Below are 57671 nucleotides of genomic sequence, written 5' to 3'. Positions count from 1 at the left end.
CCTCGACCGACCCGGAGTCGGCCTCGCCACGGACAGCATCGTCAGCTCCAACCGTGCCGGAGCCCACGACGGCGTCGCCCACCTCATCGCCCACGGACACCGGCGCATCGGCTTCGTCGGCGATCTGCCCGTCAAGCTGCACACCCGCCGCGAACGTCTGGCCGGCTACCGCTCGGCACTCCAGGAAGCCGACATCTCCTACGACCGCTCCCTCGTCGCCAACGCCCACGACCAGCAGGGCGCCGAGGCCGCGACCTCCCAGCTCCTCGGCCTGGCCGATCCCCCCACGGCCCTGTTCGCCGGCAACAACATCATGGCGCTGGGCATCGTGGCCGAACTGGCCCGCAGCAAGCGCAAGAACGTCGCCTTCGTCGCCTTCGACGAGGTGGCGCTCGCCGAGGCGCTCGAGCCCGCCCTGACGGTCGTCGCCCAGGACGCCGAGGAACTCGGCAAGGCAGCCGCGACCACCGCCCTGACCCGACTCGACGGCGACCGCACGCGCGCCCGCACCATCACCGTTCCCACCCGGCTGATCGTCCGGGGCTCGGGCGAACTCCCCGTCCCCGCGCTGCAGGAAGCGTGACACCGTGCGTTCATGAATGCGAACAACGATCACGTACACGTCTATTGACGTGCACGGAGCAAGACTCCTAGCGTCACGACATGAAGAAAGCGCTTGCTGTCACTCGTGCGCCGCCACGTCTAGGAGATGAACCATGCGCCTGAATCCCGTCACCCTGTCCACGGGTCTCTCTGGACTCCTGGCCGGCCTCCTCGTCCTGTCCTCAGGCGCCGGTGCGCACGCCGCTCCCGCGCAGCGTGCCGTCGAGAGCGGCAGTCAGCTGCAGGCGACCGACCTTTACGTGGCGACCAACGGCAGTGACAGCAACCCGGGGACGCTCGCAGCCCCGTTGAAGACGATCCAGCGCGCGGTGGACCTGGCGCAGGCAGGGGCCACGATCCAGATCCGGGGCGGAACGTACGCACCGAGCACGAACATCCAGCTACTGAAGAGCGGCACGGCAAGCCAGCCCATCACCCTGCGCAACTACAACAGCGAGCGCGTGGTCATCGACGGCGAGAACATGCCGTACACCCCGGGCGCGGTGGGCTCGAGCATCCCTCGTCCCGAGCGCGGCGCAGTCCATATCGAGGGGGAATACTGGCGGCTGACCGGCCTGGAGATCATCCACGGTCCCTACGGCGTGTTCGGCGTGGACACCGGCTCCAACGTCTTCGAGCGCCTGGTCACCCGCGACAACTACGAGTCCGGGTTCCATCTCCAGGGGTCCTCCGGCAACAACCAGATCCTGAACCTGGACAGTTACGGCAACCGCGACCCACGCAAGAACGGCGAGAGCGCCGACGGCCTGGCCATCAAGGAAGGCTCCGGCGGCGGCAACGTGGTGCGCGGCGCCCGGCTGTGGAACAACGCCGACGACGGCCTGGACTTCTGGATGTTCGACAACTCGCCGATCCTCGTCGAGAACACTCTCGCCTGGGGCAATGGCTTCAACCGGTGGAACCTGCCCGACTACCAGGGCGACGGCAACGGGTTCAAGATGGGCGGCAACGGCGTGGCCGCCGGCCATACCGTGCGCAACAGCATGGCCTGGGACAACTCCGCCGGCGGCTTCGTCGACAACGACAACCCGGGCGCGATGAAGATCGACCACTGCACCGCGTGGCGCAACCCGAAGACCGGGTTCGGCTTCGACCGTTCCTCCAGCACGCTCACGAAGAACCTCGCGGCGGACAACGGCACCAACGCCTCGCTGGGCTCGACCTCCACCGGCAGCGGCAACTCCTGGAACCTCGGCGGCAGTTGGTCGCTCGCCAGCACCGACTCGAGCACGATCACCGGCGCCAGGACAGCCGTCGGCGCCATCCCGTCCTCCACCTTCCTGCGCCCCGGCAACGGCGCGGACGTCGGCGCACGGTTCTGAGGGGCACGCCCGACGACGTCCCCAAGCCCTGACGGCGCCGGGTCGCAGGCGTCTTCTGCTCCGGCAATTGCCGGTGGCGGGCCGGCGTCGGCGCCCGCGCCCGTGCCGCGGTGGCCCACGTGGCCGGCGTCTGGAGCACACGCCTGTCTTTTCCGCACCCATGCGCGTTCGCACAGGTCAGCGGAGCCTGCCCCGGGCTTTCAGCGGCGCCGGCGGTAGTTCGGGAGCGGGCAGCGGCGCCCCGTCGTACCCCTTCACCTCGCCGAAGCGGGTGCCGGTCGTCCAGTCCGAGCGGGCCTGTGCGATGTCCTCCTGGGAACGTCCGACGAAGTTCCACCACATCACGATCTTCTCCTCGAAGGGTTCGCCTCCCAGCAACAGAAGTCCGCTGTCGCTGAGGGCTCGCAGGGGAAGCTCGGTCCGCCCGCAGCCGAGGTAGAGCATGGATCCCGGTGGGCGTCGGGAAGGGCGACCCACAACTGCGCGCCGTGCAGGAAGCGGGGGTGCGGCAACGTGCTCTGCTCGGCGTGGGCGATGGCCCTGCCCGCTGTCATCAGGCCGAGTTCGCGCGGGCGGATGGTCGACTCGCGGCCGATGCTGTCACGGTGCAGCACTTCGCCCGCGTGCAGCCGACTGACGGTCTGCAGACCGGTGTGCGGGTGCGGCGGGACCTGCATGCCGGGCCCGTCGGCGATGTCGTCGGGACCGTAGTGGTCCACGAAGCACCAGGCGCCCACCATCCGCCACCCGAGATTGGGCAGCAGGCGGCGGCCCACGGTGTCGCCGCCGAGGTTGGCCTCCCGGGGACTCAGGAGTTCCCTGACCGGTTGCGCGGAGACGTCGGACCGCCCGCCGCGCAGGCGGGCCGGAGGGTGGAGGTCGAGGTTGCTCATGGGTGGTGACCCCTTTCAGTACCCAACTCTTGCGCTGGGCGTACAGACGCAGGCTCGTCATCGACTGTTCGGCGAAGGCCTCGGGGAATGAGCACGCCACTCACAATAGTTGATGCATCAACTTTGATCGCCCGGCGGGCATGCGGCGGCAACGAACGGAGGTTCCTGGGCATTCTCATACAAGACCGGCAGCGGAGACACCCTTCAACCGGATCGCCAACTCGGCGCCACAGAGAGGGGTGACGCATCAACAAATCGTTTACACTGACAGGCATGACCGAGACACCGCACTGGCTCTCCGAGCCGGAGCAACACGCCTGGCGCAGCTTCGTTCGGATGCAGGACAAGCTCGTCGGCCGGCTGGGCCGCGAGGTGCAGGCCGAGTCCGGCCTGTCCACCGCCGACTACGGAGTACTCGTCCACCTCACCGAGGTCCCCGAGGGCCGGCTGCGCGTCCTGGAGCTGGCCAGGGCTGTGGAGTGGGAGAAGAGCCGGATGTCCCACCACATCAACCGGATGGCCAAGCGCGGCCTCGTAGTCCGGGAGGACTGCCCCACCGACGCGCGCGTGGCGTTCGTCGTCGTCACTCCGGCCGGCCGTGAGGCCCTCGCGACGGCGGCCCCCCGTCATGTCGAAGCGGTCCGCCGCCTGTTCGTCGACCCGCTCAGCCCGGCAGAGCTCGCGATGCTCGCCCAGATCTGCGACCGCATCCTCGACGGACTGGAGAAGGACTGCGCGTGAGCGAGTGGCGCGATGCTCAGCGCCACGCAAGGCGCCCGCCACAGTGGAAGCCGTCGCCGACCGACGAAGGACCAAGTCCGCTTCGCAGTCGTGGCCACCGCAGCCCGAGCGGGCCCGACTTCCCCCTGGTTCGGCCTGAACGAAGAACAGCGCCTGGTTCACCGGCACCGAGCACCAGGATTTCAGCGACGACAAGCGACGACAAGCGACGACAAGCGACGACAAGCGACGATTTCACATCGCCGAGGTGAGGGCGGCAGCGGCAGCGATCGCGAGCACGACGAGAACGAAGGGGGCCATCGCGTTGCCTCGGGTCTCGGGGTTGGCGTAGTCACCGGCCTTGGAATGGAAGCCGATCGCCCCGACCATCGTGGTGGCGAAGCCGAGAGCGGCGGCGATGCCCAGGGGCTGCCAGAAGAGCCCCACGACCAGGCCGACGGCGGCGGCCACCTCAGCGAGTCCGACGAAGCGCACGAACCCGGCACTCAGCCCCATGTGCGACTGCAGCCCGGCGGAAACGTCCCCCTTGAGCAGAGCCTTGGGCGCGCCGGCCGCGACAGCCACCAGAGCCAGAAGCACGCTGAGGACGGCGGCGGCTATGTACATGGGGAACGGACTTCCTTCCAGCTCGACGCATGCCTCGACCGGGACATGCCCCATTAGTTTATCATTCAACCATGAGCATAAGGGGCAAAGGTTGATGCGTCAATCTGTCCCGGAGGCCCCGCCCCCGCCGGAACGGTGGCAGCGCGTCGCACGCTTCCCATACAGTTGATGCGTCAACCATGAGGGAGAGGGTGAGCACGATGCAGTTCGGGATCTTCACGGTCGGTGATGTCACCACCGACCCGGCCTCGGGCCGGACACCGACCGAGCACGAGCGGATCAAGGCGATGGTCGCCATCGCACAGAAGGCGGAGGAGGTCGGCCTTGACGTCTTCGCCACCGGCGAGCACCACAACCCGCCCTTCGTCCCCTCCTCCCCCACCACCATGCTGGGCTGGATCGCCGCCCGCACCGACCGCATCATCCTCTCCACCGCCACCACACTGATCACCACCAACGACCCGGTGAAGATCGCCGAGGACTACGCGATGCTCCAGCACCTGGCCGACGGCCGGGTCGACCTGATGATGGGCCGCGGCAACACCGGCCCGGTCTACCCCTGGTTCGGCAAGGACATCCGCCAGGGCATCAACCTCGCCATCGAGAACTACGCCCTGCTGCACCAGCTGTGGCGCGAGGACGTCGTCGACTGGCAGGGCCGCTTCCGCACCCCGCTGCAGGGCTTCACTTCCACCCCGCGCCCACTGGAGGGCGTACCACCGTTCGTCTGGCACGGCTCCATCCGCTCCCCCGAGATAGCCGAGCAGGCCGCGTACTACGGCGACGGCTTCTTCGCCAACAACATCTTCTGGCCCAAGGAACACTTCCAGAAGCTGATCAACCTCTACCGCGAGCGCTACGCGCACTACGGCCACGGCACCCCGGAGCAGGCCGTCGTCGGCCTCGGCGGCCACGTCTTCATGCGGCGCAACTCGCAGGACGCCGTACGGGAGTTCCGTCCGTTCTTCGACCACTCGCCCCAGATGGGCGGCGGTCCGTCGCTGGAGGAGTACATGGAGCAGACCCCACTGACGGTCGGCAGCCCGCAGGAGGTCATCGAGAAGACGCTGACCTTCCGGGAGTCGTTCGGCGACTACCAGCGGCAGCTGTTCAACGTGGACGGCGTGGGAGTGCCGCTGAAGAGCGTGCTGGAACAGCTCGACATGCTCGGCGAAGAGGTGGTCCCCGTCCTGCGCAAGGAGTTCGCCAAGAACCGCCCCGCGAACGTACCCGCCGGCCCCACCCATGCCGCCCTCCTCGCCGCGCGCGACACCCGGACCCAAAGCCGCGGACTCGGCGACCTGAAGCATGCAGAAGACCTCAGACGCTGACCGCCGCAAGCTCCGGCGAGCCCCGCGCGGCGCCCAGCGACTCCTGCACGCCGGAGCCTGGGCGGACCTGCACGAACGTCTCGCCGAGGAAGCGCACTTCGTCACACAGGTGGACGGCTGCTAGCAGACGCAGGCCGTGCTCGAGATTCCGACCGACACGACCGCGTAGACGATGTCTGCCACCTGCGGGAAGGCCTTGCGAGCCGCCACCATGCTCCACGTGCGCTGCGCGAACATGGTGCGAGCGTAGGCCAGGAGCGATCGCTCCACCCGGCTCTCGATCACAGCTACACCCCTGGTGGTACACCGACAACCACCCTGGTTGCAGGCGCAGTTCAACCTCTCGTTGGACGAGAGGGAACGGCCTTACGGCTAGCTTTCCATCGAATGCGCGGGGCACGCGGGAAGTCGTCCAGCCGCGCAGAAGGGGCTGACCATCGGGGTGCCGGTCAGCCATCGCTCGGCAGATTCGGGGGAATGCTCCATGCGACGACTGCAGGGAATGATCAGAGCGCTCGGGGCGGTCGCACTCGCGCTCGGGGCGCTGGGGACCGGTGCCGGGGGTGTGCACGCGGACGACTCCGGCTCCGGCACGGTGCGACCGCCGGTCGCCGTCAACCAGGCGGCCTGGGCCACCGGCACCGACCGGCAGAACGCCGTGATCGCGTACTGGACCAGCGAGGACATGGCCCTGTGGAACGCCAACAACACGGACTACGGCGTCGACGGCCCCCACTACAGCAATCTGGACGAGGGCCGTATCTGGAGCCGCCCCGGTGCGGTGCACCAGACCGTCGGACGACTGTATTACCGTCAGACGCTGGCCTGGCCGACCACCACCCGACCCAGCCGGCCGGGGGACGCGATCGGCACGGTGGACTCGACTCAGTGGTTCCATTTCGACTCCACCGGAGCCTATGTGCCGGCCGACACCACCGCGCAGCACATCTTCAAGGACAGCACGACGGTGACCGCCGTCGCGGACGGGACCACCACCACGGTCCGCACGGTCGCCTACCCCACCGAGTGCTCGGCGAACGTGGTGGACAGCGCCAACGGCAGTACCGTCCTGTCCGCGGGCCACTGCGTGGCCAATCCGCTGGCCGTGGTCGCGCTCGGCTCGCTCACCGGCGCCATGCAGAAGGGCTCGGTGAGCGCCACCGACGACGCGTGGATGTTCATTCCCGGCTATGACGGCACCAAGGTCGGCCTGGACCAAGCACCCTACGGGCTCTGGCCCGCGACCGCCGTCTACACCACGGCGCAGTGGAACGACTTCGCCACGCTGAACCCCAACACAGTCAACCTGTCCAACTTCAACTACGACGTCTCGGCGCTCACCGTCGCCGACCCGACCAGACCCGGCGTGCGCCTGGCCGACGTCGTGGGCTCCCAGCACGTGGCCTTCAACCAGCCCTACAACCAGACCATGTTCGCCTTCGGCTACCCCAACGAGGGCAGCTGGGACACCGTCAGCACACCTGTTCCGGAACCGGGTCAGGAACCGGACACCACCCGTAAGATTTCGCGCTACCGCTACGACGGGCGCTCACTCGTAGAGTGCAACGGCAGCACCTGGAAGGACTTCATCCTGAAGACCGACTACGAGATGACCTGCAATATGACGGGCGGCGCCAGTGGCGGCCCCTGGTTCCAGAACTTCGACCCGGTCACCGGCATCGGCACTCAGGTCGGGGTGAACTCCACCAAGTACCCGAACTTCGTCAGCGGCGAGGGGGTCTGGATGATCGCCCCGCACTTTGAGGACAACGACCAACTGCTCTACAACACGGTCCAGAACCTCACACCCTGACCCTCGCAGCCGTCCTCCTGCACCTACGACCAACCCCAGCTGCATGATCCGCCCCTGACGTCGGCGTCCGGCTCACCACAGCCGGGCGCCAGCAGACGAAGGGAGCGTTGCCCCGCGACGGTCGGCCGACCACGACCACTGACCCCGGACGTATGGCCGTCACGGTGACGCAGGAAGGGGAGTTCAGCGATCTCCTCGCTGCCTCGTCAACCTGGTTAGTCGAACATTCAGACCCTATGACTCCACACGGGGGATCACCATGCGCACTGCGCACAGGAGCTGGAAGGCCCACGCCCTGGGAGCCGCGGCCCTCACCGCCCTCCTCTCCGCCACGGCCTGCGAGCCGGACGGCACGAACAACGGCACGGGCACCACCCCGTCCGCCACCCCGAGCGCGACCGTCTCCGCTCAGCCCGACGGCGAGAGCACCGGCACGGACGGCAGCTCGCAGGACTCAGACAACGGCTCGGGAAACTCCGGCGGGTCGGGGAACTCCGGCGGCGGCGGGACCGTCACCGCCGCCTGCAGCGACGCGAACATCTCGATCGCTACGACGGTCTACGCACACGACTCGGCCCGGCACCTCCTCCTCACGGCCACCAACACCGGCGGCAAGGAATGCGCCCTGTACCACTACCCGATCGTCCGCTTCGGCAACGGGCGGGAGGACCAGGTCGGCCCCCTGGAGTCCGAGACGAAGGGAGCCACGATCGGGCCGGGCGAGAAGGCGTACGCGGGCATGCTCCTCTTCCGGACCGGCGCGCCGACCGAGGCCGTGGAGACGATGACCGTCAGCCTCCAGGGTCGCGTCTCCAACGCCGATGCGGACAGCGGGCCGATCGAGGTCCCGCTGCCCGACGAGGCCGACTTCCTGAACATCGACGACAACCCCCTGGTCTCGTACTGGAACGTCAGCCGTGAGAACTCCGAGAACTACATGTTCAAGGCTGCCGGCGGCAACTGACCCTCGATTCGATCTGTCGGCGGGGGCGCGATGATCACCTCGGCGCTCACCGCGAGCATGCTCAGTTGCCGGCTGACCATGTACCCGGTCATCGAGTACGGGCATCCCAAGGACCGCGAGACGGACCTCAAGCAGGTCCAGGGCGGGCTCGCGGTGTCCGCCGACGGCGGCGTCCCCGTCCATGCCCGCGACTTCGGCGACCGTCCAGGCCGTCCTGCGGCGTCCGTACGAGGGTGGTGGCCCGGGCGCGGTCGCCGAAGATCTCGGCGTACAGGTCGGTACATCGGATCGGTGCACTGCTGATCGGCCAGGCAGTGGAGGAAGCCCGGCGTCGTGGCCTGCATCCGGTGCTCGACGTCGTCACCTCCGATACTGCTGCGGCAGCCCTGTACGAGCGGCTGGGATGGCGGCTGATGGCGGCTGATGGCTGCGGACGAGCAGCAGTGGAGCCGCACCAGACGGTGGCCATCCGCTGTTACGCAGCGCCATCGTGACGTGGCCGGTCCACGGTCATGAACCGCTGGACCATGACCGACATGACGCTGCGTCGGCTCACCCGCGACGGACCCGCCACCCGCTCCGGCCCGACATCCCTGCGCCAAGCCCACCGAATCGGTCTCAGACACGCCCTCAGTCGCCGCCGATCGTGGAGAGAAAGTCATGGAAGGCCTGGTGTGTGCGTGGGCCATCGCCGGTTGCGTCCAGGTCCATGAGGAGGCCACGGATGACGGCGAGCACGACGGTGGCCAGCTCGGGTCGCCCGAGGCTGCGCATGCCGGCCTCGAGGGGCGCGAGCCAGTCGGTGGTCGCGGTCCGCCGAAAGCCGGGCCAGAGGGGCTCTCCCGCGGTGTCGTGCAGCCTGCTGAACATACGGAGGTAGGGCTCGCCTTGCGGCCCGGAGATCGCGGACCAGGCGCGGGCAAGGGTCATCGGGTAGGGCTCGTCAGGTCGCAGGCATATCAGGTCGGTGAAGGCCTGGAGCTGGCGCTGCCGGGCCTGTCCGAGGATCTCGCGGAGCAGTCCGTCACGGGTTCCGAAGTGGTAGATCAGCATCCGGCTCGAGGTGCCCGCGGCGGTAGCCAGCGGCTCGAGCCGGTCGGGGAGCCCGTGCTCGAGCGAGTAGTCGGTGCACGCGACGAGAAGCCGCTGTCTGATCTGCGGTTGCCGCCGCCTGCCCATCGGGTCATCTTTTCACGTAATTACCAGTACGTCTAACATCGTTTCACAGGCAAGTGGAAGAAGACGAGGAGGTCTTGATGAGGGTCGTTTTCGTGCACGGGGCATGCGTCAAGGACGGATCGTGGTGGTGGCACCGGACCGGTGAGCTGCTGGCCCAGCGGGGTGTCGCCAGCGAGGCGCCCGCCCTGCCGAGTTGCGGCGAGACCGGTGAGCCGACGGGCGCGGGAGGACCCGGGCTGGCCGAAGATGTCGCCGCGGTCCGGCACGTACTGACTGCGAGCGACGAGCCGACCGTCGTGGTCGCCCACAGCTACGGCGGGATCGTCACCGCGGAGGCGGCTGCGGGCATCGACGCCGTGCACCACCTGCTGCTCGTGTCGAGCTACCTGCCCGAGGTCGGGCAGAGCCTCTCCTCGTTCGGCGGCGAGGAGCCCGCCCCGTTTCTCGACGTCGATCCCGAGGTCGGCACCTTCGCCGTCCGGCCCGACGCTCTGGCCGAGACGTTCCTCCAAGACTGCGATCCGGAGATCCAGCGACAGGCTGCGGACAGGACGGCCCCGCAGAGCCTGGCGGTCCTCGAGAAGCCGGTGCAGGCAGCGGCATGGCGGCACGTTCCCTCGACGTACCTCGTCTGCGCCCAGGACAGAGGCACCCCCGCCCCGTTGCAACGCGAGTACGCCGGCAGGGCGGGCAGCGTCGTGGAACTCGACGCCGGCCATCACCCGTTCCTCTCCCAGCCGGCCGCTGTACGCGAATTGATCCTCGGGCTGTGACGGCGACGGCCGCGTGTCGGCGGACGCGCTCACCTGCGTTTCAGGACACTGCGGGGCCGGGTGGGGTACGGCCCTTTTCACGGGTGAACCAGTGGGGTACGCATAGGCATATGGGGCGGGGAACATGGAGTTGGATTGCTCCGGACGGGTTGCGGAAAATCGCGAAGGCTGTCCCGGCCAACGCCGTGATCACGACATCACCGGCCATGGCCGCGCACGCTTGCCCGGCAGCTGAGCGTCCTCGAGTTGGACGCGGGAACAGCAGAAACGGCGTGGTGCGTCGGGCGGAAGGGAGGCCCGAAGCCGCCTCGCCGGGTGGGGAAGACAGGCAGTTCGCCCTCCGCGGAGAGCGGATCGCCCGTATCGCACGTACCCTTCGTGGTGTCTACGGCGTCACATAGCGGGCGCCAAACCACTGGAGGCAACACCACGTGCTGATTGCTCAGCGTCCGTCCCTGACCGAAGAGGTCGTCGACGAGTTCCGCTCCCGGTTCGTGATCGAGCCGCTGGAGCCCGGCTTCGGCTACACCCTCGGCAACTCTCTGCGTCGTACGCTCCTGTCCTCGATCCCGGGTGCGGCGGTCACGTCCATCCGCGTCGACGGCGTGCTGCACGAGTTCACCACCGTGCCGGGCGTCAAGGAGGACGTCACCGACCTGATCCTCAACATCAAGCAGCTGGTCGTCTCCTCGGAGCAGGACGAGCCGGTCGTGATGTACCTGCGCAAGCAGGGTCCGGGTCTGGTCACCGCCGCCGACATCGCGCCCCCGGCCGGTGTCGAGGTGCACAACCCCGACCTCGTCCTCGCCACGCTCAACGGCAAGGGCAAGCTGGAGATGGAGCTCACGGTCGAGCGTGGCCGCGGCTACGTCTCCGCCGTGCAGAACAAGCAGGTGGGCCAGGAGATCGGTCGTATTCCGGTCGACTCCATCTACTCGCCCGTGCTGAAGGTCACGTACAAGGTCGAGGCGACCCGTGTCGAGCAGCGCACCGACTTCGACAAGCTGATCGTCGACGTCGAGACCAAGCAGGCCATGCGTCCGCGTGACGCCATGGCGTCGGCCGGCAAGACCCTGGTCGAGCTGTTCGGTCTGGCCCGCGAGCTCAACATCGACGCCGAGGGCATCGACATGGGCCCGTCCCCGACGGACGCCGCCCTCGCCGCCGACCTGGTACTGCCGATCGAGGACCTCGACCTCACCGTCCGTTCGTACAACTGCCTCAAGCGCGAGGGCGTCCACTCCGTGGGTGAGCTCGTGGCTCGTTCCGAGGCCGACCTGCTGGACATCCGCAACTTCGGTGCGAAGTCCATCGACGAGGTCAAGGCGAAGCTGGCCGGTCTGGGCCTGGGCCTCAAGGACAGCCCGCCCGGATTCGACCCGACGGCCGTCGGCGCCCTCGGCGCGGACGACGACGCGGACGCGGGTTTCGTGGAGACCGAGCAATACTGAACGCCGCGCTGGACCGGTCACAGCGACACTTCGCGTACCGGGACACAGTAACCTCGGCGCGGTTCCCTGCCCGCTGGGCAACCTCGGCAGGGTCCGCGCCAGGTGGGTCGTCAGTCATGCTTTCCGCCGCGACGCTTTCCCTTGCTCGGTCATCCGGGCGCCTGATTGCGGACCGGGTCTGGTCGGCGCCACCGTGGAGTTCGGCGGCCTGCCCCACTTGCAGGTCGCCGTATCCGAACGTTGACGCGCTTCGGATCGGCTGCGGACCCCTCGTGTCCCGGGCGACGACGACGTCGACCATGGTCACCATTTGCGTAGCTTCTTGCGGTACGAGTCGGCCCGCTTCGGCATGCCGAGGGTGTCGCACAGCGCTGCCGCCGCCTCCATGTGGCGGCGCCCGTCCGCTGTGCGGCCGCCTCGCCAGGCGATCTCCGCGAGTTCGCTGAGGACGTCGGCTTCGCCGAGTCGGTCGTCGATGGTGCGGAAGAGGGCGAGGGCCTGTGTCGCGTGCCGGTCCGCGCGCTTCAGATCGCCACGAATCCGGGCGCTGGTCGCGAGTGCGCTCAATACCTCGGCTTCGCCGAGTCGGTCGTTGACGGTGCGGAAGAGGGCGAGGGCCTGTGTCGAGTGCCGGTCCGCGCCGTCCAGATCACCACGCGTTTGGGCGGTGTCAGCGAGCAGGCGGAGGACGTTCGCTTCGCCGGACCGGTGGCCGATGGCGCGGTAGAGGGCGAGTGCCTGGGTGGCGCACCGGTCGGTGCCGCCCAGATCGCCGCGATCCCGGGCGGTGCCCGAGAGTACGCGGAGGGCGTCGGCTTCGCCGGACCGGTGGCCGATGGTGCGGTACACGGTGAGGGCTTGTGTCGCGTACTGGTGTGCGCGGTCCAGATCACCACGCGTCCGGGCATTGCCCGCGAGCAGACGGAGGATGTGGGCCTGGCCTTGCAGGTGGCCGATGGCACGGTAGAGGGCCAGGGCCTGGGCGGCGCACCGGTCGGCGCCGTCCAGATCACTGCGCATCCGGGTGGCGTCCGCGAGCAGGTAGAGGGTGTGGGCTTGGCCCTGCCGGTTGCCGAGGGCGCGGTGGAGGGCGAGGGCCTGTGTCGCGTGCCGGTTGGCACCCTCCAGATCACCGCGCGTTTGGGCGGTGTCAGCGAGTACACGGAGGGCGTCGGCTTCGCCGGACCGGTTTCCGATGAGACGGTGGAGGGTGGCGGCCTGGGTCGCACACCGGTCGGCGCTGTCCAGATCACCATGCATCCGGGCGGTGTCAGCGAGCAGGTAGAGGGTGTCTGCTTCGCCGAGCTGGTTGCCGATGGTGCGGTAGAGGACGAGGGCCGCGTCCGGGTCGGTGTTCGCCATGGCGTGAGCTTGCAGGAGTGGGTCGTCGAGGTCGGCGGCCAGGTCCGCCGCCGCGGAGAGTTCGCGGGCCGCGAGCTGTTCCTGGTGGGCGGATTCGGCGCGTTGGGCGAGGGACAGGCTTGCCGGGACGGCTGATGCGGATTCCCGCGGTGGTGACCAGACGGTCTTGAGCCTGGCGAGGGTGCCCCTGGTGAGGAGCACGTGCACGAGGCAGCGCCGGTCGGAACATCGGCGGGCTTCGGTGGTTGCGTCGCGAAGGTGCCGGCCGGCCTGGTCCAAGCTCCATGCGGACAGGGCGATGCGCGCGAGAAGCCGATGGGCGAGGGCGGTGTGGTGCCGGTCGGCCACGGGATCGTCCAGAATCCGGTGCGCGTGGTCTGCCGCCTGGTCGTATTCATCCAGGACGAGAGCTGTTTCAGCGTGTAGGAGGTGGAGGCGCGCCGCGTGCTGTTCGGGGGCTATCAGTTCGCCCAGGACGAAGGCGGGCAGGGCGTACTCCACTGCCGGGCCGGACTGGTCGGCCCCCACAGAGTCCGACGAGTCGGCGACCGGTTGCCCGGTGCAGGGGGTGGACGTCGGCTGGTCCAGCAGGGTGCGGGTGCGGCGTGCGTTCCCGGTTCTCAGGGAGGCCACGACCAGGGCTGTGTGCAGGCAGAGGTCGTCGGGCCCGGCAACGCCGACGCCGGTGTGGACGGGGTGGTGGGTCAGAGCGGTGGTCCAGTGCTCGACTGCGTCCTGGTAGCGGGGGCGTTTCCAGGCGGCCTGGCCGGCCAGACAGGCCGAGAGGTACAGGGCGCGGCTGCGGGCGCCGAGGGTGCGGTAGAGGGCCAGGGCCTGCTCGGCGTGGTCCTGGGCGGAGGGATACCGCGCGAGATCGTAGGCGACGAATCCTGAGGCGAGGTGGGCGTCGGCGGCGATCGCGGGCAGGGATTTCCCGCAGTCCTCGGAGTTCAGGACGGCGTCGGTCAGGAGCTGGATCTGCAGGATGTTCGGTGGCGTCGTCTGCAATGCCGCGGTGAGGCGTGTCGTCCATGCGGCGGCATGGATGTCGTCGCCGGTGGCGAACCGGTGACGGGCGGCGTCCAGCGACCAGCCGCCATCACCGGCGAGTGCCTCGTGGTATTCGGCTGCGGCGCGGTGCAGGGCCGGCAGGGTACGCCGGGCGGGCGGTTGCTGTGCGTCGTGGGCACGAGCGTCCTCGATCAGCCATCTGCGCATGACCGCATGCAGCCGCCAGCGGCCGCCCGGCCCGGGCTCCCCGTCGTAGCCTGCGATGTGAGGGCTGATGCAGGAGGTCCGCGACAGGCGGGTGAACGCGTCGGAGTCTGCCGGGCCGTTCGTCCCGGCGACGGTCAGCAGGGCGGCGGGAGTGAAGGCGTCCAGGACGGCGGCCGCGCGCAGCAGGTGCAGAGTTCCCTCGCTGAGTCGGTCCAGGACGTGTTGGCGAAGCCACTGCGTGCGGCTCGGCCCGGTCGGCTCGGTGAGCTGGGCGAGGACCTGTTCGGCAGGTGGGATCCCGGCCGTCCCGTCGGTGAGCAGGCCGCTCAGGACGTCCGCGATCCAGCTGATGGTGACGGGCAGGCCGCCTTCGGCGTCGGTCACCGCAGCCGCGACCTCGGCGTCGACCTGCAGTCCCCGGCGGGCGAGGTAACGGCGGGTGTCACCGGGCTTCCAGGGCTGCAACTCCACATGGCCGACCCTGTGGTCGGCGGAGCCCTCGGTCGTGGCCATCGCGGGAGTGGTCGTGCCGGCCAGGACCACGCGAAGGTACGGCATGGCATCCAGCAGTTGGTCGAGTACGCCGTTGAACCAGCCGCCGACCCCGTACGGCTGCCCGGGCCGGGGTCGTTCGGCCCGGACATCGTCGAAGTAGGCCAGCCGCTCGCAGGTGTCCACCATCAGCACCAGCCGCCCCCGCCTCACCCCGCGGGCCACAGCCAGCAGCTGGTCGGTCCACTCCCCGCGTCGCTGTCCCTGGCTGAGGGCCCCGGCCGTGACGTGCACCGGAGCGTTGCTGATGCGGCCGCCGAAACCTGCCCACTGCCGGACACTGACCCGCAGGGGCCGTACGCGTCCGATCGACGCGGCCCTCTGCCGCAGCCAGCGCCTGCGCCACCATGGCCCCAGAGCGGCCAGATGACCGCCGACGCTGCGCAGCAGTTGCAGCGCCGCCTCCTCGGCGCCCTCCGTGCGCACCGCCATCCCCGACACCACCGCCTCGGCGTCGACCACCGCGCAGGTCCAGCCGCGCGGTGGACGCGCCTGCACATAGGCCAGCACCGTGGACTTGCCCATGCCCGACAGCCCCGTCAGCAGCAGTACCCGCTGCCGGCCGCCCTCCTCCGCCAGGGCGCGCACGGCGCTCAACGCCGCCCTGCGATCCGTGAACAGCGCTCCGAGATCCCCCACGTCCACCTCTCTGCCGTCAAAACCCATGTCCCCGCGGACCGTTGTCGATAATCTGACACAACGGTAGCTTTCGGGCGAGAAGAACTGCCCAGCTGGAACTGCCGCAGAGAGAACATCTCGACTGCCGCCGACCCATCAGGAGTTCCCATGGCCACAGCGACGCAGAAGGCCGTCAGCGCGGGCGGCGTGCTCGTCGGAATCGCCACCGGGATCGTCACCAACCTGATCACCGACCAGTGGAACTGGACCCTCGCCGCGGCCCTGACCGTGCTCGCGGCGGCGGGCGTCTGGCTGGCCCTACTGACCCGGACCGCTCCCCGCCGCTCCCGCCACCGCGTCCGGGCAGCCCGCGACGGCCGGATCGAGAACTCAGGAGCGATCGGCCGCGACGGATCCGACATCACACAGACCGCAACCCACGGCGGAGTCATCAACGGCTCACCCGTCACCGCCCGCGCCGCCGACGTCGAGCAGGAAACCGATCAAGGCGGACGCATCGTCGACTCGCCCAGCGACATGCAATAGAGGAGCACGGCACGCCGACACCGCTGCGGCACACCTGAGCCGCTCGGGCCCGGTTTCCGCATGACGGCTTGCACCACTCCTGCCGCCCATGGCTCTTGACGAAGCAGCGCACGCAGCGGGGTGCGGTGCAGGATCGCAACTGCCATGCGCTGCGGGCCGCTGAGGAAGTCGATGGCGGCTCGGGCCAGGGCCGCGACAAGCCTCCAGCCGGAACGCAGCCGGCCAGCAGATCCCCCTGCTCTTGAATCCAGCGCATCGTTCCCTGCACCGTGGCGAGGTCATCGGCGACGCCGCCGTCTCCGTCGTGACGAATTCCGCCTGGATCGACGCCACCCTCACCGCACTGCCGCAGGACGTCCCGGCCATCACGTGGACCTTGCGCATGCCCTGGGAGGGCGATCACGCCGCAGACCGCGACCAGCCGCCCGGCCTCGACGCGGACGGGAGCACCTTGTGGAACGGTCGCGCGGTTCCCGCGGCGGCCAGGATCCGGTCGGCCGTACCGTGCACGATCAGGGCCGGCACGTCGATGGCCGGGATGTCGGCCCGGAAGTCGGTGTACCAGGTCGTTCTTCGAAGCCGCGTACGGCGGAGGCGATCGGCCGTTGCCGTTCGAGTGGAGCAGGACGCCGATGACTACTGGTGGTCGGCGGCGGGGAGGTCGGCCACCGGCGGGACGCCCCGCCGGGGCCCGTCGCCGCCTTCGGCCACGCCGTGGACGGAGTCCTCGACGGTGCGCAGGCTGCGCCACTCGCGCGGGGAGAGGCCGTAGGCGGCACGGAAGGTCCGGCTGAAGTGCGAGGGGCTGACGAAGCCCCATCGCTGGGCCACGGCTGACACGGTGGGGGTCGTCCGGCCGCGGCGGGCCAACTCGCGCGCGCACTCCTCCAGGCGGCGCTGTTGGACGAACCGCGCGACGGTGATCCCCTCCCCCTCGAAGAGCCGGTGCAGATAGCGGACGGAGATCCGGTGTGTCTTCGCGATGTCCTCCGGCGACAGATCCGGATCGCCGAGGTTCCGGTCGATGTGGCTGCGGACGCGCCGTACGAGGAGGGCGCGGGTGGCGTCCGTGTCCGTGGGAACCTGCCGGGTCCGCTCGGCCACCAGGGTGCCGAGGAGGTCGATGACGCTGTCGGCCAGCTTCGCCCCGACGACAGGGGAGTACGCGTGCGCCGAGGTGGCCAGCGTGCGCAGGAAGGGCAGCAGCACCACGCCGAGGCCGTCCGCGGGGCCGATGGCGGTGCCGGTGATCCGACGGAGGTCGGCGCCGGGCACGCCCAGCACGCGGCGGGGTACTTGGAAGACGTGGGTGGAGAACCGGTCCGGGTAGTCGAAGGAGTAGGGCCGCGTCGTGTCGTACACCACGAGGTCGCCCTCGCCCACCTCGGCCCGTCGGCCGTCCTGGACGAGGGTCGCCGTGCCCGACACCTGGATGCCGACCACCGTGTACGCCCCGGACGAGCGCGCGATGAGCTCCGGTGTACGGCTGACCCGTTTCGCGTCGGCCTCCATGGTGGACACCTGGAGGCAGCCGAGGCGGTCGGTCGTGATCCGGCCGGAGAAGGGACCGTCGCCCCGCGGGGCGACGGCCGTCGGCCCCAGCGTTCTCCCCACCGCGTCTCGCCAGTAGGCGATCTTGTCCCGGTCGTGAACCGAAGCGGTCGTCAGTACCAGACTCAACTGGCTCTCCCCTTCACCCGATGCGATGTCGGCGGGGACCACGGGCCCGCCGCGAACACAGGCCGGAGCAAGGAGCCCGAACTCCTGGGAAGTGATGGCCGGTGCCTCGTCACATGCGGACGCCCCGGCGCGTGGGCGAAATCCCTCCGCGACCGGGAGCCGGGTCGCGTCGTCGCGATCCGTTCCCCCGCCACGAGCAGCCAATCAGCCCTCCCTTGCGGGCTCCAGGCACAACACAGGCAGAAACGCCGGCGGGTTCAGTCGTCGCAGTGGGCGAGTCGTTCCCGTGCCTCGGTCAGGCACTGGGGGTCGGCAGCCGCGCCGAGGGAGAGGCAGCGGGCGAACGCCTCTCGTGCCTCCGCCTTGCGTCCAGCCGTCAGGAAGGCGCTGCCGAGGTGGATGAGGGCGCGGCTTTCCATGCCCGTGTTGCCGCTGTGGCGGCTGAGGCCGACGGCGGTCCGCAGATGGTCGACGGCATCGTCCCAACGCCTGGTGAGAGCGCAGGAACGCCCCACGCCGATGTGCAGGGAGAGCCGTGTGACGTGGGCGATGTGCGGTTCGATGCGATCCCCGGCCTGATCCAGGAAGGCGAGCGTATGCAGGAGGGACTCGAGGGCCGCCTCGCCCTGGCTCTGCTCCAGCAGGCTGAGGCCGTCGCTGTGCATGGCCTGGAGCATGCCGTGGAGGTCACCCGCCGCCTCGAACAGCCGGGTGGCCCGGTGGTTGTGGTCGGCGGCCGACACGAAATCGCGCAGCTGTCGGTGGGCCCAGGCCGCGTAGCAGTGAGCCCAGGCCTGCTGGGGCAGGTCGTCGGCGCGTTGTGCGGCGGCGAGAGCCTGGGCGGAGCGGGCGACGCTGTCGTGCGGGCGCCCCTCGCAGACGAGCAGGGCCCAGGCGTGGTAGTTGAGCTGGGTGGCCTCGATGAGGGGATCTCTGAGGGCCTGGGCGGAGCGGGCGGCGGTGTCGAAGACCTCGGGCCAGTGGCCCCAGAACATCCACTGGTCGGAGAACCAGTGCAGGGCCTCGGCCACCTCCACCACGATGGCGTGCTCACCCCCCGCGGCTGCCCGGCGCAGCGCGGCCAGCCAGTTGACGCCCTCGGCCTGCAGCCACTGGCGGGCTCTTTCAGCGGTGGACAGGTCGACGGCGCCCTGCCAGTCGGGGGCCGGGGCGCCGTGATCGGGCTCGTACCAGCGGCCGGCCACGACGGCGGTCTCCAGGAGCCAGCGGTTCATCGCCGCACGGGCCCGCGCGGCGTCCTCGGCGCTCTCTTCGGCTTCCAGGCGGGCGCGGGCGAACAGCCGCAGCAGGTCGTGGAAGCGGTAGCGGTCTCCCTCCACGCCCAGCAGCCCGGTCTCGACCAGTTCCTCCAGGGTGTCCTCGGCGTCGAACAGCGGCTGCCCGGTCAGCCGGGCCGCGCAGGCCGCGCCGACGTCCGGGCCCTCGACCAGGGCGAGGCGCCGGAACTGGCGGGCCGCCGTGGGGGTGAGCTGGCGGTAGGACAGGTCGAAGGCGGCCGACACACGGACGTCCCCGGCCGTCAGCGCGTCCAGGCGGCGTTCCTCGAGGGCGAGGCGGTCGGCAAGGCGGCGCACGCTCCAGCCGGTGCGGGTGGCCAGCCAGTTGCCCGCCACCCGCAGCGCCAGCGGCAGATGTCCGCAGCGCTGGACGACCTCCGCCAGCGCGGCCGGGTCGGCGCCGGCTCGTTCCGCGCCCACCAGACCGGTCAGGAAGACGCCCGCCTGCCGTGCGGTGAGCTCCCCGAGCGGCAGCCGGTGGACGTTCTCCAGCCCGGTGAGCATCCGCCGGCTGGTCACCACCACCATTCCCCCGCCGGCGCCGGGCAGCAGCGGGCGGATCTGGGCCTCGTCGCGGGCGTTGTCCAGCACCAGAAGGCACCGCCGGTCGGCCAGCACCTGCCGGTACAGCCCGGGATGGCCCTGCGGCCCCGCCGTCGCCAGGTCCCGGTCGGCCACGCCGAGGGCCTTCAGCACCCCCAACATCAGCTCGGCCGGCCCGGGCGGAGCGTCGTCCATGCCGCGCAGGTCCACCATCAGCTGCCCGTCCGGGAACCGGGCGGCCAGCTCCCGGGCGGCGTGCAGCACGAGCGTGGTCTTGCCCGTTCCCGGCGGCCCGGACACCGCCGCCACCACCGGCGATCCGGCCGCCCCCGCCCCTGGCTCGACCTCACCTGCGGCCCCCGCTGCGGGCTCGACCCGGTCGACGGACACGTGCCGGTCGGCGGACAAGTGCCGGTCGGCGGACAGGTCGGCGAGCTCCGCCAGCCGCGCCAGTTCCTGCTCCCGGCCCACGAAGTCGTCGATGCCGCGCGGGAAGGCGCGCACCCCCAACGGGCTGTACCCCGGACTGCGGCCGGACCGGGCGGCGGCCAGCAGCCGCTCCCGGTCCCGCTCCCCCAGCGCCAGACCGTCGGCGAGCGCGGCCACCGTCCGCCGCTGCGGGGCCGCCCGCCGCCCCCGTTCCAGATCGCCGATGCCCCGCACACTCACACCCGACGCCTCGGCCAGGCCCTCGAGCGTCAGCGACGCCCTCAGCCGCGACTCCCGCAGCAGCGCCCCGAAAGCCGCGCTGTCACCGGCCACTCCGCTCCGCCTCCTCTTGCGCGCCACACCCAGGCCGGAACGCCCGAACATGATCACGAGAATTGTAGAAGGGCCCGCTTTGTCGGCCGTTCGACGAGCGCCGCGGGCCCGGGACCTGTCCGGCGGACCACCGGATGCACGCAGGCCCTCGGCGTAGGCACGTCCGCTGACGGCCGCCGGCCCACCTGCGTGCGCTGCCAGGCCGCAGCCGGTGCGCTCAGGGTCAATCCGGCCCCCCGGCGCCTCACTAGCCTGGCCGCGCCCCTACGGACCGCTCGAGGAGTTTCGTGGCCAGACAGACAGTCGCCGAGCAGTACGTCGACCTCCTGGCGCGCGCCGGTGTACGCCGGATGTACGGCGTGGTCGGCGACAGCCTCAACCCCGTCGTCGACGCGGTCAGACGACACGACGCGCTCGAGTGGATCCAGGTCCGGCACGAGGAGGTCGCCGCCTTCGCCGCCGGTGCCGAAGCACAGCTCACCGGCAGACTGGCCGCCTGCGCGGGCTCCTGCGGACCGGGCAACCTGCACTTGATCAACGGTCTGTTCGACGCACACCGGTCGATGGCGCCGGTGCTCGCACTGGCCGCGCAGATTCCCAGCAGCGAGATCGGCACCGGGTACTTCCAGGAGACCCATCCCGACCGGCTGTTCGAGGAGTGCAGTCACTACTCGGAACTGATCTCCACCCCCAAGCAGATGCCCCGGGTGGTGCAGACCGCGATCCAGCACGCGGTCGGCCGGCGTGGGGTGTCGGTCGTGGCCCTGTCCGGCGACACCGCGGCCGAGGTCTCCCCGGACAGCGGCGCGGAGCTCGCGATGCCGCTGGACCGGCCCGCCGTCCGTCCCGGCGACCAGGAACTGGCCCGGCTGGTCAGACTCGTGGACGCCGCCGAGAAGGTGACGGTGTTCTGCGGACGGGGCGTGGCGGGTGCGCACGCGGAGGTGATGGCCTTCGCAGAGAAGGTCAAGGCTCCGGTCGGGCATGCGCTCCGCGGCAAGGAACACATCCAGTACGACAACCCGTACGACGTCGGCATGTCGGGTCTGCTGGGGTACGGCGCCGCGTACCAGGCGATGCACGAGTGCGATCTGTTGCTGCTCCTCGGCACCGACTTCCCGTACACGGAGTTCCTGCCCCGCGACGTGAGGACGGTGCAGGTCGACGTGCAGCCCGAACGACTGGGCCGTCGTACGCAGTTGGACTTCGCCGTCTGGGGAGACGTGGGCGAGACGCTGCGCTGTCTGACCCCGGCGGTGCGCGAGAAGCCGTCCCGCCGGTTCCTCGACCGGATGCTGGACCGGCACGTCCACGCGCTGGAGGGCGCTGTCGGCGCCTACACCCACAACGTCGAGAAGCACACGCCGATCCACCCGGAGTACGTGGCCTCGGTGCTCGACGAGGAGGCGGCCGACGACGCGGTCTTCACCGTGGACACCGGGATGTGCTGTATATGGGCCGCCCGCTACCTGACGCCGAACGGCCGTCGCCGTATTCTCGGCTCTTTCGTGCACGGCTCGATGGCCAACGCACTGCCCCAGGCCATCGGTGCGCAGTTCCTCGATCGCACACGACAGGTGGTGTCCCTCTCCGGCGACGGAGGGTTCTCCATGCTGATGGGCGACTTCCTGACCCTCGTGCAGTACGGCCTGCCGGTGAAGGTGGTCGTCTTCAACAACTCCTCGCTCGGGATGGTCGATCTGGAGATGTTGGTCGACGGTCTGCCTCCGCACGGCACGGCGTACCCGCACACCGACTACGCGGCCATCGCCACCGCGGCCGGTGCGCGCGGCATCCGGGTCGAGAAACCCGGGGACGTACGCGACGCGCTGCGCGAGGCCTTCGCCCACGACGGGCCCGCGCTGGTCGACGTCGTCACCGACCCCGACGCGCTGGCCGTCCCCCCGAAGATCACCACCGAGCAGGTCAGCGGCTTCGCCCTGTCGGCGAGTCGTGCCGTCCTCACCGGCGGAGTCGGCCGCATGATCCATCTCGCCCGGGCCAACCTGCGCAACATTCCACGTCCGTGAGCCGATCCGCGCAGGTCTCCGCGTCTCCGCGTCCGTCGGCCGATCTGCTCGGCATCCGGCGTCCGGCGTCCGGCGGTCGTCCTGCGTGGCAACCCACGTCCGTGAAGCGCGCGCCGGAGCCTTTCGGCCCGAGCGGTCCCGTCACGTCGTCCGCGGTCCGGGAGTGAAAGCATGAGCACCTCATCGTCGAGTGGGAGCGCCTCACGTCTGGCCTCGGCTTGGGCGCCGCTGGCCGCGCCGCTGTTCCGGGCCCTGTGGATCGCCCAGTTCGTGTCCAACATCGGCTCCTGGATGCAGACGGTCGGCGCCCAGTGGCTGCTGATCGGCCACGGAGCGACTCTGGTCACGCTCGTCCAGACCGCATCGAGCCTGCCCATCGTTCTGCTGGCGCTGCCCTCGGGTGTGCTCGCGGACCGCTTCGACCGTCGTGGTCTGCTGCTGGTCGCGCAGTTCGCCATGTTCGCGGTGTCAGCGGCGCTGACCGTCCTGGCCTTCGCGGATGCGCTCGCCCCGGTGCCTCTGCTGTGCCTCACCTTCGCGATGGGGTGTGGCAGCGCCCTCATGGGACCCGCCTGGCAGGCCGTCCAGCCGGAACTCGTGGACCGGGACCAGCTGGGGCAGGTGTCCGCCCTGGGCGCGGTGAACGTGAACCTCGCGCGCGCCGTCGGCCCCGCCCTCGGCGGTGTCGTGGTCGCCGCGGCCGACGCGGGCTGGGTGTTCGCCTTCAACGCCCTCTCCTTTCTGGGCATCGCCGGCGTCCTGCTGCTCTGGCGGCGTCCGAAGACGCCCGTCCCCGTCGCCGAACGGGAACGGCTTCTCACCGCCCTGTACGCGGGCCGCCGCTACGTGTGGAACGCCCCCGGCGTCCGGCGCGTCCTGCTGCGCACCGCCCTGTTCATCCCCGGTGCGGCGGCTCTGTGGGCACTCCTCCCGCTGATCGCCGCGCAGTCCCTCGGCCTGGGCTCCGGCGGCTACGGCCTGCTGCTCGCAGCGGTCGGGACGGGCGCGGTGGCCGGTGCCCTCGTGCTGCCCCGCCTGCGGCAACGCCTCGGCGCCAACGGCATGCTGGCCTTCGGCACCCTCGTCATCGCGCTCGTTCTGGTGGTTCTCGCCACCGTCCGCGCTCCCTGGATCGCCGCCCTCGTGCTGCTGCCCGCGGGCCTGGCCTGGATCGGCGTCCTGTCCACGCTCAACGCGGCGGTGCAGACGCGCCTGCCCGGATGGGTGCGCGCCCGTGGACTCGCCGTCTATCTCCTGGTGTTCCAGGGAGGTCAGGGCGTGGCATCCCCGCTGTGGGGCGCGCTCGTCCAGTGGCTGGGACTCACCACGGCCCTGCTCACGAGCTCCGCCCTCCTGCTCCTGAGCGCGCTCACTCTGTGTCGCTGGCGCCTGCACGGCATGGAGGGCATCGACCCCGCGCTCTCCGACCACTGGCCCAGCCCGCCCCTGGTCTTCGAGCCCGGGCCGGCCGACGGACCGGTGCTGGTCTCCGTCGTCTACCGGGTAGCGCCGGGCGACTGCACCTCGTTCATCGACGCCATGGCCCACGTCGCCCGCTCCAGGCGCCGTACCGGAGCCCTCACCTGGGGCCTTTACCAGGACGGCAACGAACCCGGCCGGTTCATCGAGAACTATCTGGTCGGATCCTGGGGTGAACACCAGGCCCAGCACCACAGCCGTCTCACCGGCTCCGACCGTCGTTTCGAGGAGCGTGCCCGGGCGCTGCTCCTCCCCGGCGCCCGGGCGGAGGTGACCCACGCCTTCGATGCCTCCACCGCGCCCGCCGTACCCGCGCCGGAGGACGCCTCCTGGGCGAATCCGGCCCGGGCCCGGGGCGGGAGGGGAGACGGGGCGGGTACGAACACGCCCGCGTCCTACGACGACTGAGCCTGCCATTCCCTGGGCGACATGCCGTGGGCGTCGCGGAATGCCCGGCTGAAGTGGGACGGGCTGGTGAACCCCCAGCGCTGTGCGACGGCGGCGACGGTCAGCCCGCGATGCCGGGCCCCGGCGGCCTGATTGTCGCCCAAGACGCCATCGCGTGGCCGACTCCAGGACGGACGTGTCGACCCGGCCCTCACAACAGGTTCAGCTCGCGTGCGCGGTGCACCGCGTCGTGGCGGCGGTTCACGGCCAGCTTCCGGTAGACGCTCTTGAGGTGGGTCTTGACCGTGTTCACTGACAGGTACAGGTCGGCGGCGATCTCCTCGGTGGACATCATCTGCGCGAGGCGCCGCAGGACGTCGCGTTCGCGTCCGCTGAGCTCCTCCACGACCGGCGGCCGCTCCTCGACCGGCGCCGGACCGGGGGTGAGCCAGCCCGCCGCCAGCGCACGCAGCGAGGTCGTGTCCAGGAAGGGCCCGATCCACGGCGCGGCCTCGTGGAACGGCCGCCGCAGCCGTTCGCGCCGCGCCTCGCGCAGTGCCTGGGCGAGGAGCCGATGCGCGGCGGCCGCGTCTCCGGTCTCGTCCGCGGCCTGCGCTCGCACCAGCAGGGCCCGGACGGTCACGGCCGGACCGAGGCGGGTCTGGGGGTGCAGCCCGTCGAGCAGTTCCAGCGCCGAGCCGGGGCTGCCCGCCGCGAGCTGCACCCGGGCGGCCTCCACGGCGCACGCCACCTGCTCGTCCGGCATCCCCCGCAGCACCCCGGCCGCCTCCCGCGGACGCCCTTCGGCGAGATGTACGGCGGCGGCGACCCGTGCCGTGTGCGCCTGCGACCAGGGCGAGGGCACATCGGCGTCGACGTCCGGCCGCGCCGCGTCGAGGGCGGCCCGCGGGTCCCCGCGGGCCAGCAGCAGCCGGGCGGCGGCGAGGGCGCGGGCCGCTTCGAGGACCGGGTCCCGCAGGGACGGGTCGGGCGCGGCGACCACGTCGAGGAGGGCTTGGGCCCGGTCCGGTTCGTCGCGTTCCACGGCGACGGCGGCCAGCACCACCCGCCCGACGCCGGAGCCGAAGGACCTCGGCAGGCTGAACCGTTCCGCCTCGCTCAGCGCCGCCGCGGCCTTGCGCTCGGCCCGGCCGAGCCAGCCGTTCAGGTAGTCGATCAGGGCCAGGCGGCCCAGGGCCTCCTCGCGGGCCGGCGCCGTCCAGGCCGAGCCGGGGCCGCCCGCCACCGCGGACAGGGCGTCGCGTGCCGCGTCGAGGCGGCCGGCCCACAGGCGCGTGGAGCCCAGGTGGGTGAGGAGCAGCGCGGTGAGTTCGGGATGCTCGTCCAGGAGGCGGGCGGGGACCTGGGCCCGCAGTCGCTCGGCCGTCTCCGCCGCCCGCTCCGCCCGGTCCGGCGAGCCGGTCAGCCGGGCGGCCAGGGCTTCCAGCAGGGCGCAGCTCAGCCGGGCGGCTGCCGGGTCGGGGGCGTCGCCCGCCGGGCCGCTCTCCCCTGCGGGACTCGCCGGGCCCGGCTCGAGTCTCGCCAGGCCCTGTTCGGCGTGGTGCAGGTGGGCGAGGCCGCGTTCGAGGTCGCAGCGGGACAGCTCGCAGGCCGCGCGCACGAGGTCCGGGGCGGGGCCGTCGGCCTCGGGCCCCATGGGGGAGAACAGTTCGGCCAGATCGTCGGCGCGCAGGCCGCTCAGGAGCCGGCCGATGGCGAGGTCGTCGACCAGGGCGCGGGCGGTGAGGTCCCAGTCGCCCGCGGCGGCCCCGTGGTCGAGCGTCTCCGTCAGGGATCCGGAACGCCGCAGCCATACGGCGGCCCGCCGGTGCAGCTCGGGCTCGAGGCCGGGCGAACGCATCCGCAGATGCGCGCGCAGGATCTCCCCGAACAACGGGTGGAGGCGGTACCAGCCGTGCCCGAGGTGCTCGACGAACGCGTTCTCGCGGTGCAGCCCGGCCAGCAGGGGCTCGGCGTCGGTGCGCCGGGTCAGGGCGTTCGCCAGCGCCGGACAGAAACGCTCGAGGACGCTCACGCTCAGCAGCAGGTCCTGCGTCTCGGGGCTCTGCCGCTTGAGCACCTCCGCCAGCAGGAAGTCGGCGACCGTGGAGCGGTCGGCCTCGAACTCCTTGAGATACGTCTCGGGGTCCGGGCTCTCCCGGGCGGCCAGGGCGCACAGTCTGAGGCCGGCGGCCCAGCCGCGGGTGCGCTCCACGAGGCCGCGCACGGCGTGCTCCGGAAGGTGCAGTCCGTGCCGTTCCAGCAGGGCATCGGCCTCTCCGGGCGTGAAGGCGAGCTCCGCGTCCCTGATCTCCGTCAGTCCGCCGGCCGTCCGGTACCGGTGCAGCGGCAACAGTGGTTCGGTGCGGGTGACCAGGATCAGACGGATGCCCTCGCCCGCGTGGTGCAGGACGAACTCCAGCTGCTCCGCGATCTCCGGGTCGCTCACCCGGTCGTACTCGTCGAGCACGACGGTCACGGGCCGGTCCCGGACGCTCAACGCGGCGGCGAGCCGGGCCAGCAGGGCGGGCGACACGCTGCTCGCGTCCGCCGGGTCGCCGACGTCGGCGGGCAGGGCCGCTCCGCAGGCGCGCAGGGCCTGCAGCAGATAGGCCCAGAACATGCCGGGGCGCAGGTCCGCGGCGTCGGTGGTCAGCCAGGCGACGCACTCCGCGCGCCCCGCGGTCCAGTCGGCGACCAGCATGGTCTTGCCCGCGCCCGCGGACCCGTTGACCATGGTCAACGGAGTCCGTAGAGCCTGGTCGAGATGGTCGACCAGCCGCTCCCGGCGCAGGAACGTCACGGGCAGCGCGGGTACGGCGAACCGTGCGCGCAGGAACGGGTCCCCGTGGGGATCCGCGCACGGCACAGCGGTGCCCGGACCGTTCTCCTCCCAGCCAGCCATGGCGCTCACCACCACTGTTCGTCAGGTCATGGGCGGCGCTCCCCTCCACCATCCCAGTCTTCCGGCGCAGGCGCGCGCCGCACGGGCCATACGCGCACGCCGCACGGGCCGCAGGCGCGCGCAAGCACGGTCCGCAGGCCGTGCGGTCCGCTGCCGCCGCGGTCCGGCCGCCTCCCCTGTTCCGCACTCCGTCCTCGCCCGTACACTGACAAATCAGCGTCGTGGGGGCGCTGTTCACGGGGGAGGCCACCATGTCCGGGGACCAGTACGGCAGATACGACTTCAACTACGCTCCACCGATGCCGACGGCCCCGCCGCAGGCCCCCGCCGACGGGGTGCGGGCCGTCGCGGTCGCGGTGCTCAACCTCAGTGGCCTGGGCCTGGGTTACGCGCTCACGCGCCGCTGGGCCCTGACCGCGCTGTGCTGGGCCGCCACCGCCGTCCTGCTGTTCGTCGCCCTGCCCGCCGACCCGGACGGCGTCCCGGTGTTCGCGCTCCTCCTGTACGTCGTGTTCCTCGTCCTGGCGGCCGCGCACGGCGCGCGCGTGGGCCTGCGCACCCCGGTGGCCTGGCCCCGGCCCGCGCCGCTCGCCCTCGGGCTGGGACTGCTCCTGCTCGTGGTGCCGGCCGGGGGCGTCGTGCTGTACGACGACGCGCGGGACGAGGCGGTGGAGCAGATGCTCCTCAAGCGGCTCGACGAGGCCGACCAGCTGGTGGCGGCGGCCGGCGAGCAGTCCTTCACCGCGGGCCAGGACGACTACCGCAAGGCGCTCAAGGCCTACGCGGACCTGCGGGCCGACCACCCCGACTCACGGGCGGCCGCTCGGGTGCCCTCCCGGATGAGGACCTTCTACACGACGGTCGGGGCCGCGTACGCGCAGGGCGACTACTGCACGGCGATAGCCCCGCTGACCTATCTGCGCACGGTCCCCAAGAGCCTGCCCCGCAAGGACCTCGGGGAGCTGGCGACCTGGCCCGACGACCGCCTGGCCACCTCGCTGTACGCGTGCGCGTCCGACGGGCTCAAGGGGGGCGAGTCGACCTGGGCGGAGCAGTTCGGCGTGCTGCTGACGACCTTCCCCGACTCGGACCAGGCCGCGAAGGTCGAGCCGGCCGTGGGCTCCGCCGTGACCACGGCCGAGAAGGACCTGCGCGGAGCCGAGCCCTGCGCGGCGGTCGACCAGCTGACCTCTCTCTCCACCCAGATCGACACCCTGCCCGGCGAGAAGGCGGGCATCGTCGCCGCGCTCGCCAAGGACTCCCAGCGGGCCACGGACAGCGCCGACGCGGGCACGTACACCTGCGGGGTGGACCAGTACAAGGACGGTGACTTCGAAGAGGCGCAGACGACCATGACCACGTACGCCTCGGACCACAAGAGCGCCAAGAACACGCCCCTGGCGAAGAAGATCGCGATCGCGGCGGAGATAGCGCAGACGGTGCCCGCCGCCGGCAAGAAGCTGCCCACGACCCGCACCGGCGGCAGCATCTCGGTCACGGTCCAGAACGACAGCCCCGACGAGGTCACCGTCATGTACACGGGTCCGGTCACCGGCAGCTTCACGCTCAAGGGCTGCGGCAGCTGCAAGGCGTACTCCGCGATCCGCACCATCACGCCCGGGTTCGAGCCGTGCAGCGATGGCAAGAACTATCCGCAGCGCACGCTCAGCCTGCCGGCCGGCACCACGTACTTCCTGCACAAGCCGAAGAGCGACAGCCTCGACTCGCCCGCCTCGGACACGGCCAAGCTGCGGTCCGGCTACATCTACACGGAGTGCGCCTACACGACACAGAGCCTCGGGACGGGCTCCCTCGGGTGACCTGCTCGGCGCCGTCCGGTTCAGGACCCTCCGGGTCAGCTCTCGGCCTCCTTCGTCGGGCGGCCGAGGGGCTGGTCCCCCGCGGTGAGGTGTTCCAGGACCTCGACCAGCTCCTGGCAGGCGCGTTCCACCGAACGTCTGGTGTTGCGCTGCTCGGTGATCACGGCTGAGAGGAGCAGGGCGGTCAGGGCCATCGTTCCGTTGAACGCCTGAAGCTTGATCATCACTTCGACGCGGGTGAGCCGTTCGAACGGGCCGACCTGGTCCGTCGCGGCGATCGTCGCCATGACAGACATGAAGAGCGCGCACAGCATGCTGCCGGCGAGCTCGAAGCGCAGCGCTCCCCAGATCAGCAGCGGATAGACCAGGAAGAGCATGCTGACCGGGCTCTGGGTGGCCAGCGGGACGAGGAAGCAGGCGATGAGGGCGAGGGCCGTGGCCTCCTTCCAGCGGGTCAGGCGCAGGGGCGGACGCGCCACGTAGGCCGCGTAGAGCAGGAGCAGGACCGGGGTGACGATCAGCACGCCCATCGCGTCGCCCACCCACCAGGCCAGCCAGACCGGCCAGAAGCTGTGCGCGGCGAGCTTGTCGGTGAGCACGAGGAGGCCGACGCCGATCGTCGCGCTGAGCAGCATGGCGGTGAGGGCGGCGAGGAAGACCAGCGCGAGACCGTCCCGTAAACGGGCGAGGTCGTTGCGGAAGCCCACCCTGCGCAGCAGGAGGTACGCGCAGACGGGAGCGGCGGTGTTGCCGATCACATTGAAGATCACCAGGGGGCGGAGCGAGGTGATCGACATGACGACGAGGAGGATCCCGAGGGCGATGCCCGCCCAGCAGCGGATCCCGAAGATCAGCAGACAGGCCACCGCCACCCCGGTGGGCGGCCAGATGGGCGTGAAGACCGCTCCCTCGACGACGAGCTGCCGCACGAGCCCCAGTCGCCCGGCCGCGTAGTAGCCGAGGGCGACGGCCGACGTCTGGAGGGCGACGACGGCCGATCGACGCAGATCCGGGGTACCCACCACAGCAGCCATCAGACACCGCCCCGGCGCTGACGGCGAGGCGAGAACCCTGCCGACCGGCCCTATGGCCTATGCCCCGACCTCCTATGGCCGACCCTGGGGGGCGGCGGCTGATCGCGAGGCTGCGGCCGCCCCCGGGGGCTGCGGCCGATCCTGGGACCACCCCTGCCCCCCGGGAGGCTCTAGCTGGCCTGCGCGGCTGTCTCCGCCACTGCGACTCCGGCTGGCCCCGCGGACTCCGGCTGGCCTGCGCGGCCGTCGCCGCCTCTCAGGGACCCCGGCTGCCCCTAAGGGCTACGGCCGGCCTGGCGGCTGTCGCCGCGCCTCTCGGGGACTCTGGCAGCCCCTGCGGACTCCGGCCGGCCTGCGCGGCCGTCGCCGCCTCTCAGGGACTCCCGCTGGCCCGGAGGGCTACGGCCGGCCCTGCTCTGGGTGCTGTCGCCCGACCTGAGAGCTATCGCCGCCCGGAGGCTGTCGACGGCCCGGAGGGCTACCGCTGCCCCCGTGGCCTGTCACCGGCCCCGAGGGCCTCGATCGGCGCCCGCGCCGCCGTGCCCCACGAGCCCGAGCCCGGCTCTGTCGATGAGCTGCCGCCTGTCCCGGACCAGCCCGTCGTGGCCCACCACCAGGACGGCCGCGTCGTCCTCGTGCCCCACGCGCTCGGCGCCCTTGATCACGGCGGCGGCCAGCGAGCCGACCTCCAGGCCCGCGACGGCGGCGATGCCCGCGAGCCGTACGACCTGGTCGAGGCCCTCGTCGACGCTGAGGGAGGGCCCCTCCACGACCCCGTCCGTGAGCAGGACGAACACTCCGCCCTGGGTGAGCCGGTAGCGGGTGACGGGGTAGTCCATGCCCGCGGCGACGCCGAGGGGCGGCCCGCCCTCGTCCTCGGCGATGCCGGACTTGCCGTCCGCCGTGGCCCAGACACAGGGGATGTGTCCGGCCCGGGCGCTCTCCAGGACCCCGGTGGCCGGATCGAGCCGCATGAAGGTGCAGGTGGCGAAGAGGTCACTGCCCAGGGAGAGGAGCAGGTCGTTGGTGCGGGCGAGGAGTTCGCCGGGCTCGCCGGTGACGGAGGCGAGGGCGCGCAGTCCGACCCGGACCTGCCCCATGAACGCGGTCGCCTCTATGTTGTGGCCCTGGACGTCGCCGATGGACAGGCCGATGCGGCCGTCGGGCATCGTGAAGGCGTCGTACCAGTCCCCGCCCACGTTGAGGCCGTAGCAGGCGGGCGCGTACTGGACGGCCAGGCGGTATCCGGGGGCCACGGGCAGGTCCCTGGGCAGCATGCCGCGCTGGAGGGCGAGCGCCAGCTCGACGCGGGAGCGCTGCAGCTCCGCGCGCTCGCGCGCCTGGGCGGTCAGTGAGCCGAGTCTGGCCAGCAGCTCGTCGCCGTCCTCCAGGGGACGCTTGCGGGACATGGATCACTCCGGCGGGACGTCAGACGGGACGGCAGGCGGGACGGCGGCGAAATCAGGCAAACCTCATATTTTATCTCTAGAGGATGATAGCGACCCCGAGGCGCGCCCCGACGAACGAGCGACCCACCGACCGACCAGCCCGACCAGCGAGCGACCCGCCCCCTCAGCCGCCGAGGGCCGCCCGCACCACGTCCTTGGCCTCCGCCTGGACCTCGCGGAGGTGGTCCGCGCCGAGGAACGACTCGCCGTAGATCTTGTAGACGTCCTCGGTGCCCGAGGGGCGGGCCGCGAACCAGGCGTTGGCGGTGGTCACCTTGATGCCGCCGATGGCCGCGCCGTTGCCCGGGGCCTCGGTGAGCACGCCGGTGACCGCCTCGCCGGCCAGGCGGTCGGCGGTGACCTGCGCGGGCGAGAGCTTCGCGAGCAGCGCCTTCTCCTCGCGGGTCGCGGGGGCGTCGATCCGGGCGTACGCGGGCGCGCCGAAGCGGTCGGTGAGCGCGGTGTAGTGCGCGGAGGGCGTCTTCCCGGTGACCGCCGTGATCTCGGAGGCGAGCAGCGCCAGGATGATGCCGTCCTTGTCCGTGGTCCAGACGGAGCCGTCGCGGCGCAGGAAGGACGCCCCTGCCGACTCCTCGCCTCCGAAGCCGAGGGAGCCGTCGACCAGCCCGTCCACGAACCACTTGAACCCGACGGGCACCTCGACCAGCCGTCGCCCGAGGTCGGCGGCGACCCGGTCGATCATCGAGGACGACACCAGCGTCTTGCCGATGCCGGCGCCGGCGGGCCACTGCTCGCGGTGGGCGTAGAGGTAGGCGATGGCGGCGGCCAGGTAGTGGTTGGGGTTCATCAGGCCCGCGTCGGGGGTGACGATGCCGTGCCGGTCGGCGTCGGCGTCGTTGCCCGTGGCGATGTCGAACCGGTCGCGCTGGTCGATGAGGGAGGCCATCGCGTAGGGCGACGAGCAGTCCATGCGGATCTTGCCGTCCCAGTCGAGCGTCATGAAACGCCAGGTGGGGTCGGTGAGCGGGTTGACCACGGTCAGGTCGAGGCGGTGCTGCTCGGCGATCCGGCCCCAGTAGGCGACGGAGGCCCCGCCCAGCGGGTCGGCGCCGATCCGGACGCCCGCGGCGCGGATGGCGTCCAGGTCCAGGACGTTCGGGAGGTCGGCGACGTACGCGCCGAGGAAGTCGTGGCGGCCGGTGCCGGGGGCGGCGAGCGCCCGGACGTAGGGGATCCGCCGTACGTCCTTCAGGCCGCCCGCGATGATGGCGTTGGCCCGGTCCTGGATCCAGGAGGTGGCGTCGGAGCCCGCGGGTCCGCCGCTGGGCGGGTTGTACTTGAAGCCGCCGTCGGCGGGCGGGTTGTGCGAGGGGGTGACCACCACGCCGTCGGCGAGGCCGGCGGTGCGACCGCGGTTGTGGGTGAGGATGGCGTGCGAGACGGCCGGGGTGGGCGTGTATCCGTCGGCGCTGTCGATGAGCACCGTGACGTCGTTGGCCGCGAACACCTCGAGGGCGGTGACCCGGGCGGGCTCGGACAGGGCGTGGGAGTCGGCGCCGAGGAAGAGCGGTCCTTCGGTGCCCTGGGCGGTGCGGTACTCGCAGATGGCCTGGCTGGTGGCGGCGATGTGGTCCTCGTTGAACGCCGTGTTCAGGGACGATCCACGGTGTCCCGAGGTGCCGAACGCCACGCGCTGCGCCGGGTCGGCCGGGTCGGGGTGCAGCGCGTAGTACGCGGTGACCAGCCGGGCGACGTCGACGAGATCCTCGGGGCCGGCCGTCCTGCCCGCTCGCTCGTGCTGCATGTGCCCGCTCCTCCGCATCGGTTGACCACTGACTTCCGGTCCATCTTCTCCTGCCCCGGCGACCGGACGCGAGTGCGGGTACCGCCGAGGGCTCGGCAACTGGCCTGTTCCGTCCGGGCTGTGAGGACACCCGGGCTGTGCAGACACATGAGCACGCGAGGCTGAGTACCCGTACTCAGGTGCGAACCGCCCGCCGCCCCCGACACTGGGGGCCGGATCGTCCTTCCCGGATCTCCCAGAGAGGCCTCTTCGTGTTCAGCCGTGCTGTCTTCGCTCTGACTCCGTTCTTCGGGCGGCTCACCGTCACCAGTGAGATCAAGCTGCGCCTGCCCGTGGGGAGCATCTTCGTCGCCAACCACGACTCCATGGCCGACCCGGCCGTCGTCCTGACCGCCCTGCGCCGGCTGGACCTGGAACCGGTGGTCATGGCGACCGCGGGACTGTGGCGCGTACCGCTGCTCGGCCGGGCGCTGACCCGCGGCGGACACATCCCCGTGCACCGCCGTACAGCCCATGCGGCCCTCTCCCTCGACGCCGCCGCCGAGGCGCTCGCGGGCGGCCGGCACGTCCTGCTGTACGGCGAGGGAGGCCTCCCCCGGCGCAAGGACGCGGCCCCGGGCGCCCCGGAGCCGTTCCGCACCGGCCTGGCCCGGCTCGCCCAGGCGTCCGGCGCGCTGGTGGTGCCGGTGGGCCATGCCGGCGCCCGGCGGATCTCCTCGGGTTCGCCCGCCAAGCAGGTGGCCGGCGTCCTCACGGCCCCGCTGCGCCGCCCCCGCTGCCATGTCCACATCGGCGCACCGCTGCGCCTGCCCGCGGAGACGGAGCGGGGTACGGCGGCCGCCCGCACAGCCGTCACCGAGGCCTGGCGCACCGCGGTCCGCGCGGCGGGCGAGAAGGCCCTCGCCCACCCTCCGAAGTAACCCCGAATTAGCCCCCCGCCGTGCCGTCCTCCGGACGACGGCACGGCACCCCGCCCGCAACCGCTCACGCGCTGCCGGGCCTCCGCCGACGACACCACGCCCACCGGGACCCGCCGGGCCGCCGGGTCGCCGGGCCGCCGGGTCGCCGACAAGCCCCAAGCCGGCGCCGCACTCACCCACGCCCGATCAGCCCACCGGCCCCACGCGGCGACGCCGGCACCCCACGCCCGCCCGCGCCCCGTCGCCCGCCGACGAGCCCCAGGGCGGCGCCGCACTCACCGGCGCCTGCCGCTTCCGGCCCCGACGGCCGCACGTCCCCGCCCCCGGCCCGCGACCACGCCCCCTCGCCGGCATCACCCCCCGGACGGCGGCGCCGTACTCGCCCGTACCTCCAGGCGGGTGGGCACCAGCGTCGTCCCGCGTTCCGGGCCGACCTGGCGCATCTTGCGCAGCACCGCCCGGACGCAGAGGCGGCCGACCTCGGCGAAGTCCTGGTGGACGGTGGTGAGCGGGGGCAGGAAGGAGCCCGCCTCGGGGATGTCGTCGAAGCCGATGACACTGACGTCCTCGGGCACCCGCCGCCCGCGTTCGTGCAGGGCGCGCAGCAGGCCCAGGGCCATCTGGTCGTTGGCCGCGAAGACGGCCGTGCAGTCCTCGAGGGCGGCGAGCTCGAGGCCGGCGTGGTAGCCGGACTCCGCGGACCAGTCGCCCCGGACGAGGGGCGGCGGGGTGCGGCCCGCCTCGACGAGGGCCGCCCGCCAGGCGTCCGTACGGCGCTGCGCCGCGAACGAGCCCTCCGGACCGCCCAGGTGCCAGACCGTGGGGTGCCCGAGGTCGAGCAGATGCTGGACGGCGGTGCGCGAGCCGCCGGCCTGGTCGGTGTCGACGACCGTGTACCGGTCGCCGGCGTCGGAGTCCACGACCACGACCTGGACGTGCGGCGGCAGCTCGACGGTCGCCGAGTCCAGCAGGTGCACCTCCATGATGACGATGACCCCGTCGACGGCGAGTTCCTCGAGCCGGGAGAACGCGCCGCGCACCTCGTCCTCGGTCGGCACGGCGACCGGCAGCAGCGTGACCGCGTACCCCTCCAGGGCGGCGGAGGTGGCGATCGCCTCGAGGGTGCGGACGTTGCCGGTGGTGGACAGCGTGAAGGTGATGACGCCGATGGTGCGGAACTCCCCGCGTTTGAGGGCGCGGGCGGCGCTGTTGGGCCGGTAGCCGAGCTCCTTCATGGCGTCGAGCACCTGCTGCCGGGTCTCCTCGTTCACACCGACGTAACCGTTGGAGACCCGGGAGACGGTCTGGGAGGAGACGCCCGCGAGCCGGGCCACGTCCGCCATGGAGGCGGTGGCCCGAGGGCGTCTCGGCACCTTCGCTGGGATTCTTTCAGCCATGTCCACTCCGTGTGCCCATCTCTCTGTCGGCGCAGGTGCCACGGTCTCCTCAGAGGACCCTTGACCTTCGTTATCGGGGCAGTGTAGACATGCCGCCATCAGATGTTTACGTAAACATAACAGTTCACCGAGCCTCTTGCGTGGCTGATGTTTGCGTAAACATCATGGGGCGATGCGGTGTCCGGAAATCTCCGCGCAACACCGTGCCTGCTCCAGGACTGGACGAGCGAGGAACGACATGACGACGCTGCAACCGCCGGCGGCCGCCGAGCCGCGGCCGGCACCTCCTCCGGCGAAACGGGACCGACGCTCCTGGGCGGGGTGGGGTTTCATCGGTCCCTTCGTGGCCGTGTTCGCCCTGGTCTTCCTGGCTCCGATCGGCTACTCGATCTATCTGAGCCTCTACCGCGACCAGCTCATCGGCGGCACCACCTTCGTCGGCCTGGACAACTACACGCAGGCTTTCCAGGACGACCAGTTCTGGGCCTCCGTCGGCCGGGTGGCGCTCTTCCTCGTGGTCCAGGTGCCGATCATGCTGGGCATCGCCCTGCTGGTGGCCCTGGCCCTGGACAGCGGACGGCTCTACGGCAAGAGCTTCTTCCGCATCACGATCTTCCTGCCGTACGCCGTGCCCGCCGTGGTCGCCACCCTGATGTGGGGCTTCATGTACGGCACCAAGTACGGCCTGGTGGGCGACATCAACAGCGCGTTCGACGTCACCCTGCCCGACCCGCTCTCCCCCGACCTGGTGCTGGCGTCCATCGGCAACATCGTCACCTGGGAGTTCGTCGGCTACAACATGCTGATCTTCTACTCGGCGCTGCGTGTCATCCCCAACTCCCTCTACGAGGCTGCGGAGATCGACGGCGCCGGTCAGCTCCGGGTGATCAGCGCGATCAAGCTGCCCGCGATCCGCGGCGCCCTGGTCATCGCGACGATCTTCTCCATCATCGGCAGCTTCCAGCTCTTCAACGAGCCGAACATCCTGCGGCCGGTGGCGCGCAACGCCATCACCACGGACTACACCCCGAACTTCTACACGTACTCGCTGTCCTTCAACGGCCAGCAGCACAACTACTCCGCGACGGTGGCCATCATCATGGGTCTCATCACGATGGTGATCGCCTACATCGTGCAGCTGCGCGGCATGCGCAAGGGAGCGTGACCGATGAGCAGCCCTCTCACCACCTCCTCCCCCGCCGCACCCGCCAAGCCCGTCGGAGCCGGCAGGAGCGCGCCGCGTCTGCGCGGATCGCGCAAGCACACTCCGGGGCGGCCCAAGCGCAGCAAGCTGCTGACCGCGCTGAGCTCGCTGGTGGTCCTCTACACCGTGGTCCCGCTGATCTGGCTGGCCATCAACGCCACCAAGACCCAGTCGGGCCTGGCCGATTCGAACGGGCTGTGGTTCGCCCACGACTTCGCCCTGTGGAGCAACATCCACGACACGTTCACGTACGACGACGGCGTGTTCACGCGCTGGCTCCTGAACACCCTGCTGTACGTGGTGCTCGGCGCCGGCGGCGCCACGCTCCTCGCGGTCCTGGGCGGCTACGCGCTGGCGAAGTTCGACTTCCCCGGCAAGCGGGGCATCTTCGCCACGGTGATCGGCGCGGTGGCGGTGCCCGGCACGGCCCTGGCGGTGCCCACCTTCCTGATGTTCAGCAAGATGGGCCTGACCGACACCCCGTGGGCGGTCATCATCCCCTCGCTGGTGTCGCCGTTCGGCCTCTATCTGATGTGGGTCTTCGCCACCGAGGCCATTCCCACCGAACTCCTCGAGGCCGCCCGGATCGACGGGGCCGGCGAGGCGCGCACCTTCTTCACGGTCGCCCTCCCGCTGCTCGCCCCCGGCATCGTGACCGTGCTGCTGTTCACCACGGTCGCCACCTGGAACAACTACTTCCTGCCGCTGATCATGCTCAAGGACTCGGACTGGTATCCGCTGACCCTGGGCCTGAGCGTCTGGAACTCCCAGGCGGAGACCATCGGCGGTGACGTGATCTTCAACCTCGTCATCACCGGGTCCCTGCTCACCATCCTGCCGCTGATCGCCGCGTTCCTGTTCCTGCAGAAGTACTGGCAGTCGGGTCTCGCCGCCGGAAGCGTCAAGGAGTGACCCCCGCGGCCCACCGGCCGCCCCCAAGCCCCACGTTCAGCCCGCGTTTGCGCAACCCCCACCCTCACCTGTCCCACCCACGAAGAAGTGGAAGCACCTTCATGCGCAGAAAGACCAGCCGCCTGCTGCGCGGCCTCGCCCTCCTTTCGACCCTCGCCCTCGGCGCCACCGCCTGCGGCGGCTCGGACGACAGCTCCGACACCAAGGCGGTCTCCGCCGGGGACATCCAGGCGGCCCTGAAGAAGGGCGGCACGGTCAATGTCTGGGCCTGGGAGCCCACGCTGAAGACGGTCGCCGCCGACTTCCAGAAGAAGTACCCCAAGGTCAAGATCAACCTGGTCAGCGAGCGGTCGGGCGACAAGCACTACACCGCCCTGTCGAACGCCATATCCGCCGGCAAGGGCGTGCCCGACGTCGCGCAGGTCGAGTACTTCGCGCTGGGCCAGTACGCCCTCACCAAGGGTCTGGCCGACCTGGCCCCGTACGGCGCCGACAAGCTCAAGTCGAAGTACACGCCTGGCCCGTGGAACGCCGTGAACGACGGTGACAAGGTCTACGGCCTGCCGATGGACTCCGGTCCGATGGCGCTGTTCTACAACAAGAAGGTCTTCGACAAGTACAAGATCGCCGTCCCGACCACCTGGGACGAGTACCTGGACGCGGCCCGCAAGCTGCACAAGGCCGACCCGAAGGCCTACATCGCCAACGACGCCGGTGACGCGGGCTTCACCACCAGCATGCTGTGGCAGGCCGGTTCGCGCCCCTACCAGGTCGACGGCACCAAGGTGAAGATCGACTTCGCCGACGCGGGCGCCAAGAAGTTCGAGGCCGTGTGGCAGAAGCTGATCGACGAGAAGCTCCTCTCCCCGATCAACGGCTGGACCGACGACTGGTACAAGGGTCTGGGCGACGGCACCATCGCCACCCTGGCCACCGGCGCCTGGATGCCCGCCAACTTCATCACCGGTGTGCCGAACGCCTCCGGCGACTGGCGCGCGGCCGCCCTGCCGGCCTGGACCGCGGGCGACAAGGCGAGCGCGGAGAACGGCGGCAGCTCGCTGGCCGTGCCCGCACTGAGCAAGAACAAGGAACTGGCCTACGCCTTCGTCGAGTACGCCAACGCCGGTGACGGCGTGGCCACCCGGGTGAAGGAGGGCGCCTTCCCGGCGACCAACGCGGAGCTGCAGTCCTCCACGTTCCTCGGCAAGGAGTTCCCGTACTTCGGCGGCCAGAAGGCCAACGAGATCTTCGCCCAGTCCGCGGCCAACGTCGCCGACGACTGGTCGTACCTGCCCTTCCAGCCGTACGCCAACTCGATCTTCAACGACACCGTCGGCAAGGCCTATGTCTCCGGCACCACGCTGGCGGAGGGTCTGAAGGCCTGGCAGGACGCCTCGGTCAAGTACGGCGAGGAGCAGGGCTTCACCGTCGAGAAGTAGCACTCGGCAGGCAGTAGCAGAGACGCCGGGCGGCGCGGCACCCGGGCCGCGCCGCCCCCGTGCACCACCCCTTCGGAAGGACCGCCATGATCTCCACCCTCCAGTCCCGCCCGTGGCGCGGGGCGGACGGTGACTCCACCCCACGTCTGGCCTACGGCGCCGACTACAACCCCGAGCAGTGGCCTCGGGACGTGTGGGAGGAGGACGTCCGGCTGATGCGGGAGGCCGGGGTGAACGTCGTCTCCGTGGCGATCTTCTCCTGGGCCCGTATCCAACCGGGGCCGGACACCTGGGACTTCGACTGGCTCGACGAGATCATGGACCTGCTGCACGCGGGCGGGATCGGGGTCGACCTGGCCACCGCCACCGCCTCCCCGCCGCCGTGGCTGACCACCGCCCACCCGGAGATCCTGCCGGTGACGGCGAACGGCGAGACGGTGTGGCCGGGGGCGCGCCAGCACTGGCGGCCCACCTCGCCCGTCTTCCGCGAGCACGCCCTGCGCCTGGTCCGGGAGCTGGCGAACCGCTACAAGGACCACCCCGCGCTGGTCGCCTGGCATGTCTCCAACGAGCTGGGCTGCCACAACATCTACGACTACTCCGACGACGCGGCCCGCGCCTTCCGCGTCTGGCTGCGCGCCCGCTACGGCACGCTCGACGCCCTCAACCACGCCTGGGGGACGGCGTTCTGGTCGCAGCGCTACAGCGACTGGGAGCAGCTGCTGCCGCCGCGGCTGGCCGCCTCGCACCCCAACCCGACCCAGCAGCTGGACTTCAAGCGCTTCTCCTCGGACGTGCTCAAGGACCATCTCATAGCCGAGCGGGAGATCCTGCGGGAGATCACGCCCGGGGTTCCGGTCACCACCAACTTCATGGTGATGGGCGGCACCAAGGGCATGAACTACCCGGACTGGGCGAGCGAGATCGACTTCGTCTCCAACGACCACTACGTCCACCCCGGCCCGCAGGACCGCGACGAGCTGTCCTTCTCCGCGAACCTGGTCAGCGGCATCGCGGCCGGCCGCCCGTGGTTCCTGATGGAGCACTCCACCAGCGCCGTCAACTGGCAGCCCGTCAACGTGGCGAAGCACCCCGGCGATCTGGCCCGGGACTCGCTGCTGCACGTGGCGCACGGCGCGGACGCGGTGTGCTTCTTCCAGTGGCGGCAGTCGGCGGCCGGCGCCGAGAAGTACCACTCGGCGATGGTCCCGCACGCCGGCCGGGACAGCGACCTGTTCCGCGCGGTGGCCGACCTCGGCGCCACGCTCAAGACCCTGGCCCCGGTGGCCGGTTCGCAGCGGGAGTCGGCGGCCGTCGGCATCCTCTACGACTGGGAGTCGTGGTGGGCGAGCGAGCAGGACTCCCATCCCACCTCCCTGCTCGACTACCGGCAGGAGGCGCTCGACTGGTACTCGGCGCTCCTCGCCCTGGGCGTGCGCGCCGACCTCGTCACCACCCGCGCCGACCTCTCCCGCCACCAGGTCCTGATCGCGCCCGTGCTGCACGTCGTGCCCGCCGAGCTCGCCAAGGAGCTCACGCGCTACGCCGAGCAGGGCGGCCATCTCGTCACCACGTACTTCTCCGGGGTCGTCGACGAGAACGACCACGTCTGGCTGGGCGGCTACCCGGGCGCCCTGCGCGAGCTGCTCGGCCTGCGCATCGAGGAGTTCGGGCCGCTGCTCGTCGGCGAGAGCGTGGAGCTGGACGACGCGACCACGGGCAGCCTGTGGACCGACCGGATCACCGTCACCGACGACTCCGACACCGAGGTCCTGGCCCGCTACCGCACCGGGGTGCACGCCGGCCGTCCCGCGATCACCCGGCGCACCACGGGCGCCGGTTCGGCCTCGTACGTCTCCACCCGGCTCGGCGTCGACGGGCTGCGCTCGCTGCTGCCGAGGCTGCTGGAGCCGGCCGGGGTGCGCAGCGAACTCCCGGCGGACGTGCGGGGATCGGTAGAGCTGACCGTGCGGCGCGGCGACGGGGAACGGTTCCTGTTCCTCGTGAACCGCACCGACCAGACCGTGCCCGTGACCGGCCTGACCGGTGAGGTCCTGCTCGGGGACGGCGGCCCGGACGGCGCCCTCGTCCTCGGGCCGCGGGACGTCGCCGTACTGAGGCAGCCCGCCGGCTGAGGCCCGCGCCCCACCTTGAGAACTCCTCGTCACGGCACGCACCCGTGCCGTGCCGTGCCGAGGGCCATCCCCTCCTGCCCGTGGGGCGGGAGGGGCCACCACAGCGACCGCACCGCAGTTGGGAGCACAGATGGCACGCCGTACCCGCAGCAGACGGACCCTCGGGGCCGCAGCGCTGACCGCCCTGGCCACCGGGGCCGCCCTGCTCAGCGTTCCCGCGCAGGCGCAGGCCGACGCCGTGGCCGCCGTCACCGTGACGCCGGACCCGTCGTACCAGCAGCAGAAGTTCGAGGGCTGGGGCACCAGCCTGGTCTGGTTCGCCAACGCGACCGGCGACTATCCGCCGGCGATCCGCGAGAAGCTCGCGAAGCTCCTCTTCGACGACGACGGCCTGGCGCTGAACATCGCCCGGTACAACATCGGCGGCGGCAACGCCCCGGACGTCACGGACTATCTGCGGGCCGGCGGCGCCGTCGAGGGCTGGTGGAAGGCGCCCGCGGGCACCACCCGTACGGACACCGACTGGTGGAGCGCGGACGATCCGGCGGACTGGAACAAGGACGCCGACGCCACCCAGCGCTGGTGGGTGGACCGCATCAAGAAGGACATCACCCACTGGGAGACGTTCAGCAACTCCCCGCCGTGGTTCATGACCGAGAGCGGGTACGTGTCCGGCGGGTTCAACGCCAACGCCGACCAGCTGAAGGCCGACTCCGTCGACGACTTCGCCGCCTATCTGGCGGGAGCGACCAAGCGGCTGGAGAAGGCCGAGGGCATCAAGGTCGACACGGTCGACCCGTTCAACGAGCCCAACACCGGTTACTGGAGCACCCGTCTGGGCGCGGACGGGCAGCCCGTCGGCGGCCGCCAGGAGGGCGCGCACATCGGGCCCGCGCTTCAGCAGAAGGTGCTCGCCGCGCTGGCGCCCGCGCTGAAGAAGGCGAAGGCCAAGGCCGAGATCTCGGCGATGGACGAGACCAACCCGTCGATCTTCGCGACGAACTGGAACTCCTACTCGCAGGCCTCCAAGGACCTCGTCGACCAGATGAACGTCCACACCTACGGCACCGGGCAGCGCACCACCGTGCGCGACCTGGCCAAGGCCGCGGACAAGCCGCTGTGGATGAGCGAGGTCGAGGGCGACTGGGGCGACGGGCAGAGCTTCACCGACATGCGGCCGGGCCTCGGGCTCGCCCAGCAGATCGTCAACGACCTGCGCGAACTGGAGCCCACGGCCTGGGTGTTCTGGCAGCCGGTCGAGGACTACGACAACATGAAGCCGGGCGGCGAGTCCGCCAAGGGCGGCAACTGGGGCTCCATCCAGCTCCCGTTCAGCTGCACCAAGACGGACACCCTGCAGTCCTGCCCGATCTACACGAACACCAAGTTCGACACCGCGCGCAACTTCACGCACTTCATCAAGCCCGGCGACAAGCTGATCAAGGTGGACGACACCTCCAGCGCCGCCGCCGTGACCCAGGACGGCAAGGGCGCCTCGCTCGTCCACGTCAACTCCACCACCGCGGCGCGCACGGTCACCATCGACCTGTCCAAGTTCCGCACGATCAAGGGCAACGCGACCGTCACGCCGACCGTGACCAGCGCCGACGGCAAGCTCCAGCAGCAGGCCCCGGTCAAGGTCGTCGACGGCACGGCCACCTTCACCGTGCCCGCCCAGTCCGTGACCTCCTTCGCCGTCAAGGGCGTCTCGGGCGTCGCGAAGGACGCCGGCCTGTTCAGCAAGGGGCACTCCTACACGCTGACCGGCGTGCAGAGCGGCAAGGCCGTGACCGTCGCGGCCAACGGAACCAGCCTGGTGATCGGTTCGGCCAACGGCGCCACCGCGCAGGAGTGGCAGCTGGACGCCCGGCACGGCAAGACCGGCAACCGCCAGCGGTACGTCTTCGCCAACCCGGCCGAGGGCAAGCGGCTGGCCGTCCGCGACAACGTGCCCGTCGTGGAGCCCGACACGGGCGAGCGGGACCCGGCCACCGAATGGATCATGTCGAGCACCGGCGACGGGACGTGGACCCTGGTCAACGCGGCCACCGGCCGGCTGCTGGAGGTCGGCGGTCAGGCGACCAACGAGGGCGCCGCCGTCACGACCTGGCAGGCCAACTCCGGTTCCAACCAGCGCTGGAGGGTCACGGACGTGACCCCGTAGCGCCTACTCGCCGATCTCCGCCCGCATCGCGATCGTCGTGATGCGGGCGGATGGCGTTGCGGCCGGGACGCGTTCCAGGACGCCGCCCGCGAAGACGTCGTACAGCGGCAGCGTCTCGAGGTGGACGTAGCCGATGTGGCAGTCGCAGACGGCGAGCGGGCAGGCGCGGGGGCTCAGGGCGGCTCGGTAGGAGCCGTCGTAGAGGTTGCCGAGTTCGGCGCGCACGAAGTGACAGCGGCGGACCGTGCCCTCGCCGTCGACCGAGATCACGGACTCGCCGGTGCGACAGGGCAGGCCTGCGCTGGTGTGCGGACGGCGGCTGTACGGGAAGAGCGGGTCGAGGGCGGTCCAGTCGTCGGCCTCGGCGTCCGTGTAGGTGTGGCCCTCGGCCGCGTTGATCCACAGGTAGACGTGCGCGGGCAGGTCGGCGCGCAGCCGGCGGGCCGCTTCCCGGTGCTCGGGCAGGCCGACGATCCCGACGCTGAAGCGCACGCCCCGCTCCGCCAGATCACGGCACTTGGCGAGGAAGCGGTCGTACGGGGTCTGCCCCGGGTGGTACGTGCACCACAGGGCCAGGGTGTCCCGGTCGGCGTCGGCGAGCCAGTCGGTGCGGCAGCTCAGGTTGGTCTGGATGGCGACCCGGCGGATGTGCGGGAGGCGGGAGAGGTCGGTGAGGGCACGCCGGTACCAGGAGCGGACCAGGCCCTCGCCCCAGGGGGTGAACAGGATCGAGAGCCGGTCGTCGGTCTGGCCCGCGGCCCACTCGGTGAACCGTTCCAACGCGGCCCGGTCGGCGCGCAGTCGGGCGGTGGAGTCGCGCCGCTTGGCGAACGGGCAGTACGGGCAGTCGTAGTCGCAGGAGGCGAGGGGGCCGCGGTAGAGGAGGGTCAGGTCCATGACGGCCGGTCACTTCCTCTCGTAGGCGGCCATGGCGGTGCGCACGGCCGGGGAGAACAGGTCGGGTCCGACGGCGTCGGAGTGGGCGAGGCCTTCGGGGGTGAGCTTGAGCCGTGCGAAGTCGTCGGTCAGCCAGCCTCGGTCGGCGAGACGGGCGAGTTCCGGGCCGAAGTCGTCGGCGGGCGTGCTGCCGAAGCGGGCGCGGTAGTCGGCCACGGGGAGTCCCTCGGCCTGGAGGAGCGACTGCAGGAGATGGCGGCGCCGGGCCTCGTCGTGCTCCATGCGGTAGCCGACCTCGGCGCGCGTGAAGTCGTCCGTGCTGACGTAGTCGTCGATGATGCCCCGGATCTGGTGCATGTCGACGGCGTAGTCGAAGGAGTAGTGCAGATCGGCCGTGTAGGAGCGGGCGCCGCAGCCGAGGCCGATCATGCCGTCGGTCTGGCAGGCGTAGTCGTCGGCGCCCTGGGGCGGGGCGTCGGTGCGGCGGAACATGCGCATGGACTGCTGGGTGTAGCCGTGCGCGAGGAGATGGTCGCGGCCCGCGCGGTACAGGCGCAGCCGTTGCTCGTCCCAGGCGGGGTCGGGGCCCGTGCTGCGCCGGTCCAGGCCGGTGAGGGGGCGGACGTAGAGGGGGTAGAGGTAGAGCTCCTCGGGTCGCCAGGCGAGGGCCGCGTCCAGGGAGTGGAGCCAGGTCTGTTCGGTCTGGCCGTCGATGCCGTAGATGAGGTCGATGTTGAGGACGGGGATGGCCGTGTCCCGGATGCGGCCGAGGGCCGCCTCGACGTCGGCGCGGCGCTGGGGGCGTACGGCGGCCCGTGCCTCGGAGTCGACGAAGCTCTGGACGCCCAGGCTGAGGCGGGTGGCGCCGCGGTCGGCGAGGACGGCGAGCCGGTCGGCGGTGGCCGTGGCGGGCGAGGCCTCGACGGAGAGCGGGACCGCGCGCAGGTCGGCGCCCATGCGGTGCTCGGCGATGTCGCAGAGGCGCGTCAGCTCGGCGGCGGTGAGGAAGGTGGGGGTGCCGCCGCCGAAGGCGGTTGTGGCGAAGTGGGCCTCGCCCGTTTCCCCGAGTGCCTCCCGTACGGCGTTCGCCTGCCGCTCCAGCGCGTCCAGGTAGGCGCCGCTCAAGCCGTCGGGGGCGCCGATGCGGGTGAAGAGGTTGCAGAAGCCGCAGCGGACCTCGCAGAACGGTATGTGCAGGTAGAGGGAGAGCGTGTCTTTCGGTTCGGCCGCCCACAGGTCCCTCAGCCTCGGGCGGTCCTCCAGTGCGCGGTAGGCGGTCTTGTGCGGGTAGGCGTAGACGTAGTGCTGGTAGGGGCTGGTGCGCTGCGCTGTGGTCATGCGGCGGCCTCGGCGGGGTCGAGGAAGAAGTGGGCGTACGGCACGGTCCACACGGACTCGTGGCCCAGGCGGTGGCCGGTGTAGCCGTCGTCGCCGTAGGCGGTGCCGTGGTCGGAGCAGACGATCGCGAAGCAGCGGCGCCGGGCGCTCATGGCGGCGAAGAGCCGCCCGATGTGCCGGTCCACGTACTCCAGCGCGGCGGCGTGTGTCGCGCGGGTGTCGCCGGCCTCGCGGGTCGCGCCGGGCAGATGGAACCAGTTCGGCTGGTGCAGCGCGGACACGTTGAGGAAGAGGAACAGCCGCTGGTCGGCGGGGAGTCGGGCGATCACCCGTTCGGCGCAGGCGACCTGGTTCTCGAAGGACTGCGGTGAGGTGACGCCGAACTCCGGTGTCCAGTGGGACTCGTGGAAGAGGCCGGGCAGCACCGAGCCCAGCGGGCCCTGCTTGTTGAAGAAGCCCACTCCCCCGACGCACACCGTGTGGTAGCCGTCCTTCGCCAGGCCGGAGACGAGGTCCGGGGTGTCGTAGACGTAGGTCCCGTCGGCGGTGGTCTCGCTGCCCGCGAAGCTCGCCGCGAACAGCCGCGGGTGCGGTCCGGGGGCGGCCGGGGTCGGCAGGAAGCCCGCGAAGATCGCCTGGTGGGAGGCGTAGGTGAAGCTGCCCGGGGCGTGCCGCTTCTCCCAGCGGCCGCCGGGGAGATGACGGGCCAGGTACGGGATGCGACCTTCCTCGGCGAGTTCGGCGGCGACGTCGTGGCGCAGGGTGTCGAGGGTGACGAGGAGCAGGTCGTGGCTGCCGACGACCTCGTTCATGTCAGGCGTCGGTGCGGGCGAGGGCATGGGGCGTTCCTGTTCTGGGCTGGGGGCGGGCCGCTCGGCCCCGGCCGGGCCGGGCGACGTCCCGCAGGACGGCGGCTACTTGTGCGGCGTAGGTGTCGAGGCCCTCCGCGCCGCTTCCGGGCAGACCGGTGAGCCGGGGCAGCAGATCGCCGAAGGCGTTGACCTCGCCGACCGCGGCTCTGCGCCAGCCGACGGCGGGCAGCAGGTCGACGCCGACGCACAGCGTGCGCGGGAAGCAGGCCGCGGCCGCTTCGCACACGCCGAGCAGGTCGGCCCAGCGGGCGCCCGCCGCCTCGACGGCCCGCCGTGCGGCCTCGAGGTCGCCGCGGCTGCCGCCGAGGTGGAGGTTGGTCATCGGCGAGCGGCTGGTGCGGACCACCGCGTGGGTGGCCCGGCCGGCCACGACCACGACCCTGAGGTCGGCGGCCCGGCCCTCCTGGGACGCCTTCGGCAGCCAGCGCTCCAGGTGCAGGCCCTCGGGGGCGAGCGTGTCGACGATGGCCGCGACGTCCCGCTCGCGTTCGTAGCGCCGCACCTTGAGGGAGTTGTACAGCAGGCCGTCCGGGGCGAGTTCCACGGAGGTGGTGGCTCTGATCCGGTCGCCGCCGCCCGACTCGACGGCGAGGACGCCCGACGCGGACGATCCGTGCGCGGGTTTGACGAAGAGCCGGTGCATCCGATGCCCGCGCATCAGCGCCCGTACGTCGTCCCAGCCGCGCACCGGCGCGCCCTGCGGCCCCGAGGTGGGCGAGGCGGGAACCGGGACTCCGGCCGCGTCGAGGGCGCCGTGGCAGAGCCGTTTGTCGAACAGCACGGCGAGATCGTCCGGATCGTCGAGGCGGATCCCGCCGCGCAGACCGTGCAGCGCGGCGGTGAACCCGGCGTACCAGCGGGCCGAGCCCTCGACCCGGGTGGGGTCCTCGCCGCCGCGCAGCAGCCGGTCGACCTCGGGGTTCTCGCCGGGCGAGTCGACCCGGACGATCTCCTCGGCGGCGAAGTCGGCGCCCCCGGCGCGCAGGACGTCCGTCCAGGGCACGACCCGCGGGGCGGGCAGGCCGGCCGCGCACACCGCGTCGCCGAAGAGGGCGACCCGGCGGTTCTCCGGATTGCCGACCACCGCGAAGCGCGGGAGTAGCGGAAGCTGCGAGGGATACGGGGGGTGAGAGGGGTGCGGGGGGTGCAGGGGAGCCGACGGGCGCGGGGGATCCGAGGGGTGCGGGGGGTGCAGGGGATCCGACGGGCGCGGGGCATGCGAGGGGTCGTGGTGCATCAGCGTCCGCTCACTCGCCCACGGCCACGTAGCGCCACACCGTGTCCTCGTCGCTGTCCTCGTGGGCGCCCGCACGGTCGAGGTCGACCTCGACCCCGGCGGGCTCCAGGGTCTGCCGGACGCGGTCCACGAGAGGCTCGCTGAGGTAGTGGTGGAACAGGTCGAGGTGCTTCAGGTGGGTGAGCGGCTGACCGCCGAGCAGGGCTTCCGCGCCCTCGTCGGTGAGGACGCCCATGGACAGGTCCAGCACCTCCAGGCGGGCCACGACCGGGGCGGACGCGACAGCCGCGGCGACGGCGTCCTGTACATCGCTGTTGCGCAGGGCCAGGTGACGCAGGCTCGGCAGCCGGGCGCCGGACAGAATGGGCTCCAGATCGGCGGCCTCGGTGTCGGCGCCGTAGTTGGAGGTGCCCAGCCACAGGTCGAGGTGGACCAGCGCGGGCAGGTCGCTGCCGCCGACGGCGCGCACCACCTCGGCGGACAGTCCCCCGGTCTCGATGACGAGCGACTGCAGCGCGCTCTGCTTCAGGGCCTGGAGACGCAGCCCGGATCCGCCGCGCACACCGAACTCCTCCAGCTCGGGGAAGCTTGCGAGGAGCGGGGTGACGTCGGTCTGGACGATCCAGGAGATCTCGCACTCCTCCCCCGTCATGTCGCCGAGGAACAGCGCGCGCAGCGCGGGGAAGCGGTCCCGCGCGGCCAGCAGCGCCTCGATGACGACGGAGGAGTCGTTCTCGTACGCCTCCTCCCAGGCGCCGACGATCAGGGCCTTGACGCGAGTGGTGTCGACGGCGGCGCAGAAGCGGGCGAACGCCTCCGCCCAGGTCTCCTCGTGGTCGTAGACGTCACTGGTGATCCGCCAGGCGACGGAGTCCGCGGCGGGCAGGCCGTCCGTCTTCCCGTCGGGACCCGGGAAGGTGTGCGCGGGCAGCCGGTACAGCTCGTGAAGGTGGTCACCGATGGTCATCCGGCTGCTCCTGAAGAGAAAAAGTGTGCGATCCGTGGTGTTCCCGCAGTTGTACCAACAGGCACTGACAACGCCCGTCGGCGGGGGCGAGGTTCGCGGCCGGGTTCGGGGGCGTTGTCAGTGGCGGGCCGTACGGTCGTCGACATGAGGCCGGTGCGCCGTGCGCCCGGCGTGGAGGGAGAGCCATGTACCGGCAGGGAGACGTGCTGATCGTGCCCGTGGCGGAGGAGGCGGTGCCGCCGCATGTCGCGCTCGCTCCGATGGAGCGACGCGACGGTCGCGGCCGGCTCGTGCTGGCGCTGGGCGAGGTGACCGGGCACGCCCACGCGGTCGTGGGACCGGGTGATCTGGTGCGGGAGCCGGGGCCGTTCGGTCCGCTGCTGCTGCACCTTCCCCAGGGCGGCCGGGTGGTCCACGAGGAGCATGCGGTGATCGCGCTGCCGAAGGGGTGGTACCGGGTGATCCGGCAGCGGGAGTACGTGCCCGGGTCCGTGCGGATCGTGGCGGACTGAAGAGAGCCGACTGAAGAGAAGCGAACGCGACGGGCTGAACAGAGGGCGACGGAGGGGCACATGACCGCAACAGACGACACACACGCCGTGGACGACGTCCACCGCTGGCGCACCCACGCCTCCGCGGCCGGGCCCGCCGACCGCGCGGCCGCCGAGGCCGGCGTCCGCCTGGCCTACCGCAGGGCCGGCCTCGCAGGACCCGAGCACATCGTGTGGGCCGGCTCGCCGCGCGAGGCCGTCACGCTGATACCGGCCCTGGCGGACAAGGGGCCCAGCGTGCGCGAGACGGTCCGCAGCACGCCCTGGGCGCAGGAACGGCAGCGGCTGCACACGGAGTTGGGCGCCCAGGGCTGGGCGGCGCACTGGGCGGCGACCGGCGGACGCCTGTGGGACTCCACGCAGGCCCTCGTCGACCGCATCCGCGCCGGTGTCGTGGAGGACCTGACACGCCAGGACACTGCTGAGGCGCAGATCCGGCTGCTGCTGCTCGACGCCGTGCTGGGACAGCACGACGCGCCCTGGCTCGCCGCGTTCGACCCGGAGCGGGGCCCGTTGGACGGACTGGCCGCGGTGTGCCGCAGCGCGGGCTGGTGGTGGCCGTACGCACGGGTGGCGGTGGTGTGCGAGCGGCCCGTCGCCCTGCACCGTGACGAGGCGGGCCGGCTCGACCACGGGGACGGGCCGGCGCTCGCCTTCCCCGACGGCTTCGCCCTGTACGCCTGGCGCGGCATGCCCGTCCCGGCCGACTTCCTCGCGGAGCTGCCCACGCTCACCCCGGAGCGGATCCGGTCCGAGGAGAACGCCGAGCTGCGCCGGGTGATGCTGGAGTACTACGGCTACGACCGCTATCTGGCGGACTCCGAGGCCCGCCCCGTCCACCGGGACGAGACGGGCGTCCTGTGGCGCATCGACCTCCCGGACGACGAGCCGGTAGTGATGGTCGAGGTCGTCAACTCGACCCCGGAACCGGACGGCAGCCGACGCACCTACTGGCTGCGCGTACCGCCGTCGACCGCGACGGCCCGGGCGGGGGTCGCCTGGACGTTCGGGCTGGAGGCCGAGGCGTACGCGCCTGCGCGCGAGACGTAGAGGGCGGCAGGCCGGTCAGACAGCGCTGGTCACGACGTCCGTGACCTGTTGGCGGACCGCGTCCCGCGCCGTGGCGGGCAGTGCGCCGATGTCCGTCCGCTCCAACACCTCCCACGCCTGGTCGAGACCGGCGTCGACACCGGCGTCGTGGGGCTCGTACGGAGTGCTCTCGCTGAGCACCTCGTAGCCGTCGCGGACGGCCACGCGCAGCCGCTGCCCGCCGCCGGCGTCCGGGTCGGTGTGCAGGGCGACGGCCACGACCAGGGGCGGCGGCCCGCCCGCGTCGCCGGGCAGCTTGCGATAGCCGCTGGCCAGCGGCTCGTTCCAGCGCAGGCCCAGCAGGAGCTGACGTTTCGCCAGCACCTCCGCCAGGTCGGTCTCGTAGACGCCGTCGGGTTCGAGCACCGTCGCCCGGGCGTCGAGGACGAGGGCCGCGGGGAGCAGACAGCGCAGGGTGCTGCCGACGAGGTTGCCGCCGACCGTGGCCGTCCGGCGCACGGCGCCCGTTCCCACGCCGGCCGCCGCCCGGTGCAGCGCCTGCGGAACGGCCGCGTCCACGCGGTGCAGCAGCACGGCCGCGCCCAGTTCCTCGCGGCCGATCGCGTTGGCCTCGGGCAGATTGCGCAGCGACATGGCCTGCTCGGGGAAGCCGTCCCGTTGCCAGGCCGCCCATACGAGGGTGGCCCCGCCGATCGGTATCGCCCCCTCGGACAGGCACTCCTGTGCTTCGGCTATCGAGGTGGGAAGACGCAACTGCACGACGACCGACCGACCTTCCCGCAAAGTTGAATGATCACTGGCAGAGCGGATCCTGCCCAGGCGTGCGGGGGCGCACACAGGGCTCATCGCTGCATCGCCCGCGCCTGTCAGCCGCTCGATGCCTGCCTCAGCCGCTCGGCCCCCGTCTCAGCCGCTCGACGCCAGCCAGGGCATCGGGTCGGCGTAGTAGCCGTCGTAGATCACCTCGAAGTGCAGATGCGGGCCGGTGGACAGGCCGGTGGAGCCGACGCGTCCGATGGGCGTGCCGCTCTGCACGGTCTGGCCGACGGCGACCCCCAGGACGGAGAGATGGCTGTAGGTCGTCTCCAGCCGTTTGCCGTCGATGGTTCCGTGGTCGACGACGATGCGGTTGCCGTACGCCTTGGTCATGGCCGCGAACACGACCCGGCCCGCGCGCGCCGCGGAGACCTGGGCTCCCTGGGGCGCGCCGAAGTCCACGCCGGTGTGCAGTTTCGTCACGCCGGTGAGGGGGTGCTCGCGCGAGCCGTAGGGGGAGGTGACGGTGAGGGTGGTCACGGGCGGGGCCAGGATCGCGTCGGCCTGCGCGCTGCCGCTCGGGGTCTCCCGGTCGAACTCCTCGTAGCGGGCGAACAGGCCCTTCACCTCGGTGAGGTAGGTCTTCGCCCCGGCGGGCACGCGCCCCGCCTCGGCCACCGTGTCCGTGCCGACCGCGTACGCGGCCAGGGTGAGGTCCACGAGGTCCCCGGAGACGGTGCCGTCGGTTCTGAGGTCGGTGACCTTCCGGGCGAGGGAGCAGTCCTGTCGGCCGAGCGCCATGATGGCGTCGGCCTGATCGCGCGGCGAGGAGCGGCCGTTGCCGTCGTCGTCCTTGCCCCAGGTCCGCCACTGCGCGTCCGTGAAGGCGGCGATGCCCTGCTCGCCCGACGCCCCGCCGACGCCGTTGTCCCAGCCGGAGAGCTGGTCGATCTGGGCGGCGAGGAAGGACGCGCTGACGACCGTGCAGGCCTCGGCGGACTTGCGCAGCCAGGGGCCGTACGTCTCGTTGACGCCGCCCGCGGTGTCCTGCTGGGCGCTCGAACCCGGGGTCAGGTCGTCGGGGAGTCCGCCGGTCAGGGCGAGGAACCCGGCCACCGCGCCGAGGGTGAGCAGGCCGGGCAGGACGAGGAGGGTGAAGGGGCCCGGGCCGCGCCGACGCGGGGCAGGGGATGCCGGTTCACGTGCGGGTTCCGCTGCATCCGGTGGTTCCGGGGAGTTCGCGGTCTGCTGCGGAGGTGTCTCGACGGCGTGCTCGTCGCTCACGCGGCGGGTTCCCGACGGTGGGTCACCGGCCGCTGCGCAAAGGTGCTGTTGCTCACGGGCGGACGCTAGCCGGTGACCCGCCCCGCGTCACCGGTCGCGAGGGCAGACCTGGTGCCCTCTCGGGCAACGGCCGCCCGGGGGCTGTCGGAGGGGGTTGGTAGAAAGTACGGCGCACGGGCCGGGACGCGGAGTCCCGGCCACCGTCCCCTCTCGGAGGTTCCCGCCGATGACGCTGGGCCACATCTCGGAACTGCACGGCCTGCCGGTGTACGAATTCCCGCTCCCCGGCGCGCTCGCCGGAGCCCTGCCGGACGCGGGGTCCGTCGCCTGGAAGCTCGTCCGGCACGACGGCGAACCGGAGGACTTCGACGAATGCTGGGACCGCTTCCTGGACACCGTGGACCCGGCGCGGGTGCGCGCCCTGGTCTTCGGAGCGGGGGCCTACGGCAGCGATCTGGACGCCGGCGATCCCGACGAGACGGCCGACCGGCTCGCACAGGCCGCCGACCGGCTCACCGGGCTCGAGGCGCTCTACCTCGCCGACCTCGACTTCGAGGAGTGCGAGCTCTCCTGGATCGTCCAGGGGAACGTGTCCCCGATCCTCGCCGCCTACCCGCGGCTGCGGGAACTCGCCGTCCGTGGCTCCGGCGGCGGCTTCAGCGGCGGGCCGGGGCTGGAGTTCACGCCGGTGCGCCATGAGCACCTGCGGACGCTCCGCTTCGAGAACGGCGGGCTGCCCGCCCAGGTGGTCCACGGCGTGGCCGCCTCGGACCTGCCCGCCCTCGAACACCTGGACCTGTGGCTGGGCGTGGAGTGGTACGGCCGTACCGCGACCGTGGGCGACCTCGCGCCGATCCTCGACGGCTCCCGGCTGCCCGCCCTGCGCCGTCTGGGCCTGCAGAACTGCGACCTCCAGGACGAGACGGCCACCGCGGTGGCGACCGCGCCCGTGGTGGCCCGGCTGACGTCCCTGCACCTGGGCCGCGGCACCCTGTCGGACGCGGGCGCCGAGGCCCTGCTCACCGGCCAGCCGCTGCACCACCTCAAGGAGCTGGACCTCCACCACCACTTCCTGTCGGACGCGATGATGCAGCGGCTGCGCGAGACCCTGGAGCCCTTCGGCGTGCGGGTCGACGTCGACGAGCAGGAGAAGACCGACGAGGAAGAGGACCGGTACGTGTCAGCCGACGAGTGACCGGCTCACCCCACCACGACGAGCAGGTCGCCGCCCTCCACCTGCTGGATGCGGTTGATGGCCAGCCTGTTGACCCGGCCGGCCTTCGGGGCGGTGATCGTGGCCTCCATCTTCATCGCCTCGATGGTCGCCACCGTCGCCCCGGCCGCCACCTCGTCGCCCTCGGCGACCGCCAGCGTCACCACGCCCGCGAACGGCGCGGCGACATGGCCGGGGTTGGTCCGGTCGGCCTTCTCGGTCACCGGGACGTCGGAGGCGGCCGCCTGGTCGCGCACCTGGATGGGCCGCATCTGGCCGTTGAGGGCGGACATCACGGTGCGCATCCCGCGTTCGTCGGCCTCGCCGATCGCCTGCAGCTCGATCAGCAGGCGTACGCCCGGCTCCAGGTCGACGGCGTACTCCTTGCCCGGGCGCAGACCGTAGAAGAAGTCCTTGCTGTCCAGGACGCTGGTGTCGCCGTAGGCCTGGCGGTGGGTCTCGAAGTCGCGGGTCGGGCCGGGGAAGAGCAGCCGGTTGAGGGTGGTGCGGCGGGACTTCTCCAGGCCGTCGCGGTCCTCGGCGGTCAGTTCCTGGACGGGCTTGGCCTCGGCGCGGCCCTGGAGCGCCTTGCTGCGGAAGGGCTCGGGCCAGCCGCCGGGCGGGGTGCCCAGCTCGCCGCGCAGGAAGCCGATGACGGAGTCGGGGATGTCGTACCGGTTCGGGGTCTCCTCGAAGTCCTCGGGGCTGACTCCGGCGCCGACCAGGTGCAGGGCGAGGTCGCCGACCACCTTGGACGAGGGGGTGACCTTGACCAGGTGGCCGAGGATGCGGTCGGCGGCGGCGTACATCGCCTCGATGTCCTCGAAGCGGTCGCCGAGGCCGAGGGCGACGGCCTGGGTGCGGAGGTTGGAGAGCTGGCCGCCGGGGATCTCGTGGTGGTAGACGCGTCCGGTCGGCGAGGCGAGGCCCGCCTCGAACGGCGCGTAGATCCGGCGTACGCCCTCCCAGTACGGTTCGAGGTCGCCGACGGCCTGGAGGTCGAGGCCGGTGGGGCGGGCCGAGTGGTCGGTCGCGGCGACGAGGGCGGACAGCGACGGCTGCGAGGTCGTACCGGCCATGGAGGCCACCGCGCCGTCGACGGCGTCCGCACCGGCCTGGATCGCGGCGAGGTAGGTGGCGAGCTGGCCGCCGGCGGTGTCGTGGGTGTGCAGGTGCACCGGCAGGTCGAACTCGGTGCGCAGCGCGGAGACCAGCTTGGCCGCGGCCGGGGCGCGCAGCAGGCCGGCCATGTCCTTGACGGCCAGGACGTGGGCGCCGGCCTCGACGATCTGCTCGGCCAGGCGCAGGTAGTAGTCCAGCGTGTACAGGCGCTCGTTCGGGTCGGACAGGTCGGAGGTGTAGCACAGGGCGACCTCGGCGACTGCCGTGCCGGTCTCGCGTACGGCGTCGATGGCGGGCCGCATCTGGCCTACGTCGTTGAGCGCGTCGAAGATGCGGAAGACGTCGATGCCGGTGGCGGCGGCCTCTTGGACGAACGCGTCGGTGACCTCGGTCGGGTAGGGCGTGTAGCCGACGGTGTTGCGGCCGCGCAGCAGCATCTGGAGGCAGATGTTGGGGACGGCCTCGCGCAGGGCGGCCAGCCGCTCCCAGGGGTCCTCGGCGAGGAAGCGCAGGGCGACGTCGTAGGTCGCGCCTCCCCAGCATTCCAGGGAGAGCAGGTTCGGCAGGGTGCGGGCGACCAGCGGGGCGGAGGCGAGGAGGTCCTTGGTGCGGACCCGGGTGGCGAGCAGGGACTGGTGGGCGTCGCGGAAGGTGGTGTCGGTGACGCCGATGGTCGGCGACTCGCGCAGCCAGCGGGCGAAGCCCTCGGGGCCGAGGTGGATCAGGCGCTGCCGGGAGCCCGCGGGCGGCTCTTCGGCGGGCAGCGGGGGCAGCTTGGTGGTGGGGTCGATCAGGTCGGGGCGCTCGCCGTGCGGCTTGTTGACGGTCACGTCGGCGAGGTAGGTCAGCAGCTTGGTGCCGCGGTCGGCGGAGGAGCGGGCGGTGAGCAGGTGCGGCCGCTGCTCGATGAAGGAGGTGGTGACCCGGCCCGCCTGGAAGTCCGGGTCGTCGAGGACGGCCTGGAGGAACGGGATGTTGGTGGCCACGCCACGGATGCGGAACTCGGCCACGGCCCGCCGGGCGCGTCCGATCGCGGTGGGGAAGTCCCGGCCCCGGCAGGTGAGTTTGACCAGCATGGAGTCGAAGTGCGCGCTGATCTCCGTACCCGCGTGGGTGGTGCCGCCGTCGAGGCGGATGCCGGAGCCGCCGGGCGAGCGGTAGGCGCTGATGCGGCCGGTGTCGGGGCGGAAGCCGTTGGCGGGGTCCTCGGTGGTGATCCGGCACTGGAGGGCGGCGCCGTGCAGGGTGACCGTCTCCTGGGACAGGCCGAGGTCGGCGAGGCTCTCGCCGGCGGCGATGCGCAGCTGGGCCTGGACGAGGTCGACGTCGGTGACCTCCTCGGTGACCGTGTGCTCGACCTGGATGCGCGGGTTCATCTCGATGAAGACGTGGTTGCCCTCGGGGTCGAGCAGGAACTCGACGGTGCCGGCGTTGCGGTAGCCGATCTGCCGGGCGAAGCGGACCGCGTCGGCGCAGATGCGGTCGCGCAGCGCGGGGTCGAGGTTGGGTGCGGGGGCGAGCTCGATGACCTTCTGGTGGCGGCGCTGGAGGGAGCAGTCGCGCTCGAAGAGGTGGATGACGTTGCCCTGGCCGTCGGCGAGGATCTGCACCTCGATGTGGCGGGGGTCGACGACGGCCTTCTCCAGGAAGACGGTGGAGTCGCCGAACGCGGACGCGGCCTCGCGGGCCGCGGCCTCGATGGACTCGCGCAGCTGGGCGGGGTGCTCGACGCGCCGCATGCCGCGCCCGCCGCCGCCGGCGACCGCCTTGACGAACACGGGGAAGCCGATGTCGTTCGCGGCACGTACCAGTTCGTCGACGTCACTGGAGGGCGCCGAGGAGCCGAGGACGGGCACGCCCGCCTCGCGGGCGGCGGCGACGGCCCGGGCCTTGTTGCCGGTCAGTTCGAGGGTGCGGGCGTCGGGGCCGACGAAGGTGATGCCCGCCTCCTCGCAGGCGCGGGCCAGTTCGGGGTTCTCGGAGAGGAACCCGTAGCCGGGGTAGACCGCGTCCGCGCCCGCCCGGCGGGCGGCGCCGACGATCTCCTGAACGGAGAGGTAGGCGCGCACCGGGTGTCCGGGTTCGCCGATCTCGTAGGCCTCGTCGGCTTTCAGCCGGTGCAGTGAGTTGCGGTCCTCGTGCGGGAAGACGGCGACCGTGCGCGCGCCCAGCTCATAGCCGGCGCGAAACGCACGGATCGCGATCTCACCACGGTTGGCGACCAGCACCTTGCGGAACATCGTGGACCCCTTCAGCCTGCCGGTGACGGGACCATCGTGTCGGTGAGCGACCCGGTTGACCATGTGAGCCGGGCCACTCACCGCATGTCTCGCTCGATTGGACCGTGTGCGGGCAGAGTTCTGGGGTCGTCCGGACCGTGCGCCGCAGGAACTCTCGGGTCGCGGTGCTCAGGTCGCGGTGGCCGCCGCGGCCGCCCGGCCCGCCTGGCGTCCCGAGAACAGGCAGCCGCCGAGAAAGGTGCCCTCCAGCGAGCGGTAGCCGTGGACTCCGCCGCCGCCGAAGCCGGCGACCTCTCCGGCCGCGTACAGGCCGGGCACGGGGTTCCCGGCCGCGTTCAGGACCCGGCCGGAGAGGTCGGTCTGGAGGCCGCCGAGGGTCTTTCGGGTGAGGACGTTGAGGCGTACGGCGATCAGCGGGCCGGCGCTGGAGTCCAGGATCCGGTGGATGGCCGCGGTGCGGCTGAGGCTGTCGCCGGTGTAGTTCAGGGCGTTGCGGATGCCCATGACCTGGACGTCCTTGGTGTACGAGTTGTCGATCTCCCGGTCGCGGGCCTCGATCTGCCGCTTGAGGTCGGCGAGCTCGATGAGGTTGTCGCCGGTGAGCTTGTTCATGCCGGCGACGAGGTCGGTGAGCGTGGTGGCGACGACGAAGTCCGCGCCCTTGTTCTTGAACTTCTCGATCGGCTCCGGGGTCTGCCAGATGCGGGACAGCAGCTGCCAGACGTTCTTGTTGGTGAGGTCCGGGTTCTGTTCGGAGCCGGAGAGCGCGAACTCCTTGGCGATGATCTTCTGGGTGGTGACGAACCAGGAGTAGTCGTAGCCGGAGTCG

At 71.4% G+C, this 57671-nt stretch carries 42 protein-coding genes and 5 pseudogenes (2 of these 47 only partly in view); 24 read left to right on the top strand and 23 right to left on the bottom strand.

Features of this window, described 5'->3' with window-relative positions; genetic code table 11:
- Together OG562_RS40930 and OG562_RS40925 are read left to right on the top strand one after the other, a co-directional pair.
- Nucleotides 1–583, top strand: partial view of a LacI family DNA-binding transcriptional regulator gene (locus OG562_RS40930; RefSeq protein ID WP_266407121.1) — the 3' portion only. 449 nt of this gene lie to the left of the window's left edge; the window shows 583 of its 1032 coding nt (coding positions 450–1032); its start codon lies beyond the left edge, outside the window; it ends in the stop codon at nt 581–583.
- 133 nt (nt 584–716) lie between these two features.
- A complete protein-coding gene (locus OG562_RS40925) occupies nt 717–1946 on the top strand; it encodes a right-handed parallel beta-helix repeat-containing protein (RefSeq protein WP_266407119.1) in 1230 nt (409 codons plus the stop codon).
- A 177-nt stretch (nt 1947–2123) separates the two neighbouring features.
- On the opposite strand, the pseudogene OG562_RS40920 reads toward OG562_RS40925, so the two are convergent.
- Nucleotides 2124–2839 (bottom strand): annotated as a pseudogene (locus tag OG562_RS40920) (pirin family protein).
- A gap of 273 nt (nt 2840–3112) precedes the next feature.
- On the opposite strand from OG562_RS40920, the gene OG562_RS40915 reads away from it, so the two are divergent.
- A complete protein-coding gene (locus OG562_RS40915; RefSeq protein WP_266407117.1) occupies nt 3113–3580 on the top strand; it encodes a MarR family winged helix-turn-helix transcriptional regulator in 468 nt (155 codons plus the stop codon).
- A gap of 234 nt (nt 3581–3814) precedes the next feature.
- On the opposite strand, the gene OG562_RS40910 is transcribed toward OG562_RS40915, so the two are convergent.
- Complete coding sequence (locus OG562_RS40910; protein ID WP_266407115.1) at nt 3815–4186, bottom strand: DoxX family protein; 372 nt, start codon at nt 4184–4186, stop codon at nt 3815–3817.
- A gap of 200 nt (nt 4187–4386) precedes the next feature.
- Here OG562_RS40910 and OG562_RS40905 point away from each other — a divergent pair, with 200 nt between their 5' ends.
- The 5 genes and pseudogenes from OG562_RS40905 to OG562_RS40885 all read left to right on the top strand — a co-directional run.
- Nucleotides 4387–5517 carry an LLM class flavin-dependent oxidoreductase gene (locus tag OG562_RS40905; RefSeq protein ID WP_266409799.1) on the top strand — a complete coding sequence of 377 codons (1131 nt, stop codon included), beginning with the start codon at nt 4387–4389 and terminating at the stop codon, nt 5515–5517.
- Nucleotides 5518–6001: 484 nt separating this feature from the next.
- Nucleotides 6002–7330 (top strand): serine protease, encoded by a 1329-nt coding sequence (locus tag OG562_RS40900; protein WP_266407113.1) that lies wholly within the window; start codon nt 6002–6004, stop codon nt 7328–7330.
- 259 nt (nt 7331–7589) lie between these two features.
- Nucleotides 7590–8294 (top strand): DUF4232 domain-containing protein, encoded by a 705-nt coding sequence (locus tag OG562_RS40895; RefSeq protein ID WP_266407111.1) that lies wholly within the window; start codon nt 7590–7592, stop codon nt 8292–8294.
- 30 nt (nt 8295–8324) lie between these two features.
- Nucleotides 8325–8597: a hypothetical protein gene (locus OG562_RS40890; RefSeq protein ID WP_266409886.1), complete on the top strand. Its 273-nt coding sequence runs from the start codon at nt 8325–8327 to the stop codon at nt 8595–8597.
- Nucleotides 8576–8788: pseudogene (locus OG562_RS40885) on the top strand (GNAT family N-acetyltransferase); the annotation flags it as partial. The gene OG562_RS40890 and the pseudogene OG562_RS40885, both read left to right, overlap by 22 nt.
- Before the next feature lie 136 nt (nt 8789–8924).
- On the opposite strand, the gene OG562_RS40880 reads toward OG562_RS40885, so the two are convergent.
- On the bottom strand, nt 8925–9473 hold the full coding sequence (locus OG562_RS40880; RefSeq protein WP_266407109.1) for a TetR/AcrR family transcriptional regulator: 549 nt from the start codon (nt 9471–9473) through the stop codon (nt 8925–8927).
- Between the two features lie 77 nt (nt 9474–9550).
- Between OG562_RS40880 and OG562_RS40875 the strand changes: the two genes are divergently transcribed.
- Nucleotides 9551–10246 carry an alpha/beta hydrolase gene (locus tag OG562_RS40875; protein WP_266407107.1) on the top strand — a complete coding sequence of 232 codons (696 nt, stop codon included), beginning with the start codon at nt 9551–9553 and terminating at the stop codon, nt 10244–10246.
- Nucleotides 10247–10677: 431 nt separating this feature from the next.
- Complete coding sequence (locus OG562_RS40870) at nt 10678–11697, top strand: DNA-directed RNA polymerase subunit alpha (protein WP_266407106.1); 1020 nt, start codon at nt 10678–10680, stop codon at nt 11695–11697.
- A 303-nt stretch (nt 11698–12000) separates the two neighbouring features.
- Here the strand turns inward: OG562_RS40870 and OG562_RS40865 are convergent, their stop codons facing one another.
- Entirely contained in the window at nt 12001–15468 is a 3468-nt protein-coding gene (locus OG562_RS40865; protein ID WP_266407105.1) for a lipopolysaccharide assembly protein LapB, read from the bottom strand.
- A 147-nt stretch (nt 15469–15615) separates the two neighbouring features.
- Here OG562_RS40865 and OG562_RS40860 point away from each other — a divergent pair, with 147 nt between their 5' ends.
- Entirely contained in the window at nt 15616–15993 is a 378-nt protein-coding gene (locus OG562_RS40860) for a hypothetical protein (RefSeq protein WP_266407103.1), read from the top strand.
- A 34-nt stretch (nt 15994–16027) separates the two neighbouring features.
- On the opposite strand, the pseudogene OG562_RS46100 reads toward OG562_RS40860, so the two are convergent.
- Nucleotides 16028–16306, bottom strand: a pseudogene (locus tag OG562_RS46100) (CGNR zinc finger domain-containing protein); the annotation flags it as partial.
- 42 nt (nt 16307–16348) lie between these two features.
- Between OG562_RS46100 and OG562_RS40855 the strand changes: the two are divergent.
- Nucleotides 16349–16426, top strand: a pseudogene (locus OG562_RS40855) (phosphodiesterase); the annotation flags it as partial.
- 2 nt (nt 16427–16428) lie between these two features.
- Here OG562_RS40855 and OG562_RS40850 read toward each other — a convergent pair.
- The 3 genes and pseudogenes from OG562_RS40850 to OG562_RS40840 form a co-directional block, all read right to left on the bottom strand.
- Nucleotides 16429–16560, bottom strand: a pseudogene (locus OG562_RS40850) (alpha/beta fold hydrolase); the annotation flags it as partial.
- A gap of 69 nt (nt 16561–16629) precedes the next feature.
- Nucleotides 16630–17673 (bottom strand): helix-turn-helix domain-containing protein, encoded by a 1044-nt coding sequence (locus OG562_RS40845; protein WP_266407101.1) that lies wholly within the window; start codon nt 17671–17673, stop codon nt 16630–16632.
- Between the two features lie 257 nt (nt 17674–17930).
- A complete protein-coding gene (locus OG562_RS40840) occupies nt 17931–20276 on the bottom strand; it encodes a helix-turn-helix domain-containing protein (protein WP_266407100.1) in 2346 nt (781 codons plus the stop codon).
- A gap of 287 nt (nt 20277–20563) precedes the next feature.
- On the opposite strand from OG562_RS40840, the gene OG562_RS40835 reads away from it, so the two are divergent.
- Both OG562_RS40835 and OG562_RS40830 read left to right on the top strand, forming a co-directional pair.
- Nucleotides 20564–22306 carry a pyruvate dehydrogenase gene (locus OG562_RS40835; protein WP_266407099.1) on the top strand — a complete coding sequence of 581 codons (1743 nt, stop codon included), beginning with the start codon at nt 20564–20566 and terminating at the stop codon, nt 22304–22306.
- 171 nt (nt 22307–22477) lie between these two features.
- Nucleotides 22478–24193, top strand: a complete 1716-nt coding sequence (locus tag OG562_RS40830; protein WP_266407097.1) for an MFS transporter — start codon at nt 22478–22480, stop codon at nt 24191–24193.
- Here OG562_RS40830 and OG562_RS40825 read toward each other — a convergent pair.
- Both OG562_RS40825 and OG562_RS40820 read right to left on the bottom strand, forming a co-directional pair.
- Nucleotides 24181–24336, bottom strand: a complete 156-nt coding sequence (locus OG562_RS40825) for a helix-turn-helix domain-containing protein (RefSeq protein WP_266407093.1) — start codon at nt 24334–24336, stop codon at nt 24181–24183. The two genes, OG562_RS40830 and OG562_RS40825, sit on opposite strands and share 13 nt — an antisense overlap.
- A 47-nt stretch (nt 24337–24383) precedes the next feature.
- Nucleotides 24384–27077, bottom strand: a complete 2694-nt coding sequence (locus OG562_RS40820) for a LuxR C-terminal-related transcriptional regulator (protein WP_266407092.1) — start codon at nt 27075–27077, stop codon at nt 24384–24386.
- Between the two features lie 251 nt (nt 27078–27328).
- Between OG562_RS40820 and OG562_RS40815 the strand changes: the two genes are divergently transcribed.
- Nucleotides 27329–28897 carry a hypothetical protein gene (locus tag OG562_RS40815; protein ID WP_266407090.1) on the top strand — a complete coding sequence of 523 codons (1569 nt, stop codon included), beginning with the start codon at nt 27329–27331 and terminating at the stop codon, nt 28895–28897.
- A 35-nt stretch (nt 28898–28932) separates the two neighbouring features.
- On the opposite strand, the gene OG562_RS40810 is transcribed toward OG562_RS40815, so the two are convergent.
- From OG562_RS40810 to pgm, 3 genes are all read right to left on the bottom strand, one after another.
- Nucleotides 28933–29931, bottom strand: coding sequence for an MASE1 domain-containing protein (locus OG562_RS40810; RefSeq protein ID WP_266407088.1), 999 nt, complete (start codon nt 29929–29931; stop codon nt 28933–28935).
- A gap of 500 nt (nt 29932–30431) precedes the next feature.
- Nucleotides 30432–31340 carry a PP2C family protein-serine/threonine phosphatase gene (locus tag OG562_RS40805; RefSeq protein WP_266407086.1) on the bottom strand — a complete coding sequence of 303 codons (909 nt, stop codon included), beginning with the start codon at nt 31338–31340 and terminating at the stop codon, nt 30432–30434.
- A gap of 163 nt (nt 31341–31503) precedes the next feature.
- The gene (gene pgm / locus OG562_RS40800; RefSeq protein WP_266407083.1) at nt 31504–33144 is read right to left on the bottom strand and encodes a phosphoglucomutase (alpha-D-glucose-1,6-bisphosphate-dependent); all 1641 of its coding nucleotides are present in this window, start codon (nt 33142–33144) and stop codon (nt 31504–31506) included.
- A 251-nt stretch (nt 33145–33395) separates the two neighbouring features.
- Here pgm and OG562_RS40795 point away from each other — a divergent pair, with 251 nt between their 5' ends.
- Entirely contained in the window at nt 33396–34064 is a 669-nt protein-coding gene (locus OG562_RS40795; protein ID WP_266407080.1) for a lysophospholipid acyltransferase family protein, read from the top strand.
- Nucleotides 34065–34417: 353 nt separating this feature from the next.
- Here OG562_RS40795 and OG562_RS40790 read toward each other — a convergent pair whose 3' ends face one another.
- Complete coding sequence (locus tag OG562_RS40790) at nt 34418–35461, bottom strand: LacI family DNA-binding transcriptional regulator (RefSeq protein WP_266407078.1); 1044 nt, start codon at nt 35459–35461, stop codon at nt 34418–34420.
- 238 nt (nt 35462–35699) lie between these two features.
- Here OG562_RS40790 and OG562_RS40785 point away from each other — a divergent pair, with 238 nt between their 5' ends.
- From OG562_RS40785 to OG562_RS40765, 5 genes are all read left to right on the top strand, one after another.
- On the top strand, nt 35700–36626 hold the full coding sequence (locus tag OG562_RS40785) for a carbohydrate ABC transporter permease (RefSeq protein WP_266407076.1): 927 nt from the start codon (nt 35700–35702) through the stop codon (nt 36624–36626).
- Nucleotides 36627–36629: 3 nt separating this feature from the next.
- On the top strand, nt 36630–37577 hold the full coding sequence (locus OG562_RS40780; RefSeq protein WP_266407074.1) for a carbohydrate ABC transporter permease: 948 nt from the start codon (nt 36630–36632) through the stop codon (nt 37575–37577).
- Nucleotides 37578–37678: 101 nt separating this feature from the next.
- A complete protein-coding gene (locus OG562_RS40775; protein ID WP_266407071.1) occupies nt 37679–39016 on the top strand; it encodes an ABC transporter substrate-binding protein in 1338 nt (445 codons plus the stop codon).
- Nucleotides 39017–39102: 86 nt separating this feature from the next.
- Complete coding sequence (locus OG562_RS40770) at nt 39103–41151, top strand: beta-galactosidase (protein ID WP_266407068.1); 2049 nt, start codon at nt 39103–39105, stop codon at nt 41149–41151.
- Nucleotides 41152–41281: 130 nt separating this feature from the next.
- The gene (locus OG562_RS40765; RefSeq protein WP_266407066.1) at nt 41282–43315 is read left to right on the top strand and encodes a glycoside hydrolase; all 2034 of its coding nucleotides are present in this window, start codon (nt 41282–41284) and stop codon (nt 43313–43315) included.
- 3 nt (nt 43316–43318) lie between these two features.
- Here OG562_RS40765 and OG562_RS40760 read toward each other — a convergent pair whose 3' ends face one another.
- The 5 genes from OG562_RS40760 to OG562_RS40740 all read right to left on the bottom strand — a co-directional run bounded on the left by OG562_RS40760 (nt 43319) and on the right by OG562_RS40740 (nt 48626).
- A complete protein-coding gene (locus tag OG562_RS40760) occupies nt 43319–44212 on the bottom strand; it encodes an STM4011 family radical SAM protein (RefSeq protein WP_266407063.1) in 894 nt (297 codons plus the stop codon).
- 9 nt (nt 44213–44221) lie between these two features.
- Entirely contained in the window at nt 44222–45550 is a 1329-nt protein-coding gene (locus OG562_RS40755) for an STM4012 family radical SAM protein (protein ID WP_266407061.1), read from the bottom strand.
- Nucleotides 45547–46362, bottom strand: coding sequence for an STM4013/SEN3800 family hydrolase (locus tag OG562_RS40750; RefSeq protein WP_266409797.1), 816 nt, complete (start codon nt 46360–46362; stop codon nt 45547–45549). The genes OG562_RS40755 and OG562_RS40750 overlap by 4 nt, the downstream gene beginning before the upstream one ends.
- A gap of 1 nt (nt 46363) precedes the next feature.
- Nucleotides 46364–47572 (bottom strand): STM4014 family protein, encoded by a 1209-nt coding sequence (locus OG562_RS40745; protein ID WP_266409795.1) that lies wholly within the window; start codon nt 47570–47572, stop codon nt 46364–46366.
- 97 nt (nt 47573–47669) lie between these two features.
- Nucleotides 47670–48626 carry an STM4015 family protein gene (locus tag OG562_RS40740; protein ID WP_266407058.1) on the bottom strand — a complete coding sequence of 319 codons (957 nt, stop codon included), beginning with the start codon at nt 48624–48626 and terminating at the stop codon, nt 47670–47672.
- 185 nt (nt 48627–48811) lie between these two features.
- Here OG562_RS40740 and OG562_RS40735 point away from each other — a divergent pair, with 185 nt between their 5' ends.
- On the top strand, nt 48812–49138 hold the full coding sequence (locus OG562_RS40735; protein WP_266407057.1) for a hypothetical protein: 327 nt from the start codon (nt 48812–48814) through the stop codon (nt 49136–49138).
- Nucleotides 49139–49198: 60 nt separating this feature from the next.
- On the top strand, nt 49199–50227 hold the full coding sequence (locus OG562_RS40730) for a DUF6745 domain-containing protein (RefSeq protein WP_266407055.1): 1029 nt from the start codon (nt 49199–49201) through the stop codon (nt 50225–50227).
- Between the two features lie 15 nt (nt 50228–50242).
- On the opposite strand, the gene OG562_RS40725 is transcribed toward OG562_RS40730, so the two are convergent.
- Nucleotides 50243–50986 (bottom strand): FAD binding domain-containing protein, encoded by a 744-nt coding sequence (locus OG562_RS40725; RefSeq protein WP_266407053.1) that lies wholly within the window; start codon nt 50984–50986, stop codon nt 50243–50245.
- A 147-nt stretch (nt 50987–51133) separates the two neighbouring features.
- The gene (locus OG562_RS40720) at nt 51134–52267 is read right to left on the bottom strand and encodes a M23 family metallopeptidase (protein WP_266407052.1); all 1134 of its coding nucleotides are present in this window, start codon (nt 52265–52267) and stop codon (nt 51134–51136) included.
- A gap of 226 nt (nt 52268–52493) precedes the next feature.
- Between OG562_RS40720 and OG562_RS40715 the strand changes: the two genes are divergently transcribed.
- Nucleotides 52494–53462: an STM4015 family protein gene (locus OG562_RS40715; RefSeq protein ID WP_266407049.1), complete on the top strand. Its 969-nt coding sequence runs from the start codon at nt 52494–52496 to the stop codon at nt 53460–53462.
- A gap of 5 nt (nt 53463–53467) precedes the next feature.
- Here OG562_RS40715 and OG562_RS40710 read toward each other — a convergent pair whose 3' ends face one another.
- Together OG562_RS40710 and OG562_RS40705 are read right to left on the bottom strand one after the other, a co-directional pair.
- Nucleotides 53468–56842, bottom strand: a complete 3375-nt coding sequence (locus OG562_RS40710; protein ID WP_266407046.1) for a pyruvate carboxylase — start codon at nt 56840–56842, stop codon at nt 53468–53470.
- Nucleotides 56843–57010: 168 nt separating this feature from the next.
- Nucleotides 57011–57671: the end of an FAD-binding dehydrogenase gene (locus OG562_RS40705; RefSeq protein WP_266407044.1), read on the bottom strand. 1127 nt of this gene lie beyond the right edge of the window; 661 of the gene's 1788 nt are visible here — the last part of the coding sequence; its start codon lies off the right edge, out of view; the stop codon is at nt 57011–57013.

The sequence above is a fragment of the Streptomyces sp. NBC_01275 genome (assembly GCF_026340655.1).
Classification (GTDB): Bacteria; Actinomycetota; Actinomycetes; order Streptomycetales; family Streptomycetaceae; genus Streptomyces.
This window is presented reverse-complemented; position numbering and strand designations above follow the sequence as displayed.

Bases quoted from the DNA above. Each gene is read 5' to 3' on its own strand.
- OG562_RS40925 (WP_266407119.1), top strand. From the start codon at position 717: ATGCGCCTGAATCCCGTCACCCTGTCCACGGGTCTCTCTGGACTCCTG.
- OG562_RS40915 (WP_266407117.1), top strand. From the start codon at position 3,113: ATGACCGAGACACCGCACTGGCTCTCCGAGCCGGAGCAACACGCCTGG.
- OG562_RS40910 (WP_266407115.1), bottom strand. From the start codon at position 4,186: ATGTACATAGCCGCCGCCGTCCTCAGCGTGCTTCTGGCTCTGGTGGCT.
- OG562_RS40905 (WP_266409799.1), top strand. From the start codon at position 4,387: ATGCAGTTCGGGATCTTCACGGTCGGTGATGTCACCACCGACCCGGCC.
- OG562_RS40900 (WP_266407113.1), top strand. From the start codon at position 6,002: ATGCGACGACTGCAGGGAATGATCAGAGCGCTCGGGGCGGTCGCACTC.
- OG562_RS40895 (WP_266407111.1), top strand. From the start codon at position 7,590: ATGCGCACTGCGCACAGGAGCTGGAAGGCCCACGCCCTGGGAGCCGCG.
- OG562_RS40890 (WP_266409886.1), top strand. From the start codon at position 8,325: ATGATCACCTCGGCGCTCACCGCGAGCATGCTCAGTTGCCGGCTGACC.
- OG562_RS40880 (WP_266407109.1), bottom strand. From the start codon at position 9,473: ATGGGCAGGCGGCGGCAACCGCAGATCAGACAGCGGCTTCTCGTCGCG.
- OG562_RS40875 (WP_266407107.1), top strand. From the start codon at position 9,551: ATGAGGGTCGTTTTCGTGCACGGGGCATGCGTCAAGGACGGATCGTGG.
- OG562_RS40860 (WP_266407103.1), top strand. From the start codon at position 15,616: ATGGCCACAGCGACGCAGAAGGCCGTCAGCGCGGGCGGCGTGCTCGTC.
- OG562_RS40830 (WP_266407097.1), top strand. From the start codon at position 22,478: ATGAGCACCTCATCGTCGAGTGGGAGCGCCTCACGTCTGGCCTCGGCT.
- OG562_RS40820 (WP_266407092.1), bottom strand. From the start codon at position 27,077: ATGGCTGGCTGGGAGGAGAACGGTCCGGGCACCGCTGTGCCGTGCGCG.
- OG562_RS40815 (WP_266407090.1), top strand. From the start codon at position 27,329: ATGTCCGGGGACCAGTACGGCAGATACGACTTCAACTACGCTCCACCG.
- OG562_RS40810 (WP_266407088.1), bottom strand. From the start codon at position 29,931: ATGGCTGCTGTGGTGGGTACCCCGGATCTGCGTCGATCGGCCGTCGTC.
- OG562_RS40805 (WP_266407086.1), bottom strand. From the start codon at position 31,340: ATGTCCCGCAAGCGTCCCCTGGAGGACGGCGACGAGCTGCTGGCCAGA.
- pgm (WP_266407083.1), bottom strand. From the start codon at position 33,144: ATGCAGCACGAGCGAGCGGGCAGGACGGCCGGCCCCGAGGATCTCGTC.
- OG562_RS40790 (WP_266407078.1), bottom strand. From the start codon at position 35,461: ATGGCTGAAAGAATCCCAGCGAAGGTGCCGAGACGCCCTCGGGCCACC.
- OG562_RS40785 (WP_266407076.1), top strand. From the start codon at position 35,700: ATGACGACGCTGCAACCGCCGGCGGCCGCCGAGCCGCGGCCGGCACCT.
- OG562_RS40780 (WP_266407074.1), top strand. From the start codon at position 36,630: ATGAGCAGCCCTCTCACCACCTCCTCCCCCGCCGCACCCGCCAAGCCC.
- OG562_RS40775 (WP_266407071.1), top strand. From the start codon at position 37,679: ATGCGCAGAAAGACCAGCCGCCTGCTGCGCGGCCTCGCCCTCCTTTCG.
- OG562_RS40770 (WP_266407068.1), top strand. From the start codon at position 39,103: ATGATCTCCACCCTCCAGTCCCGCCCGTGGCGCGGGGCGGACGGTGAC.
- OG562_RS40765 (WP_266407066.1), top strand. From the start codon at position 41,282: ATGGCACGCCGTACCCGCAGCAGACGGACCCTCGGGGCCGCAGCGCTG.
- OG562_RS40760 (WP_266407063.1), bottom strand. From the start codon at position 44,212: ATGGACCTGACCCTCCTCTACCGCGGCCCCCTCGCCTCCTGCGACTAC.
- OG562_RS40755 (WP_266407061.1), bottom strand. From the start codon at position 45,550: ATGACCACAGCGCAGCGCACCAGCCCCTACCAGCACTACGTCTACGCC.
- OG562_RS40750 (WP_266409797.1), bottom strand. From the start codon at position 46,362: ATGAACGAGGTCGTCGGCAGCCACGACCTGCTCCTCGTCACCCTCGAC.
- OG562_RS40740 (WP_266407058.1), bottom strand. From the start codon at position 48,626: ATGACCATCGGTGACCACCTTCACGAGCTGTACCGGCTGCCCGCGCAC.
- OG562_RS40735 (WP_266407057.1), top strand. From the start codon at position 48,812: ATGTACCGGCAGGGAGACGTGCTGATCGTGCCCGTGGCGGAGGAGGCG.
- OG562_RS40730 (WP_266407055.1), top strand. From the start codon at position 49,199: ATGACCGCAACAGACGACACACACGCCGTGGACGACGTCCACCGCTGG.
- OG562_RS40715 (WP_266407049.1), top strand. From the start codon at position 52,494: ATGACGCTGGGCCACATCTCGGAACTGCACGGCCTGCCGGTGTACGAA.
- OG562_RS40710 (WP_266407046.1), bottom strand. From the start codon at position 56,842: ATGTTCCGCAAGGTGCTGGTCGCCAACCGTGGTGAGATCGCGATCCGT.